58 protein-coding genes and 6 tRNA genes (2 of these 64 running past the window's edge) are annotated in these 56,585 nt (G+C 52.3%); 27 read left to right on the forward strand and 37 right to left on the reverse strand.

Features of this window, described 5'->3' with window-relative positions:
- Window positions 1-436, forward strand: partial view of a tyrosine-type recombinase/integrase gene (locus NR302_RS13345; RefSeq protein WP_258145196.1) — the 3' portion only. It extends 740 nt beyond the left edge of the window; 436 of the gene's 1,176 nt are visible here — the last part of the coding sequence; the start codon falls outside the window, past its left edge; the stop codon is at window positions 434-436.
- 17 nt (window positions 437-453) lie between these two features.
- On the opposite strand, the gene NR302_RS13350 is transcribed toward NR302_RS13345, so the two are convergent.
- The 14 genes from NR302_RS13350 to NR302_RS13415 all read right to left on the reverse strand — a co-directional run bounded on the left by NR302_RS13350 (window position 454) and on the right by NR302_RS13415 (window position 11,446).
- Window positions 454-1,473, reverse strand: a complete 1,020-nt coding sequence (locus NR302_RS13350) for a Shedu immune nuclease family protein (RefSeq protein WP_258143690.1) — start codon at window positions 1,471-1,473, stop codon at window positions 454-456.
- 2 nt (window positions 1,474-1,475) lie between these two features.
- On the reverse strand, window positions 1,476-1,805 hold the full coding sequence (locus NR302_RS13355) for a hypothetical protein (protein WP_258143691.1): 330 nt from the start codon (window positions 1,803-1,805) through the stop codon (window positions 1,476-1,478).
- 512 nt (window positions 1,806-2,317) lie between these two features.
- Complete coding sequence (locus NR302_RS13360) at window positions 2,318-2,590, reverse strand: ogr/Delta-like zinc finger family protein (protein WP_154190382.1); 273 nt, start codon at window positions 2,588-2,590, stop codon at window positions 2,318-2,320.
- Between the two features lie 279 nt (window positions 2,591-2,869).
- Window positions 2,870-5,557, reverse strand: a complete 2,688-nt coding sequence (locus NR302_RS13365) for a DUF927 domain-containing protein (protein ID WP_258143692.1) — start codon at window positions 5,555-5,557, stop codon at window positions 2,870-2,872.
- Window positions 5,554-5,964 (reverse strand): hypothetical protein, encoded by a 411-nt coding sequence (locus tag NR302_RS13370; RefSeq protein ID WP_154190384.1) that lies wholly within the window; start codon window positions 5,962-5,964, stop codon window positions 5,554-5,556. The genes NR302_RS13365 and NR302_RS13370 overlap by 4 nt, the downstream gene beginning before the upstream one ends.
- On the reverse strand, window positions 5,951-6,193 hold the full coding sequence (locus tag NR302_RS13375) for a hypothetical protein (RefSeq protein WP_154190386.1): 243 nt from the start codon (window positions 6,191-6,193) through the stop codon (window positions 5,951-5,953). Before NR302_RS13375 ends, NR302_RS13370 begins: the two co-directional genes overlap by 14 nt.
- A complete protein-coding gene (locus NR302_RS13380; protein WP_374990627.1) occupies window positions 6,190-6,777 on the reverse strand; it encodes a host cell division inhibitor Icd-like protein in 588 nt (195 codons plus the stop codon). The genes NR302_RS13375 and NR302_RS13380 overlap by 4 nt, the downstream gene beginning before the upstream one ends.
- Before the next feature lie 190 nt (window positions 6,778-6,967).
- On the reverse strand, window positions 6,968-7,345 hold the full coding sequence (locus tag NR302_RS13385; protein WP_258143694.1) for a GPO family capsid scaffolding protein: 378 nt from the start codon (window positions 7,343-7,345) through the stop codon (window positions 6,968-6,970).
- Between the two features lies 1 nt (window position 7,346).
- Window positions 7,347-8,345, reverse strand: coding sequence for a phage major capsid protein, P2 family (locus NR302_RS13390; RefSeq protein WP_154190390.1), 999 nt, complete (start codon window positions 8,343-8,345; stop codon window positions 7,347-7,349).
- Between the two features lie 23 nt (window positions 8,346-8,368).
- Window positions 8,369-9,208, reverse strand: a complete 840-nt coding sequence (locus NR302_RS13395; protein ID WP_258143695.1) for a hypothetical protein — start codon at window positions 9,206-9,208, stop codon at window positions 8,369-8,371.
- A gap of 4 nt (window positions 9,209-9,212) precedes the next feature.
- Window positions 9,213-9,434 carry an AlpA family transcriptional regulator gene (locus NR302_RS13400; protein WP_258143697.1) on the reverse strand — a complete coding sequence of 74 codons (222 nt, stop codon included), beginning with the start codon at window positions 9,432-9,434 and terminating at the stop codon, window positions 9,213-9,215.
- Between the two features lie 489 nt (window positions 9,435-9,923).
- Window positions 9,924-10,133, reverse strand: a complete 210-nt coding sequence (locus tag NR302_RS13405; RefSeq protein ID WP_258143698.1) for a hypothetical protein — start codon at window positions 10,131-10,133, stop codon at window positions 9,924-9,926.
- Between the two features lie 25 nt (window positions 10,134-10,158).
- Window positions 10,159-10,470 (reverse strand): hypothetical protein, encoded by a 312-nt coding sequence (locus tag NR302_RS13410; RefSeq protein WP_258143699.1) that lies wholly within the window; start codon window positions 10,468-10,470, stop codon window positions 10,159-10,161.
- 106 nt (window positions 10,471-10,576) lie between these two features.
- A complete protein-coding gene (locus tag NR302_RS13415; protein ID WP_258143701.1) occupies window positions 10,577-11,446 on the reverse strand; it encodes an AraC family transcriptional regulator in 870 nt (289 codons plus the stop codon).
- A 180-nt stretch (window positions 11,447-11,626) separates the two neighbouring features.
- On the opposite strand from NR302_RS13415, the gene NR302_RS13420 reads away from it, so the two are divergent.
- Window positions 11,627-12,526 carry a DMT family transporter gene (locus tag NR302_RS13420; protein ID WP_258143702.1) on the forward strand — a complete coding sequence of 300 codons (900 nt, stop codon included), beginning with the start codon at window positions 11,627-11,629 and terminating at the stop codon, window positions 12,524-12,526.
- 38 nt (window positions 12,527-12,564) lie between these two features.
- Here NR302_RS13420 and NR302_RS13425 read toward each other — a convergent pair whose 3' ends face one another.
- Window positions 12,565-12,804, reverse strand: coding sequence for a hypothetical protein (locus NR302_RS13425; protein ID WP_008101313.1), 240 nt, complete (start codon window positions 12,802-12,804; stop codon window positions 12,565-12,567).
- Window positions 12,805-13,073: 269 nt separating this feature from the next.
- On the opposite strand from NR302_RS13425, the gene NR302_RS13430 reads away from it, so the two are divergent.
- Window positions 13,074-14,291, forward strand: a complete 1,218-nt coding sequence (locus tag NR302_RS13430; protein WP_008101315.1) for an MFS transporter — start codon at window positions 13,074-13,076, stop codon at window positions 14,289-14,291.
- Between the two features lie 514 nt (window positions 14,292-14,805).
- Here the strand turns inward: NR302_RS13430 and NR302_RS13435 are convergent.
- The 4 genes from NR302_RS13435 to NR302_RS13450 all read right to left on the reverse strand — a co-directional run bounded on the left by NR302_RS13435 (window position 14,806) and on the right by NR302_RS13450 (window position 17,397).
- The gene (locus NR302_RS13435) at window positions 14,806-15,087 is read right to left on the reverse strand and encodes a membrane lipoprotein lipid attachment site-containing protein (RefSeq protein ID WP_154190406.1); all 282 of its coding nucleotides are present in this window, start codon (window positions 15,085-15,087) and stop codon (window positions 14,806-14,808) included.
- A 251-nt stretch (window positions 15,088-15,338) separates the two neighbouring features.
- Window positions 15,339-16,142: a hypothetical protein gene (locus tag NR302_RS13440; protein ID WP_258143703.1), complete on the reverse strand. Its 804-nt coding sequence runs from the start codon at window positions 16,140-16,142 to the stop codon at window positions 15,339-15,341.
- 9 nt (window positions 16,143-16,151) lie between these two features.
- Entirely contained in the window at window positions 16,152-16,604 is a 453-nt protein-coding gene (locus NR302_RS13445) for a universal stress protein (protein ID WP_258143704.1), read from the reverse strand.
- 7 nt (window positions 16,605-16,611) lie between these two features.
- A complete protein-coding gene (locus NR302_RS13450; RefSeq protein ID WP_008101326.1) occupies window positions 16,612-17,397 on the reverse strand; it encodes an IclR family transcriptional regulator in 786 nt (261 codons plus the stop codon).
- Between the two features lie 150 nt (window positions 17,398-17,547).
- On the opposite strand from NR302_RS13450, the gene NR302_RS13455 reads away from it, so the two are divergent.
- From NR302_RS13455 to ypdK, 3 genes are all read left to right on the forward strand, one after another.
- On the forward strand, window positions 17,548-19,149 hold the full coding sequence (locus tag NR302_RS13455) for an MFS transporter (protein WP_258143705.1): 1,602 nt from the start codon (window positions 17,548-17,550) through the stop codon (window positions 19,147-19,149).
- Window positions 19,150-19,154: 5 nt separating this feature from the next.
- Entirely contained in the window at window positions 19,155-20,183 is a 1,029-nt protein-coding gene (locus NR302_RS13460; protein WP_258143706.1) for an HlyD family secretion protein, read from the forward strand.
- 203 nt (window positions 20,184-20,386) lie between these two features.
- Window positions 20,387-20,458, forward strand: a complete 72-nt coding sequence (ypdK, locus tag NR302_RS13465; protein WP_099686956.1) for a membrane protein YpdK — start codon at window positions 20,387-20,389, stop codon at window positions 20,456-20,458.
- Between the two features lie 41 nt (window positions 20,459-20,499).
- Here ypdK and alaC read toward each other — a convergent pair whose 3' ends face one another.
- Both alaC and NR302_RS13475 read right to left on the reverse strand, forming a co-directional pair.
- Window positions 20,500-21,738 carry an alanine transaminase gene (alaC, locus tag NR302_RS13470; protein ID WP_258143707.1) on the reverse strand — a complete coding sequence of 413 codons (1,239 nt, stop codon included), beginning with the start codon at window positions 21,736-21,738 and terminating at the stop codon, window positions 20,500-20,502.
- A gap of 118 nt (window positions 21,739-21,856) precedes the next feature.
- Window positions 21,857-22,381, reverse strand: a complete 525-nt coding sequence (locus tag NR302_RS13475) for a GNAT family N-acetyltransferase (protein WP_258143708.1) — start codon at window positions 22,379-22,381, stop codon at window positions 21,857-21,859.
- A 306-nt stretch (window positions 22,382-22,687) separates the two neighbouring features.
- On the opposite strand from NR302_RS13475, the gene NR302_RS13480 reads away from it, so the two are divergent.
- The gene (locus NR302_RS13480) at window positions 22,688-24,379 is read left to right on the forward strand and encodes a sensor histidine kinase (protein WP_308713947.1); all 1,692 of its coding nucleotides are present in this window, start codon (window positions 22,688-22,690) and stop codon (window positions 24,377-24,379) included.
- Entirely contained in the window at window positions 24,376-25,101 is a 726-nt protein-coding gene (locus NR302_RS13485) for a LytTR family DNA-binding domain-containing protein (RefSeq protein ID WP_008101343.1), read from the forward strand. Before NR302_RS13480 ends, NR302_RS13485 begins: the two co-directional genes overlap by 4 nt.
- A gap of 31 nt (window positions 25,102-25,132) precedes the next feature.
- Here NR302_RS13485 and glk read toward each other — a convergent pair whose 3' ends face one another.
- Both glk and NR302_RS13495 read right to left on the reverse strand, forming a co-directional pair.
- Window positions 25,133-26,098 (reverse strand): glucokinase, encoded by a 966-nt coding sequence (gene glk / locus NR302_RS13490; protein ID WP_258143709.1) that lies wholly within the window; start codon window positions 26,096-26,098, stop codon window positions 25,133-25,135.
- Between the two features lie 160 nt (window positions 26,099-26,258).
- Window positions 26,259-27,911, reverse strand: coding sequence for an alpha-keto acid decarboxylase family protein (locus NR302_RS13495; RefSeq protein ID WP_258143710.1), 1,653 nt, complete (start codon window positions 27,909-27,911; stop codon window positions 26,259-26,261).
- A gap of 214 nt (window positions 27,912-28,125) precedes the next feature.
- On the opposite strand from NR302_RS13495, the gene mgrA reads away from it, so the two are divergent.
- A complete protein-coding gene (gene mgrA, locus NR302_RS13500) occupies window positions 28,126-29,115 on the forward strand; it encodes an L-glyceraldehyde 3-phosphate reductase (protein WP_008101348.1) in 990 nt (329 codons plus the stop codon).
- A 159-nt stretch (window positions 29,116-29,274) separates the two neighbouring features.
- Window positions 29,275-29,631 carry a DUF2502 domain-containing protein gene (locus tag NR302_RS13505; RefSeq protein ID WP_008101350.1) on the forward strand — a complete coding sequence of 119 codons (357 nt, stop codon included), beginning with the start codon at window positions 29,275-29,277 and terminating at the stop codon, window positions 29,629-29,631.
- Window positions 29,632-29,677: 46 nt separating this feature from the next.
- Here the strand turns inward: NR302_RS13505 and NR302_RS13510 are convergent, their stop codons facing one another.
- Window positions 29,678-30,919: an Nramp family divalent metal transporter gene (locus NR302_RS13510; RefSeq protein WP_008101352.1), complete on the reverse strand. Its 1,242-nt coding sequence runs from the start codon at window positions 30,917-30,919 to the stop codon at window positions 29,678-29,680.
- A 369-nt stretch (window positions 30,920-31,288) separates the two neighbouring features.
- Here NR302_RS13510 and NR302_RS13515 point away from each other — a divergent pair, with 369 nt between their 5' ends.
- From NR302_RS13515 to NR302_RS13530, 4 genes are all read left to right on the forward strand, one after another.
- Window positions 31,289-32,479: a NupC/NupG family nucleoside CNT transporter gene (locus tag NR302_RS13515; RefSeq protein ID WP_258143711.1), complete on the forward strand. Its 1,191-nt coding sequence runs from the start codon at window positions 31,289-31,291 to the stop codon at window positions 32,477-32,479.
- A 192-nt stretch (window positions 32,480-32,671) separates the two neighbouring features.
- Window positions 32,672-33,760, forward strand: coding sequence for an LLM class flavin-dependent oxidoreductase (locus NR302_RS13520; RefSeq protein ID WP_258143712.1), 1,089 nt, complete (start codon window positions 32,672-32,674; stop codon window positions 33,758-33,760).
- Between the two features lie 5 nt (window positions 33,761-33,765).
- Window positions 33,766-34,356 (forward strand): cysteine dioxygenase, encoded by a 591-nt coding sequence (locus tag NR302_RS13525; protein ID WP_258143713.1) that lies wholly within the window; start codon window positions 33,766-33,768, stop codon window positions 34,354-34,356.
- The gene (locus NR302_RS13530; RefSeq protein WP_258143714.1) at window positions 34,349-35,965 is read left to right on the forward strand and encodes a rhodanese homology domain-containing protein; all 1,617 of its coding nucleotides are present in this window, start codon (window positions 34,349-34,351) and stop codon (window positions 35,963-35,965) included. The genes NR302_RS13525 and NR302_RS13530 overlap by 8 nt, the downstream gene beginning before the upstream one ends.
- A gap of 127 nt (window positions 35,966-36,092) precedes the next feature.
- On the opposite strand, the gene NR302_RS13535 is transcribed toward NR302_RS13530, so the two are convergent.
- Both NR302_RS13535 and NR302_RS13540 read right to left on the reverse strand, forming a co-directional pair.
- Window positions 36,093-36,168 (reverse strand) — tRNA-Ala (locus NR302_RS13535).
- Window positions 36,169-36,210: 42 nt separating this feature from the next.
- A tRNA-Ala gene (locus NR302_RS13540) sits at window positions 36,211-36,286 on the reverse strand.
- A 362-nt stretch (window positions 36,287-36,648) separates the two neighbouring features.
- Between NR302_RS13540 and NR302_RS13545 the strand changes: the two genes are divergently transcribed.
- Both NR302_RS13545 and NR302_RS13550 read left to right on the forward strand, forming a co-directional pair.
- Window positions 36,649-37,437 carry a formate/nitrite transporter family protein gene (locus tag NR302_RS13545; protein WP_008102137.1) on the forward strand — a complete coding sequence of 263 codons (789 nt, stop codon included), beginning with the start codon at window positions 36,649-36,651 and terminating at the stop codon, window positions 37,435-37,437.
- 111 nt (window positions 37,438-37,548) lie between these two features.
- Window positions 37,549-37,902, forward strand: a complete 354-nt coding sequence (locus tag NR302_RS13550; protein WP_008102134.1) for a YfeC-like transcriptional regulator — start codon at window positions 37,549-37,551, stop codon at window positions 37,900-37,902.
- A gap of 35 nt (window positions 37,903-37,937) precedes the next feature.
- Here the strand turns inward: NR302_RS13550 and gltX are convergent, their stop codons facing one another.
- Window positions 37,938-39,359: a glutamate--tRNA ligase gene (gltX, locus tag NR302_RS13555; RefSeq protein WP_258143715.1), complete on the reverse strand. Its 1,422-nt coding sequence runs from the start codon at window positions 39,357-39,359 to the stop codon at window positions 37,938-37,940.
- Between the two features lie 272 nt (window positions 39,360-39,631).
- On the opposite strand from gltX, the gene NR302_RS13560 reads away from it, so the two are divergent.
- The 5 genes from NR302_RS13560 to NR302_RS13580 all read left to right on the forward strand — a co-directional run bounded on the left by NR302_RS13560 (window position 39,632) and on the right by NR302_RS13580 (window position 40,520).
- Window positions 39,632-39,707, forward strand: a tRNA-Val gene (locus NR302_RS13560).
- Between the two features lie 49 nt (window positions 39,708-39,756).
- Window positions 39,757-39,832: transfer RNA gene (locus tag NR302_RS13565), tRNA-Val, on the forward strand.
- Window positions 39,833-39,872: 40 nt separating this feature from the next.
- Window positions 39,873-39,948 (forward strand) — tRNA-Val (locus NR302_RS13570).
- Between the two features lie 4 nt (window positions 39,949-39,952).
- Window positions 39,953-40,028 (forward strand) — tRNA-Lys (locus NR302_RS13575).
- Window positions 40,029-40,190: 162 nt separating this feature from the next.
- Complete coding sequence (locus NR302_RS13580; protein ID WP_008107778.1) at window positions 40,191-40,520, forward strand: FlxA-like family protein; 330 nt, start codon at window positions 40,191-40,193, stop codon at window positions 40,518-40,520.
- Here the strand turns inward: NR302_RS13580 and NR302_RS13585 are convergent.
- The gene (locus NR302_RS13585; RefSeq protein WP_008107779.1) at window positions 40,517-41,437 is read right to left on the reverse strand and encodes a LysR family transcriptional regulator; all 921 of its coding nucleotides are present in this window, start codon (window positions 41,435-41,437) and stop codon (window positions 40,517-40,519) included. The two genes, NR302_RS13580 and NR302_RS13585, sit on opposite strands and share 4 nt — an antisense overlap.
- Window positions 41,438-41,539: 102 nt before the next feature.
- On the opposite strand from NR302_RS13585, the gene NR302_RS13590 reads away from it, so the two are divergent.
- Window positions 41,540-42,541 (forward strand): bile acid:sodium symporter family protein, encoded by a 1,002-nt coding sequence (locus NR302_RS13590; RefSeq protein ID WP_008107781.1) that lies wholly within the window; start codon window positions 41,540-41,542, stop codon window positions 42,539-42,541.
- Window positions 42,542-42,572: 31 nt separating this feature from the next.
- On the opposite strand, the gene NR302_RS13595 is transcribed toward NR302_RS13590, so the two are convergent.
- The 3 genes from NR302_RS13595 to zipA all read right to left on the reverse strand — a co-directional run bounded on the left by NR302_RS13595 (window position 42,573) and on the right by zipA (window position 45,857).
- Window positions 42,573-42,791 (reverse strand): DUF3820 family protein, encoded by a 219-nt coding sequence (locus NR302_RS13595; protein WP_008107783.1) that lies wholly within the window; start codon window positions 42,789-42,791, stop codon window positions 42,573-42,575.
- A 1-nt stretch (window position 42,792) separates the two neighbouring features.
- Window positions 42,793-44,811 (reverse strand): NAD-dependent DNA ligase LigA, encoded by a 2,019-nt coding sequence (gene ligA, locus NR302_RS13600; protein WP_258143716.1) that lies wholly within the window; start codon window positions 44,809-44,811, stop codon window positions 42,793-42,795.
- Window positions 44,812-44,879: 68 nt separating this feature from the next.
- Window positions 44,880-45,857 carry a cell division protein ZipA gene (gene zipA / locus NR302_RS13605; RefSeq protein WP_154155751.1) on the reverse strand — a complete coding sequence of 326 codons (978 nt, stop codon included), beginning with the start codon at window positions 45,855-45,857 and terminating at the stop codon, window positions 44,880-44,882.
- 217 nt (window positions 45,858-46,074) lie between these two features.
- Here zipA and cysZ point away from each other — a divergent pair, with 217 nt between their 5' ends.
- The 5 genes from cysZ (at window position 46,075) to crr (ending at window position 51,021) form a co-directional block, all read left to right on the forward strand.
- Window positions 46,075-46,833, forward strand: coding sequence for a sulfate transporter CysZ (cysZ, locus tag NR302_RS13610; RefSeq protein WP_036649317.1), 759 nt, complete (start codon window positions 46,075-46,077; stop codon window positions 46,831-46,833).
- Window positions 46,834-46,973: 140 nt separating this feature from the next.
- Window positions 46,974-47,945: a cysteine synthase A gene (gene cysK, locus NR302_RS13615; RefSeq protein ID WP_008107790.1), complete on the forward strand. Its 972-nt coding sequence runs from the start codon at window positions 46,974-46,976 to the stop codon at window positions 47,943-47,945.
- Between the two features lie 388 nt (window positions 47,946-48,333).
- The gene (gene ptsH / locus NR302_RS13620) at window positions 48,334-48,591 is read left to right on the forward strand and encodes a phosphocarrier protein Hpr (RefSeq protein WP_008107792.1); all 258 of its coding nucleotides are present in this window, start codon (window positions 48,334-48,336) and stop codon (window positions 48,589-48,591) included.
- A gap of 157 nt (window positions 48,592-48,748) precedes the next feature.
- Entirely contained in the window at window positions 48,749-50,476 is a 1,728-nt protein-coding gene (ptsI, locus tag NR302_RS13625; RefSeq protein WP_154155750.1) for a phosphoenolpyruvate-protein phosphotransferase PtsI, read from the forward strand.
- 41 nt (window positions 50,477-50,517) lie between these two features.
- Window positions 50,518-51,021, forward strand: a complete 504-nt coding sequence (gene crr / locus NR302_RS13630; RefSeq protein WP_258143717.1) for a PTS glucose transporter subunit IIA — start codon at window positions 50,518-50,520, stop codon at window positions 51,019-51,021.
- 105 nt (window positions 51,022-51,126) lie between these two features.
- Here the strand turns inward: crr and NR302_RS13635 are convergent, their stop codons facing one another.
- The 6 genes from NR302_RS13635 to cysT all read right to left on the reverse strand — a co-directional run.
- Window positions 51,127-52,488 (reverse strand): ATP-binding protein, encoded by a 1,362-nt coding sequence (locus NR302_RS13635; protein WP_258143718.1) that lies wholly within the window; start codon window positions 52,486-52,488, stop codon window positions 51,127-51,129.
- Window positions 52,485-53,165 carry a response regulator transcription factor gene (locus NR302_RS13640; RefSeq protein ID WP_008107810.1) on the reverse strand — a complete coding sequence of 227 codons (681 nt, stop codon included), beginning with the start codon at window positions 53,163-53,165 and terminating at the stop codon, window positions 52,485-52,487. Before NR302_RS13640 ends, NR302_RS13635 begins: the two co-directional genes overlap by 4 nt.
- A 177-nt stretch (window positions 53,166-53,342) precedes the next feature.
- Complete coding sequence (gene cysM / locus NR302_RS13645) at window positions 53,343-54,224, reverse strand: cysteine synthase CysM (RefSeq protein WP_258143719.1); 882 nt, start codon at window positions 54,222-54,224, stop codon at window positions 53,343-53,345.
- A gap of 72 nt (window positions 54,225-54,296) precedes the next feature.
- Window positions 54,297-55,385, reverse strand: a complete 1,089-nt coding sequence (gene cysA, locus NR302_RS13650) for a sulfate/thiosulfate ABC transporter ATP-binding protein CysA (protein WP_258143720.1) — start codon at window positions 55,383-55,385, stop codon at window positions 54,297-54,299.
- Window positions 55,375-56,247 carry a sulfate/thiosulfate ABC transporter permease CysW gene (gene cysW, locus NR302_RS13655; RefSeq protein ID WP_008107814.1) on the reverse strand — a complete coding sequence of 291 codons (873 nt, stop codon included), beginning with the start codon at window positions 56,245-56,247 and terminating at the stop codon, window positions 55,375-55,377. The genes cysA and cysW overlap by 11 nt, the downstream gene beginning before the upstream one ends.
- Window positions 56,247-56,585 carry the 3' end of a sulfate/thiosulfate ABC transporter permease CysT gene (gene cysT, locus NR302_RS13660; RefSeq protein ID WP_097096503.1) on the reverse strand. The gene runs 495 nt beyond the window's last position, so the window shows 339 of its 834 coding nt (coding positions 496-834); its start codon lies off the right edge, out of view; its stop codon occupies window positions 56,247-56,249. Before cysT ends, cysW begins: the two co-directional genes overlap by 1 nt.

Consider the following 56,585-nt stretch of genomic DNA (forward strand, 5'->3'; position numbering starts at 1 on the left):
GGCTTCATGGTGTGAGTTTGATTTGGATAACGCTCTATGGGAAATCCCAAAAGAACGAATGAAAAAGCGCCGTTCTCATTTAGTGCCGCTATCGTCTCAAGCGGTTGAGATTTTGAAGAAGCTGAAGGTGATTTCCGGCAAATATCAGCTAGTGTTCCCAGGCAGAAACGACGTTAGAAAGCCGATGAGCGATGCCAGCATCAATAAAGTGATAAAGATGCTTGGCTATCATGGACGGCTAACGGGGCATGGTTTCCGCCATATGATGAGCACGATCTTGCATGAACATGGCTTTGAAAGCGCATGGATAGAAATGCAGCTTGCGCATGTTGATAAGAATTCAATTAGAGGTACTTACAATCATGCGCAATACATTGAAAAAAGAAGAGATATGCTTCAATGGTATGCAGAACATACCACCATTATTAAAAAGTAATAACTATAAGCATTCAATCAAATTAGATCATCTTCCAGAACACCACCAATGGCGCTTTCAATTATCTCAGCACTTTTAACTATAAACTTAGCACGTTCAAGCAGTTCGTCATAACATATAATATCTATGCTCTTAAGATTCCTGCGATATAGCTCAAATGTTTTCTTTTTAATTTCCTTTTCCCGCTCACTACCATCTATTGAACTTAATGATCCGATAATTAATATGCATTCAGCGTCATATGTTTTTTCAGAGATACGTTCTCCCTTTGAATTATAGTTCTCTCTCTGACTCTCGATTTCCCAGTTAGCTTTCTGGGCCAGTATTTGGCTGACCGCATCTGTTAACTCACTTGAAAGCCTCCATGAATCAGCTCTGTTTTTTCTGTTAACAAAAAGACTTGTTTCTGGAGTCTTTAGTTCAACAATTTTAGTGAAACGAGAATCAGAAATAAGAAAATCAGTTATCACATCATTTGAACCATTCAAGTCAGTATGTGATATATGGGCCTCGCGCTGAATAATCTTGAGGTATTTATACCTAAGACCGTAACCAAATAACCACTCATTCTGCTCAAAAAAAGCCTGCCATTGCGGCTCATTATATTGAGCCGCGTTATCAAACATCATTTGATATTTGGTTAAGCTATCTTTCCTACCCAAAATAGTATTAATATCATCATTTGTTAGGCGATTAGTGATTACATTTTGGAGAGCTAAAACCAATGAGGTATTATCAGCATGTTCAAGTAATCTCATAATTTGCTCATGGTTAGCTCCCACTTCAACAAAACGCCCTGTTGCCGTCGAACTTACATCACGAATTACGCTATATTTAGATAAGTGCTGATAAAGGGCTTTTAAATGACCAATTTCTAATTGGCAAGTGAATCTAGGTGCTCCAGTATTTGAGCAATGAGCAAATATATTAGATTTTAATTCCGACGCATCCTTTGATTCCTGGTCGAGCCCAGAAATATTTAACTTTAATTCATTTACTCCGTCACTACCAATAATAAAAGAATGATCGATACTCATGCTTACACCTTTGCAATCACATTAGCATAGCCAGCCCATGATGGATTATATGCATGATGAATTTCAAAAGCAGGTGATTCATCTAAAATTTTAACATTTGAAATCTCGAGAATATCAAACATTCTAAACTCATTATATCCTTTTCCAGAATCTGTAACTCCAGCAGTTTGAACCAAATGAACTTTGGTAGACTCTGTATCATCTTTTTTTCTCATTATAAAAACAGCATGAGTATTCCCTATCCTTTCGCCAGCGATCTTACCTTCTTTATTATACTCAAAAGAAATTGGTTTACGTTGCTGGATCGCTTGCTGTAATAGTTTTAATGACATAACACTTTCCTTATGCATTGAAATGAATAATAGATATCGTTAATTTGATTAGCGGATTTTCAGATAGAAGCGTTCTTTCACATTCAATACAACAATTAGCTGAAATTTTGTCAAGCTTTTTCCATATAGGTATGCGATCTATTGTTTCACGAAAACGGCGCTACACCGCACCCGCCTGCGGTTTCCGTATTAAGAAATTATTTCAGTTTCGCTTTTCTTCAAAGCACTGTCTCCGCCCACGGCAGCAAAGGGGTTATGGCTCATACCCCTAACTGAAATCGTTGAAAGGAATTTCACTATTTTTCAGTTCCGCAACAACTTCAAGTCATCCGAGAAGAAAGTAAGCTATTGATATTTAATGGGATTTAATTTTTATGTGACCAAGAAAATTATTATCAGTCAAAATAATTGGAATATAACAAATTGATATTTAATGACTTTATCAGAATGACTACTGAAATTTTTTCATCCAAAAAGTAAGCCGGGCGCTCACGTTCTGCCCGGCATAGTAGTTAACTCTTAATCTCTTCCTCTCTAAGTAACTCAAGCACCTGTTTACGCTCATCCCGACCAAGTGCGTTTAGCAGCTCCCTTACCCTTCCATCTCCAGCTAACGCACTGGGACTGATGGTATGTGAAAACGAGACGTTCATTACAAAGGTGTGCCCACATTCCAGATTGGTGCACTGGCAATAAACATCTGATAGCTGAGGATGCTTTCTGTTGGTTTTGCGTATCGTTGCGTCCGCTAGGCAAACCGGGCAAGTCATTTTCATTATTCGCATGGTTGTTCCTTCAAAACATGCCCGCCAGATTGAAGGCATTTGGCACGGCTATCTATCTCTGAGATGTGTAACAGTGGTAACGCTGGTAACACCCTTGTTTTATATAGATAAAATCTGTTACCACTGCTGTTTTTACTTAGGTAATGAGTGGTAACAAGCGCAATTCTGTTACCAGTGTTGCCAGTCAGAATTTTTAACTGGTAACAGCAGCAGGCCGCATAAACTCAGGCTGTTACCTTTGTTACCAGTGTTACCTTTGAAAAATAAGGCTCACGCGATTTATGCAGGTTCTGCGCTGCCCAATACTAAACTGCTGAACTGATAAACGCGTTTAACCCCTATTTCTGGCAGGCGAACGCTTGTCTGTGTGCGCCCTTCACTACCCGGCTCAAGCCATCCGGCGGCTACGCACAATCGCGCCACCTTGCGGGCGTCAAAACCTTTGCAGATCTCTTTCCAGCCAGACGGCAAAACATAAAACGTGGTAACTGGCTCACTTTCATTGCCACCCTTATCTACCTTACGGAAACCCATCATGGCCGTAGGTCGATTCCGTTCGTCGTACCAATCAGCAAAACGGCTAAACTGGTTGCGGGTCATGAAGTCACAAATCTGCTCCAGTGCGGCTTTATCTTCTTGGTTCGCTGCATGGCCACGGTCAGTCATCCATGAAGCCAGACAGCGCTCCGCCGCTTTAAAAGCTTCGCCCTCTGGCCATCCAGTTATGCCTGCGCGGGTTGCCAGCTCCCCGGCCATTGCAACAAGCGCAAAGCGCGTCACTGCTCGTCCAACCTGATTCCCGGCGTCCTGAGGCGTCAGCCTGCGGGTGAAGTCTTTTAGCATGGCTTTCGCCTGGCTGGTCACTTCCGGCAAATTCTGCGTGATATGATGCAACCAATCGCGGAACGGCGCGCCATGATGCTGCGTTACTGATTGCTCCAGATGTTCAGCCAATGCTTTGCCACCGCTGAAGCCATGTAACTCCTCAAACACGCCGTGCATACCGGAATCGCTTGGGATTTGGATCATGCGCACCTCGACGCCGGCATAAGTGCGCTCTCCAGCGTTTGCCGCATGCTCAACCAGTGAAAGCTCCCCAGTGGATAGAAAAAGTAGATTCCAGCGGTTCGTTTCGCGTACCGAACCGTCCGTTCTCGCTCTGGCTTTACCTTGACCATTCGCTAGCATATAGGCGATATTTCCCGCTTCCCGCCCATCTACCTCGCGGATTTCATCCAACATGAGCGTAGCGTCATTACGGCGGCTGGCCGTACCTTCCAGCGCATTCCCGGTTGATCGCCACGTATGCCAGAAATCCGTTCCACCGCAGACGGAAGCGGCTACTTTCATAGTCGTGGTTTTGCCGTCAGTGGATTCGCCTTTGAGGTGATAACCACCACCGCCCATGCCTACTAGCCGCAGCAGAGGCGATGCAAAAGCCAGACTGACAGAGAACGCCACTCGAGCATTGCCGATACAATAACGCCCAACCTGATCCCGCCACTCTTCCGTGGTGCCGCTCACTCTGAAATCACGGCCTTGTACGCTGCTGGTTTGCAGAATGACAGACTGAGCATCTCGCCCGATCACTTCGTCCTGAAGCACATACACGCCACCATGCCAGCCAGTTTTATTCACACAGGTAACTTTCCTATCGGGCTTGCACAGCGAGATGTACTCCATCAAATGCGCGCGCGCCATTCCGTTGATGTTGATATAAGAAAGCCCGTTAACCAGCAGCACACGCCGCAGTTCTTCGCCACTGCCGCCAAGCAGCTCCATCGGCATCGCCCATTTACGGCTCATACCGTTTGTGTCCTCCCATTCGAGCAAGCGGCCATAATTACTGCCGTCTGCATCACTGGTGATCGCTGTGACGCGCAGCGGGCTGCAAATCTTGATATTACGGATCTCTGTGTCACCGTCAGACTTATTCACCTGCTTGTCATACCAAAGATATTCTTTCGTCAGCCGGAACCCTTGCGGCAATCGGGTAAGCCCTTTGCCATGCAGCGCCATTTCCTCCATGAACGCTTCACGAGCGCGACGTTCCCCATTTTCGCGGCGGTAATCGTCCCAGTCGGCTTTATGCCTAGTTGGCGGCAGCGTTACCCACCCATCAACAGCTTTCGCGGCTTTCTCGGCCTGAATACGTCCAGTGTTATCTTTGCCATCAAGTAGATCATTATCCCCAGCCAGGATGATCCGAGCCTCTGGCCAGCGCTGGCGTATTTGCTCCGCTACCTTTACTAAATTCGTTGCAGCAACAGCAGCAAGAATTAGCCCTTCAGCCAGCATGCTCACGGTTATCCCCGTAGCAAAACCCTCAGTGATGATCACTTGCTCAGGTGGTTCCGCTGGCAAAGCAGAAACCTGAATAAATGCCCCTGACAGCTGGCTACCTTGCAACAGACATTTTTCACCTTCAGGGCTGATAAGCTGGCCACCCGTTATGTTTCCAGCAATATCCGTAAGCGGAAGCAGAATAGAGCCAACGCCAAACGACATACCCGCCATGCTGAATTGCTTATCTAGTAAAGAAACCGTATGCCCATGAAGACCACGCGCCGTTAAATAGCTGCACTCTCCCAGCTGTGTTTGCTGGCTAAGTTCAGTAAAGCGTTTCTGGCCTGCTTTGCCATCCACAGCTTTATTTCTGGCAGGCATTATTGGCTGATTGCTCACTTCAGGTAATGAGAGTGTTTCGGCTACCATCGCAGACACGGCTTTAACATCATGGCCAGTAGCAAGACGCACGAGATCCAACCCGTCACCGTTTCCACAGTGGTTACAAAACCACGTTCCACGACCTTCTTTGTCATCCAGGCGAAAACGATCTTTTCCACCACAAACCGGGCAGGCTCCATGCCGCTTCCCATTAGGAACATTTATTCCCAGAGCGGATAAGATGTGCGGCCAGCGGCCTCGAGCTGCGGTAGCAATTGCTGATACAGATTGCATTTTCACAGGAAGCCCTCCCCACCATCTGGGGACATAAACGTATATCCCTGCGGCAGTTCGCCATCAGGAGCGCCAAAGATGATGTCTCGGTAAACCTCGCGTAGTTCAATTACGCCTTTAGTAGAGAGTCGTATGACTTCTCCAGCAAATCCGCCAGATATCATCTGTTCCAAAGATTCATTCGCTAATCGACAACCTTCATCCTTACCAAACTCCTCAATCCAGGGAGCTTCAATATGGAAAATTATATTTATTGCGACTTTGTCAGCGGTCAATTCAACATATTCGCCATTTTCAACATAAACAGGTGCGCCATTGATCTGCTTCATGAGCGCAATAAAAGCTTCTGCGATATAACGGCGTAACATTGCTGTGCGATAGGCTGGCGAAAGTAAAACATTATTGGTTAACATTTTTATTCCCCATAATTGTGCTACTTTCGCTTATAACGTCATCCAACTGTTCAGCTAAACATGCAAAAACTGCGGCAGCGCCTTCTGCTGGAATATTTTTGAAACCAGCGCCAGCACATGTGGAAAGTAACTCAGCAAGAAACTCGCTTGCAGTTGCAACCCGGAGGAGTTTGTCCTCGCCAGATTCAGTAAGAGTACAAGATTGGTTATTTCTATGAGGTCTGCTCATGCCCTTGCCTCCAAGTAATTCGAGGTAGGGATTCGGCCAGCAAAACAAATGATGAAATCGGTGATTAACTGCAACCGTGCATCTCGTTCATTGTATGCATTAACGCGAATTGGTTCAGGGCGAGCGCTGCTATCAGCACGGCGCACGGCAAGAAAGAGAAAGGTAAATTCTGAATGAGTTTGTGTGAGGACTGTAGCCATAATGGCAACCTCCGTTAGATAGCGGTTAACGCTACCACCGGAGTTTCCACGCTCACTGGTGGTAGCCCAGACGGGGGTGGAAATACCGGCTCTAACGGATACCGGCCTGACCGAAGTCAGCCCCGCCTGGGCCACCATTACACGGTTAGAGCAACGGCAGTGAAACCGCTGCACAAATGTGAGGTGTTCAAAGACATAGACACAAAAAAAGACGCATAGCGCGTCAAGTGTCGCCGTTAGATTACACGGGTTTCCACGCCCGGCTACCGATTTTGCGATAGCCCGAGGACTATAAACGCTGATTAATGTCTTTTGCAACATATTTTGGATAAAAGAATCCTTACCGCAGCTGGATAATACAGCCGCAGTATTTATCATCTGCATAATCAGAACCTAAATTTTATAATGCCCGGTAAACCCGGGCGGTGCTCAACCAGAAGTAATGGCGGAAACCCAACCTTTAACAGAACGGCTACTAAATACAATATTCTCAAGTGCTAAAGGCGCACTAATTACGGGTTTGGAATCAGGTCGCGAAAAATGATTTCTGTTATTAAATCTTAAACGGTCTGTATTAACACTTGCTGGCGAATCGGTGACAGCCAGCCCACCAAGATAGAAAAACCCCACTGTGTACAAAGTCCTCTTCTACTTCAACTGAACAAAATAGCTTTTGTCCATTTCGATTATATTCAATTAGCTTTAAAGTTGGTTTTATGCGTGCATACAGCCGCACTTCCTTCCCTATGTAGTCAAATTTCAGCGCCAATACTTCGCCCAAATTAGGTTTATTACGATCATGTTCTTCCCAGATTAGTGCAGTGTATAAATTGGGATCATAAGAGTTTGCCATACCGATTAACCAATCAGGTTTAATGGTACGGCCATCAATAGTTTTACCTTCACAAGAAACACATATCCATTCTGATGTTAATCCAGAGTGACCTATCATTTTACGAGTCCTTTAACGTCAATGCATTTTCATCCATTGCGGCGTACATGAAACCATCACCTAATGCGTAACCTTCTTGACGTAAATAACTATGCTCATAGAGCTTCTTATCTTCATTAAAACCAGCTTTGAAAACACGAGTGCCTTTTTGCGTATAAATATGCAAGTTATCAAGCGTTGTTACAGCCAGACGACGTCCCGGCATAAAGGGAGGAACAAAAGCAAATCGGCCTGCAACTGAACTATTCAACATTTGAGCTGAAGCACGATCTGAGGGCGAAGCTGCACCATTGAATAATTTTAATCGCTCAGTAGCGGCAAGCTCCGCTCCAACCATTACCACCAGACGAGGATCTTCTCTGAAACCCTCTGGAATTAGTTCATTAATCAAGAAAGAAGCAAGTGCGTCCAAATGCTTAAAATCGCCTGTTTCTCCAATTGTTGCTGGTTTAGTGATGACCTGAGATCCAGCATTAAATTCATGCGCAATTGCGTGCCATCCTTTATTTACATCCTCGCCCTTGGGGTTTTCATTTGGTTTTGTATCAAGGGCGGAATACTGGCCATTAAACCCAATTTTCAACATATCAAGAGTGAATGCACGAGAGAAAAAATCCGACATTTTTTGATTAAATTCGTCTTGTGTCCCACTACCTGAATTAATTAGTAATGACATTTTATCGTAGTTAATTGATGCGCATGAATCAGTTTCGCAAAGCTCATAGACTGATCCATTAAGTTTTGTCGGGTTGCGGAAACGCCCCTCTAAGGCCCGTCCTGTATATAGTGAATTATCACCAACTGAAACAGCCTGACCATTTTCTTGCGCAACATCAGCAGTTGTAATTTGCTCCATCATCCAACTTGATTGCATCATTGCAACCCTCAACAGATTTTCAGATGGCTCAGAAATCTGAAATGAATTCCCAAACTTCTTAGCATTGCTAACAAAATTTTGATGAAACAATTCCGCAGCATGCGGTTTAATGAATGCAGTCATTATGAAACCTTTATTTATATATATTATTTACTGAGAAGAGAAAGTTTATTTTCTTTAGCCAACTCAACAGCCGCCATAGCATCAGAGTATTCGCAGTGGGTCGTAGCTTGCCTCAGTACGAAGTTATCTTTTCTATAGAATTCCTTGCAGTATTTATATCTATATTTCCATCCAGAATTCATAACTTGTACATCCTTAGATGGGGTGCACACACGATAGATTGAATCAATTGAATTGACTATGTCTGTAATGACACTCCAAGAGTATTTGTAGATGTATATAAACCTTGTGCTATTTTCTCCACTGTATGTTGAACTGGGAAGCCGTTCATTTGGAATCTTATTCAATATACCTACTGAGAACCGCACCTTATCTTTATTTAACATATGCTCTACTATAGGGCGCAATTTCCCAAGCAATCCTTTACAGCAAAGCAGATTAAAATCAGCTTCTTTTAAACTACTCTCAGCTTGACTCACTTTTATACTCTGATTGAAATACTGTTCTTTGAGACTGAGGCCGCTTTTTCTATCCCCACCACCATTGTTTATATTAAGTAAGGCCGCCTTCTGAAAATCTAAATTACACTTCTCTTGACCATAATGTTTGAGAGCATCACTAATTAATTCGTTTCCACGTTGAACCAATAACTCAATTTCATCAGAATCTGGAGTGATATTTAGATTGTTTACGCCCATTAAATCCAAAACAAATTCAATCTTATCTTTATTTCTATAAAAAAGTGACAGTTCGAAAATTCTATAAGCGTAGCTATTATCACTTGAACTTTTCGTATAAACAATTGACTGATAATTTCTGACTTTAGAATCGAGAGGATCTTTACTATACGGCACATCGTTCATTATTTCATTTATTCCTTTTTTCCAGATTATACTTTATCCAATCCAATACTTCAGATTCCACCCATGCTACTGACCTGGTTCCAATATATACCTGTTGAGGAAATTCTTTATTCTTCATTTTTAAATAAATAGTAGAGCGTGGCACTCCCGTCATATCAATAACATCAGGAATGCGTAACAACCTGTATTCTGGCAGGTGTAAAGAGTTGCACGGAATTGTATTCATTGCTTATTACCTATTGGCTGTCTAGTTAAGTACATTCATGTCCAATTGCATGTCACTGGATGATTAAATCCTCGCATAAAAATTTTAATGCGTAAACGCCCCCAAATTCCTTTAGAAGCAACAATAAATAATTAAGATGGAAATTAGCAGTGTTGAATATAGGTCAATGTTAGTGAATGTTAGTGAGCAACTAACTAATGCTAACCAAATGTATACTCAAAATGCGTACAAAAATAATTGTAAAGTAAGGTAAATAAAATTCATGGGTTGGCAGGTTGGCAGGTTGGCAGGTTGGCAGGTTGGCAGGTTGGCAGGTTGGCAGGTTGGCAGGTTGGCAGGTTGGCAGGTCAAAATAGGGTAAAAATGAAAGGTGTGTATACCAATGTGTATAGAATTAAAAATTAGAACCAATTTATTATATTTATATCAATCAATTAATCCACAAGATCGATTCATGCAGGGGACACCAGATTGTCATCGTTCTCCCGCTTAAAACAGCCATCTCGCCAGAGCAAGTGTCAGTCCAGCGGTACTCATTATTCCCGCCACAATCCATTTCGTTTGCTGGTTTATCGCCTGATGAAGATCGCTTTTAGTGACGTAGTTCGGTTTGATTACCGCTATATCTGTTTTCATCACTGCCATATCGGTTTTGATATCATCAATATACGCTTCAAGCTTTGAAACGCGCTTTTCCATGTTCACTCCTTGATCATTAATTCACTCAGAACAACCAGCGAGCCAGTGCCAGCGTCATGCCCGCAGTACTCAGCATCCCAGCGACTATCCATTTTGTCTGCTTACTTAATTCCTGATGAATTCTCCCAATATCCTGATGCACTTTGCCGATCTCCTGATAAAGATCGCTCTTGGTGACGTAATTCGACTTGATCACCGCGATATCCATTTTCATTTCATGAATATCCGCTTCCAGCTTTGAAACGCGCTTTTCCATAATTACGGCCTCTCGTAACTTGTCATTGTAATCAATGCGATAGCTTAATATTCCTGCAAAGCATCCTACCCCAAAATCCATGAAAAAAATGCCTCACTGAGTGTGAGAGTACCTAACTGAGAGATGTGTTCAGAAAAAAACAGGGGTTATTGCAGCCGATTACATCGGTTTAAGAGTGAGATCGTAATCAGGCCTGATCGTGTCGCCATGCCGATGGCGTTACGCCGTGTAGCTGACGAAAGCGGTTACTGAAGTGACTTGAGGAGTGAAAACCGCAGCGCAGCGCGATTTCTGTTAGCGGTAAACGGCTGAATTTCAGTAGCTGCAACGCAGCATCCATGCGGCGGCGCATCACATATTGGTGCGGTGCCTCGCCTACGCTGCTACGGAACATGCGTGCAAAATGGTATTCGCTCAGCGCCGCTTCGGCGGCCAGCTGCGCCAGCGTTAATGGCTGATCAAGCTGCGCATCAATATACGCCATCACTCGCCGCAACACGGCGGGCGCCAATCCACCACGCACCTGCGGCGCTTGCCATTGCACATCGCTGTAGCGTTGCAACAGATGCGTCATCAACAAGGTTGAGGCGCTGCTGAGCATCAACTGATTCGCCGGCTGCTGCCAGTCGGTGCTCAGTAAGAAGTGGCGATAAAGTTGAGTGATACGATCGTCCGCCGCGAAGATCTTTTCATGCAGATTGAGCTGCGAAGGACTGCGGTCCCAGATCTGTTCGCCCAGATAGCGCAGATGTTCATCGGTGCAGTAAAGATGCACAAACGACAAATCGGCACGAATATCCCACACCGATTCCACTCCGCTCGGCATCAGGCAAAAGCGATCCGGACCGCCGCCGTTGCGCCAGCCGTGCTGGGTTTTATGCCAGGTTTCATAGCCGTCGGCGGTATAAAGGCTCAACGTGTGATGATCGCTAAGATTGGTGACGCGGTCGCCGCTGTTAAACCAGGCCGCCAGCTTGATGCCGCTCGACAACTGCACGCTGTCGCGCAGCTGCGCTTTGTGGCGCTGAAGCATGTTGAAGGTCTGGTAATCGGCCATGGTTGATATCACTCGCAGTTCATGAGCGGCTAGTGTACGGATCTCCGCAGACAGAAAACAGGTCACAGCCGGACGCATAAGTAAAAAGCGCAAGATTTTGCAATTGCCGCGCAAAAACGTGCAAGCCGTGCGTTGCTTTTCACGCCACACTGCGAGCCAGATTGTGTCGGAGAGTGCGCTATGAATGTGATGTTATACCTTGCCGTGGTGATGATTTGGGGAACCACCTGGATTGCCATTTTCCTGCAGCAGGAAGCGGCTGATACGCCGGTTCTGGTGGCGGTATTTTGGCGTTTCTTATTGGCGTCGCTGGTGATGCTGGCGATCCTCAAACTGCTGCGTCGGCTGCGAACGCTGGATAAGCGCGATCATCTGTTTTGTCTGCTGCAGGGTTGCTGCGTGTTTGGCTTCAACTTTGTCTGCTTCTATCATGCTGCCGCGTGGATCAGCAGCGGACTGGAGTCGGTGATTTTCTCGATGGCCGTGCTGTATAACGCGCTCAACAGCTGGATTTTCTTCCGTCAGCGCCCATCGTTTCGCCTGTTGCCAGCGGCGGTGCTTGGCCTGGGCGGCATTGTTGCGCTGTTCTGGAATGATATTCAGGCGGCGCATCCCGCTCCGCAATTGCTGTGGGGCGTGGGACTCAGCGCGCTCGGCACGCTGGGATTCTCCTTCGGCAATATGATTTCTCTGCGCCATCAGCGCCGTCAGCTCGATATTCTGACCACCAATAGCTACGCGATGCTGTATGGCGCTTTGGTGATGGCCGCACTGGCGTTAGTGAATGGCGATTCACTGGCACCCGCGCTAAATATGCAGTGGTTAGGTGCGATGAGTTATCTGGCAATATTTGGTTCGGTATTGGGATTCGGCGCCTATTTCACGCTGGTAGGCCGCATTGGTGCCAGTCAGGCCGCATACAGCACCTTGCTGTTCCCGCTGGTGGCGCTGACGCTCTCCACGCTTTATGAAGGTTATCACTGGCATAGCAATGCGATTATCGGATTGGTGATGATTCTGGCGGGGAATATGGTGATGTTTGTACGCTGGCCGACGATGGGTCGATTACGTACCGCCTAAATAACGAGAGCGGGCATTGCGCCCGCTCTTTTGTTCCTCTAACGCCAGCCCTGAACGCCGATATTGAGCTGGTGAGGTTTAGTTATGGCTTTTCTGGCAATCCAGTAAAGCAGGACGCGTTCATCATCTTTGTCGCGGTCGGCCATAGCCAGTAATTTCAGCGACAACGTGGATTTGTTCACTGGTTGATGCTCATCGCTTAACTCGATCACCGCCTGACCGATAATGCAGCAAACCTCATCCTCATTAGACGCGGATTCATATGTTCGGTCTTTCATATTTCCTCCTCTTGAATGAATTCTAAGCCTGGCAAACATCCGCGACTTTGCAGGCATTATGGCGCGATCGATACAAATGCTTACACATGGTTACCTGTAGCAACCGCTACGCTTTATATGACATCACTTACTGTCATCACAATGTCATTCATACCCGTTTAGCTGCATTTCATGCCACCGTCGGGTTCATTCACGCCACGGTTTCCCCCGCACGCGCGAGAGCAACTTATTATCTCCACAGATTCCGCTTTCTCGAGTGAGAGATAAAAATGACAACAGCAACCCCCGCGAATTACCAACGTACCCGCACGTTGACCCTTATCGGCACCATTATCACGCAGTTCGCTTTGGGCTCGGTTTATACCTGGAGCCTGTTTAACGGCCCGCTGGCAAATAAGCTGGATGCGCCCATCAGTGAAGTGGCGTTCTCGTTCGGTTTGCTCAGTCTTGGCCTGGCGATCGCTTCTTCGCTTGCCGGGAAATTGCAGGAACGTTTTGGCGTGCGCAACGTCACCATAGGCGCGGGCATTTTGATGGCTGTCGGTTTCTGGCTGACCGCGCATGCCGATAATCTGATGATGCTCTACCTCAGCGCCGGGATTCTGGTGGGTCTGGCAGATGGTGCCGGATATCTGATGACGCTGTCTAACTGCGTGAAGTGGTTCCCGGAGCGCAAAGGGCTCATTTCGGCCTGCTCAATTGGTGCGTATGGGTTGGGTAGCCTCGGCTTCAAATTCATCTGCGGTGCACTGCTGAGCGCACAAGGTCTGGAGAATACCTTTATGATCTGGGGCGTGCTGGCGATGAGCATGATTATTGTCGGCGCGTTGCTGATGCGTGATGCGCCAATGCAGAAGAGCAGCGGCAATGCGCAGTTGGAAGCCAAAGATTACACGCTGGCGCAATCGGTGCGTTTACCGCAATACTGGATGCTGGCGCTGATGTTCCTGACTGCCTGCATGAGCGGCCTATACGTGATTGGCGTGGCAAAAGATATCGGTGAAGGCATGGTGCATCTTAGTGCACAAACCGCAGCCAATGCGGTTACGGTGATTGCGATTGCCAACCTCAGCGGTCGTCTGATTCTTGGCGTGCTGTCGGATAAAATGGCGCGCATCCGTGTGATTACGCTGGCACAAATTGTCTCGCTGGTGGGCATGAGCATCCTGCTGTTCACCCATATGAACGAATCGACCTTCTTCCTCTCCTTAGCCTGCGTGGCCTTCAGCTTCGGTGGCACCATTACTGTGTTCCCATCGCTGGTCAGCGATTTCTTTGGTCTGAACAATCTGACCAAAAACTATGGTCTGATTTACCTTGGTTTCGGTATCGGCAGCGTGCTGGGTTCACTGGTTGCCTCCGCCTTTGGTGGCTTCACCGTCACCTTCAGCCTGATTATGACCTTGCTGGTGATTTCACTGGTGTTGTCGTTGAGCATCCGTCTGCCAAATCGCCAAAACGTGGCAGAACCTTTACTGCATAATTAAGTTCGCTGGGATGCCGTATCAATTTGCGGCATCCCTTTTCTTCACAATTGATCCACAATAAAGCGTTAATTGAGAACCACTATTATTAAGTCTTGCCTTTCGGAGTAATCTCGTTATTATTAGCAGGCATTCAGCTTATTCCGATTGGTTTATTTTACCCCGCGACTTTTTTAGCATTTAATTGACACACTCCGTAATATATTCAGCAATAACTCTACATTTCCTGCATCTTCACTCCACTATTCCCCTGTAATCTGGCGTCATTGGAACAGAGGAGGACTCTCCATGAAGAAAGTTATTAAGGTTGCATCGGTTGTAGCCATTATGACGATGTTGAGTGGCTGTATTATCGATCATCATCGTGGAGGCGGCGGCCCAGGTTGGGGCCATCATGGTGGCGGCGGCTGGCATCATGGGTACGGCGGTTATGGACACCGCAGATAGTTGGGCAAAGAACATACACAGCAAATAATAAGAAAATAAAAAGGGCGGGAAATTATCCCGCCCTATTTTTTTAGCTTTTTACCGCGTAATTACATTGATACCAGGCTTTCTTTAATCCGGGCAAATGGCTATTTTGCGACGGCAGTGATTCCACCTTATCAAATCCACGCTGACTGCAATAATTCGCAAGGTCGATCTCCATTGCGTCTTTATTCAGCGTATGCGGATCGTAACGATACTGCACGGTATTTGAGCTGGTATCTTCATCGACACGCTCAAATCCTCCTGGTTTGCTGACGCTACAGCCGGCCAGCATAAAAAGCGCCATTGCGCTAATAAGCATTTTTTTCATTAGGGTTTCCTCTAAAGCGTCGCAGTCTAAAATGCAACGCCGCGCTTATCTATAGGATTAAAGCGCGAAATGTCCGGGATTAGTGAAGCTTTTGCCAATCAAATCGATAAAACCAAACGGTTTCTCTTATCAAATAAGTGGTGCGATTATGTACCCAGACAAAACGAAGTCTGCACCACACCAGGTGAGTTAATAATAAACATACTGATAGTGACCTTCATGCCCGCGCTGAGCGGGCTTTTTTTTGCCCGCTAACCGGTAAGGCTGACCATCTTACGTAGAAGATTGGCCGCTTGTTTGACAGGCAATGCGAGAATGCCGCTGTAGAGATCAATCGACATCGCACACATCGCGCCGCGATCAACCGCAGTATCCGCCGGCATGTTCAGCTGTTGCAGCCGATCGCCCCACTTGCCATACAGCTTTTCCACCACGCTTTGCAGATCGCGCTGCGCCGCAGCCTGATCCAGCGGTTGTTCATTGCCGGTGCTTTGCTGTAGCAGCGTTTCGAGCGCCTGCGCATCGCGCTGATTCAATTCCTGTGACAGCACCTGTTGCAAATTGACGCCGCCATTCACCTGCGGATAGAGGAAACGAAAGCAGCGCTGCGGTTCCTGCTGCTGCAGTGCCTGCATCTCCTCGACCGAGACGCGGATGTAGTCAATGATCGCCGCATCGCTGGCACGTGTCAGACGTTGATTGACCAGATCCATCAACCAGCCGCGCATATCTCCCAGCGCCTGATCGGCGGGAACGCCTTCCAGCCGTTTATGCAGCAGTTCGCGATTGAGCAACTGCCACAATGCCGGTTCCTGAATTTTTAGCAGACGATAACCGGGCGCGAGGCTGAGTTGGGTTGCCACCTCTTCCACCAGCGCCTGACGCTCCTGACGCGGATGCAGCCAGCTGAACCACAGCAGATTCGCCAGAATCAGCGGCAAGATAAACAACAGCACGCCTTGCCACAGTCGCAGCGAAGTGGTGCGCACCAGCAGAATAATAATGATCGCCAGCAGCGCGAACGCCGCTAGCGTAATCGGAAAAAGCGAGAGCATCGAGCGGGGTTAATCCTTACGTACATCAATTAAAACGGGGCAATTGGCGCGCTCAATCACTGCCGCGCTGACCGACCCTTTCAACAGACGATTAAATGGCGACAGATGGCGGCGGCCCATGATGATCATGCTGGCATGCAAGAGTGTGGATTGCGCCACAATGGTTTCCGCCGCTTCACCCGCCAGAATCAATCCCTTTGCCGCCACGCCCGCGCGCAGCAGCGGCGCCAGCGCATGGCGCACCACCATTTCGGCGGTGTTCTGCTCATCTTTCGCCGCCACAAAATCATCTGGATCTTCACCGGCATCAATCTCAATCGGTTGATTGCAGGAGGAGTAAGCGGGATCCACGCAACACAACACCGTAACCTGCGCCTGATGCGCCAGCGCCTGTTCAATGGTCAACGCAATCACTTTTTCCGCCACCAGAGAGTTATCGATGGCCATCAGCAAGGTTTTCATCAGTTGGTTATCCTTCCACAGCGGTCATTTTGCCAATTTCACGAATCAAGGCGTCTTTGCACTTGATGATTTGCTCACGATAGTGCGCTTCCTGCTTATGAAAACGCGCCGTCGGCACCAGCAATGAGATAGAGAAGCGGCCAAACAGCGTATCAATGGCAACCGCCATGGTCGAAATGCCCTCCAGCGTCTCACCGCGATCGATCGCCAATCCGCTGGCGCGCACTTCGGCAATCAGCTCCAGCAATTGCGGCAGGGTTTTCACCGTCATCTCGGTTAACTCTTTATAGGCTTCGCCCACCATCACGCGCACATCTTCATCGCTCTCCAGCGCCAGCAACGCGCGGCCGCCCGATGTGCTGTAAAGCGGCAGATTCAGTCCAATGCGCGGCACCACACGCAGTTCGCGCGAGGCCACCACATAATGCACGATCGCCAGCTGCGTGCCGCTGGCCCGCGCCAGCGATACCGTTTCGTTGATTTCGGCAGAGAGTTGTTCGAGGAACGGACGTACGATTTCCACCACGTCGCTGTGCACGCTGGAGATCAGCTTGAGCAGCGCCGGACCGAGACGTAAACCGCCGGCACCGCTGCTGCGCACCAGCTGTGCGCTGTCCAGTGCGCCAATGATGCGCTGCACCGTCGAGCGCGGTAGATCGACCACCTGCGCAATTTCACCCAAACTCATGCCGCCGGGATGCTCACCCAGCGCATTCAGAATTTTTGCCGCACGCGCGATGACCTGAATGCCACCCGCTTTTTCATCCTCACGGCTTGAGGGAAGTTCAACCATGATGCGTTCCTTTTTGGCCTGCCCTACTTTAACGCGAATGATCGCACTTTTACACCCTGTATCACATTGCAATACAGCATATCGATATGTAAGATGCCATCTGTATCACATCGCAATACACTGCATCAACAATATAACGAGAAGCCTGCTATGAACGCCCAGCCAATTGCGGCTCCGGCACCCCATCCGTTTACTCTGCGCCTGGCGCTGGGATTGGTTGGCGTGCTGATTGCCGCGCTCACATCGGGATTAAACGATCGCGTCACCGATATCGCGCTAGCCGATATCCGCGCCGCCATCGGCATCAGTTACGATCAAGGCAGCTGGATTATCTCCGCGTATCAAGCCGCTGAAGTGGCGGCAATGATGATTGCGCCCTGGTTCGCCGTCACCTTTTCTTTGCGCCGTTTTGCGCTCACCGTCTCGGCCGGATTTATGCTGAGCGGCCTGCTGCTGCCGCTGATGCCCAATGCCACGCTGTTTATCGCCTTGCGCGTGGTGCAGGGATTGTTTGGCGGTGCGCTGCCGCCGATGCTGATGACCGTTGCGCTGCGCTTCCTGCCGCCGCCGATCAAATTATATGGTTTAGCGGGTTATGCGCTGACCGCCACCTTCGGCCCGAATATGGCCGCTTCGCTGGCAGCATTCTGGACCGATGACGTCAGCTGGCTATTTGTCTTCTGGCAAGTGGTGCCGGCCATGCTGATTGCCATGCTGCTGATTAGCTGGGGTATACCGCAGGATCCACTGCGCCTTGAGCGTTTCAAACAGATCGATCTGTTTGGCATGCTAACCGGCTGTTCCGGTATGGCGCTGCTGATTCTGGCACTGACGCAGGGCGAGCGGCTCGACTGGCTCGAATCGCCGTTATTCAGCGGCCTATTATTCAGCGCGCTGGCGTTGCTGACTGTGTTCTTTATTAATGAATGGTTTCACCCGCTGCCGCTGTTCAAATTGCAGATGCTGGGACGGCGCAATCTCGCGCACGGCTTGCTGGTGCTGGCGGGCGTGCTGATTCTGTCGCTGTCTGGTTCGGCGCTGCCTTCAGCCTATCTGGCGCAGGTGCAAGGTTTCCGCACGCTGCAGTTCGCCCCGCTGGCGTTAACCATCGGCTTGCCGCAGTTGCTGATCGCCCCTTTTGTTGCCGCGCTGCTGAATATTCGCTGGGTGGATTGTCGCTGGATGTTGACGGCGGGCGTGGCGCTGTTGGTGACGTCCTGCCTGATGGGCATGCACATCACTACTGATTGGGCGCGGCAGAATTTCTGGCTGATGCAGATTCTGCAGGCGTTTGGTCAGCCGATGGTGATTTTGCCTGTGCTGATGAGCGCCACCAGCGTGGTCGCACCGCCGGAAGGCCCGTTCGCCTCAGCGATGTTCAACACGGTGCGCGGCTTCTCCAGCATCGCCGCGGGCACACTGGTGGAGTGGTTTATCAGCCATCGTGAAAAATTCCACTCCAACGTGCTGGTCGATAGCGCCGCCAGCCGTGCGTGGCTGATGACCGCACCGAATAGCGCGCAATCCAGCAGCAGCTTGCCGTTGCTGCCGGATGGCAGCGCCAGCAGCGCGGAAAACCTCAGCGGCTTCGCCACCTTGCTGAAACAGCAGGCGATGGTGCTGAGCCTGAGTGATTGCTACCAGATGCTGATTGCCTTCGCCGCCCTGCTTTTACTGTTAACCGCCTGGCTGCCGAAACGCGTGTGGCCACCACAAACACTGATTCAACCTGTTACGACGACGTCGAGATAATTGATATGCAAGCTTTTGCTCTGAAAAGAACGGTGCTGTTGAGCACCTTATTACTGGTGTTATTAGCGATGGCCTTTTTTGTCTGGTCATCGATGACCGGAAACGATCATCGCACCACCGATGCCTATGTGAATGCCGATTACACGCTGGTTGCGCCAAAAGTTTCCGGCTACATCGCCAGCGTCAACGTGCAGGATAACCAGCGCGTGAAGGCCGGCGAACTGCTGGCCACGCTCGACGATCGCGACTACCGCGTGGCGTTAGAAACCGCACAGGCCAATTTGCAGGTCAGCGAGGCCAAGCGTTTGAGTAGCCAGGCGCAGCTGGAACAGCAGCAATCCACTATCGACCAGGCGAAAGCCACGTTAGCAGCAAGCCAGGCGTCAGCGCAGTACGCCGGACAGAGCGCTGCGCGTTACAACCAGCTGTATAAAAGTGGCACCATCGCTGCAGACGATCAGCAAAAAGCCAACTCAACGCAGCGTTCCGCCTCAGCCACCGTGCGCCAGAGCGAAGCAGCGCTGGCTTCCGCCGTCAAGCAAGTTGGTGTGCTGCAAGCTGCGGTGCGTCAGGCCGCCGCCGATGTCACCGCCGCGCAGGCCAGCGTCGATCAGGCGCAGCTTAATCTTTCCTATACGCGCATTGTGGCGCCGGTGGATGGCATGGTCGGCCAGCGTTCAGTGCGCCTCGGCGCCTACGTTAGCGCGGGCACGCGTTTGCTGGCGGTGGTGCCGTTGCAGCAAACCTATATCACCGCAAATTATCTGGAAACGCAGCTGGCGGATGTGCAGCAAGGGCAGAAAGTGAACGTGAAGGTGGATGCCTTGCCGGGCAAGGTATTCAGCGGTCGCGTTGATAGTATTGCTCCGGCAACGGGCGCGACGTTTTCCGCCATTTCGCCTGACAATGCCACCGGCAATTACACCAAAGTGGTGCAGCGTTTACCGGTGAAAATTGTGCTCGATGAGAACCAGCCGGATCTGGCAAAACTGCGCGTGGGAATGTCGGCGATACCGGAGATTGAGACACGCTGAAAATGTGAGCGATATCTCAGAAGCGGCCTATTTATTTTTGGGACAAATCCGCGTAAATTAGCCCTCGATCCTGTTCCGGGCTTGCCTGGAGCGACCTGAGAAGAAAGCGTGTAGCGCTGATGAACTCCACCTTTCTCTTATTCTGTTCGGGTTACGCGGGTTTGGGATCGCCCGCCGGGTAGCCGCTCAGAGGAGTTGTTTTTGTGAGATACGCTTTGATGGGAATTTCTTTCTTCCTGTTGCTTTGGGTCGGTACCTTTGTACTGATGCTGTAGAGCCGCCAGGCGGGGCGACGCTGAGTCGCCCCACTTACTGGTTATTCCTCTTCTTCTTCCAGCGCTTTCACCGTTCCCGGCAAAATGCCATCGGCACGGAACATCGATTTAATCCCCCGCACCGCCTGACGAATACGATCGCTGTTTTCAATCAGCGCGAAACGCACATGGGTATCACCGTAATCACCAAAACCGATGCCTGGCGAGACGCACACTTTGGCTTCCTGCATCAGTAATTTGGCGAACTCCAGCGAGCCAAGATGCGCGTAGTGATCGGGGATTCTCGCCCAAACGTACATCGACGCCTTCGGCAGATCGACCATCCAGCCCGCTTCGTGCAGGCCTTTCACCAGCACATCACGGCGGCGTTTGTACTGCTCAGCGATATCGCGCACGCACTGTTGATCGCCTTCCAGCGCCGCAATCGCCGCCACCTGTAAAGGTGTGAAGGTGCCGTAATCGTGATAACTCTTGATACGCGCCAATGCGGAAACCAGCTCTTTGTTACCGACCATAAAGCCGATACGCCAGCCGGCCATGTTGTAGCTTTTCGACAGGGTAAAGAATTCCACCGCCACATCGCGCGCACCCGGCACCTGCATAATCGACGGCGCTTTCCAGCCATCGTAGGTGATGTCAGCGTAGGCGAGATCGTGAATGACCAACACGTTGTACTGCTTTGCCAGCGCGATGACGCGCTCGAAGAAGTCGAGCTCAACGCATTGCGCCGTAGGATTCGACGGGAAGCCAAGAATCATCATCTTCGGTTTGGGATAGCTTTCACGAATTGCTCGCTCCAGCTCGTTGAAGAAATCAACGCCCGCCACCAGCGGGACAGAACGCACCTGCGCGCCGGCAATCACCGCGCCGTAAATGTGAATCGGGTAGCTGGGATTCGGTACCAGCACAGTGTCGCCGTGATCGAGCGTGGCCAGCATTAAGTGCGCCAAGCCCTCTTTCGAGCCGATGGTGACAATCGCTTCCGATTCCGGATCGATTTCCACCTGATAACGGTCTGCATACCAGCGCGAAATCGCACGACGCAAACGGGGAATGCCTTTCGAGGTTGAGTAACCGTGCGTGTCTTCGCGCTGCGCTACCTGACAAAGTTTTTCAACGATGTGCGGCGGCGTGGAGCCATCCGGATTGCCCATTGAGAAATCGATGATGTCTTCGCCGCGCCGACGCGCAGCCATCTTCAATTCAGCGGTGATGTTAAAAACATACGGTGGAAGGCGTTCAATACGCGAGAAACGACGGGGTGTGCTGTTATCAGCCATGATGTCCTCTGGTTTACGTAAGCGCCCGGACCGTCCGAGCGACGTGGGTCACTGTGGTGACCGCATCAAGAACATAACGCGCTGATAACAAGATTGTCGAGAGCGGAATAAAATAATTTTAATTATTTGGATTCAGGCGGCCAAACACCCAATCGCTTACCCATTGGCCGTTTAGCAGATAATTATCCCGTAGCGTGCCCTCAAGGGCGAAACCATTCTTCTCCAGAATGCGGCGCGACGGCCAATTCCCCTCAATCACCATCGCTTTCAGCTTATGAAATTCTGCCTGCAGTAAAAACTGGCACAGCGCGTCGAGCGCTTCACTGCCATAGCCTAAACCGGTAAACGCCGCGCGTAGCATGTAACCCACTTCGGCCTGACGATACGGATGCCATTCGGCGCTACAGCCAAACAACCCAATCGGCTCACCGCTTTCCCGGATGCGCGCCACCAGACACAGCATATGAAAACTGCTCGCCTGCCACGGCGCCAAACGCTCGTTAAAGCGTTGACGGATATCGTTTTCATCCGGGATTTCACTAACCCACGTCATGGTGGCGGCGTCCTGGTGTACCGCTTTGAAAATCTGCCAGTCTTCTGGCTTAAGCCGGCTGAGGGATAAACGTGGAGTGAGTAATTGCATGGTTGAGCTCCCATTTTTTTATACGGCAACATAGCAAACCGGCGTATTCACAACCAGCGATCGGCGCACGCTTTCGCTAATCCTCTTTTTGTTAGTCAAGTATTCCTCTTTTCGGGAGGTCGCCATGAATGGCGACCCTACAAAGGCGGAGTACGATTGCCATTTATGGCGACCTGCATGTTAAAAATTGATCCTGGCTACGAGAAAGGTCTGCAGATTGCCGTGGCGCTGGCGGATCGTGATCACATTTTTTATCATAGCCTCCCGTTTCTTGCCTGAGAGATGCCCTTGCCTTCCCACTTCGACATGCTGCTGGCGGTTTTTGACCGCGCGGCGCTGATGCTGATTTGCCTGTTCTTCCTCACTCGTACGCGGGTGTTTCGTCAGCTGCTGCAAAAAGATGAGCATTCGGTGCGCGAAAAAGTGGTGGTGACGGCAATATTCTCGCTGTTTGCGCTATTCAGCACCTGGTCGGGGATTAATGTCGACGGTTCGCTGCTCAATGTGCGTGTGATTGCGGTGATGTCCGGCGGCATTCTGTTCGGTCCCTGGGTGGGCATCGCCACTGGTGTGATTGCCGGTTTGCATCGCTATCTGATTGATATGGATGGCGTCACAGCAGTGCCTTGTCTGATCACCAGCATCATTGCCGGCATCGCCTCGGGCGTGATTAATCGTCGGGTGAGTAAAGAGCAGCGCTGGCGCGCCGGTATTCTCGGCGGCATGTTGTGCGAAAGCCTGACCATGCTGCTAATTGTATTGTGGGCCAAGCCGATGACGCTGGGTCTGGCGATTGTTTCCGAGATTGCGCTGCCAATGATTCTGGGCGCATCAAGTATCGGTTTAATCGTGCTGCTGGTGCAAAGCGTTGAGGGCGAGAAAGAGGCGATTGCGGCGCGTCAAGCCAAGCTGGCGCTGGAAATCGCCAACAAAACATTGCCGCTGTTTCGTCAGGTCGATAGCCAGTCACTGCATAAAGTGTGTGACATCATCCGCAGCGACATTCACGCCGATGCGGTCGCCATCACCAATAACAAACAGATCCTCGCTTACGTCGGCTACGGCGAGCAGAACTATCACAATGGCGATGATGCCATCAGCCCAACCACCGCGCAGGCGATCGCCAGCGGCAAAATCATCATCAAGAACAACGATGAGGCGCATCGCACCAAAGATATTCACTCGATGCTGGTTATTCCCCTTTGGGAAAAAGGGGAAGTGACCGGCACGCTAAAAATCTATTATCGCCGTGCGCATCGCATCACCGGTTCGCTGAAAGAGATGGCGATTGGGCTGTCGCAAATCATCTCCACCCAGCTGGAAGTGTCGCGGGCTGAGCAACTGCGCGAAATGGCGAACAAGGCTGAATTACGCGCGCTGCAGAGCAAAATTAACCCGCATTTCCTGTTTAACGCGCTGAATGCCATCTCCTCCTCGATTCGCCTTAATCCAGACACCGCGCGCCAGTTGGTGATCAACCTATCGCGTTATCTGCGCTACAACCTCGAACTCAACGATGACGAGCTTATCGATATCAAGAAAGAGTTGTGGCAGGTGAAGGACTACATCGCGATTGAGCAGGCGCGTTTCGGCGATAAGCTGTCGATGATTTATGACGTGGATGAAGATCTGCACTTCACGCTGCCCAGCCTGCTAATTCAACCGCTGGTGGAGAACGCCATTGTGCACGGCATTCAGCCTTGTCGCGGCAAAGGCGTGGTAACGCTGAGCGTGAAGGATTTGGGCGATCGTGTACGCGTCGCGGTGCGTGATACCGGCGACGGCATCAGCGAGGATGTGATGAGCCGCGTGGCGCGTAATGAGATGCCAGGCAACAAGATTGGTCTGCTGAATGTGCATCATCGCGTAAAATTGCTCTCTGGTCAGGGTTTGGTTATCACCCGCCATCATCCCGGCACTGAAATCGCCTTTACGCTTAGCAAGAATGGTCAGCCGCTACCTGCGCCGCTGCGCCCTACCACGGAAACCACCACGTGAAAGCCATCATCGTTGAAGACGAGTTTCTCGCCCAGCAAGAGTTAAGCTGGATGATTCAGCAACACAGCCAAATCAGCGTTGAGGCCTGCTTTGATGATGGGCTGGAGGTGCTGAAATATCTACAGAACCATCGGGTGGATGTGATTTTCCTCGACATCAACATTCCGTCGCTGGATGGCATGCTGCTGGCGCAAAACATCAATCAGTTTGCCCATAAGCCGTTGATTGTGTTTATCACCGCGTGGAAAGAGCATGCGGTTGACGCGTTTGAACTGGACGCCTTTGACTACATTCTTAAGCCCTATCACGAGTCGCGCATCATGACGATGCTGCAGAAACTGGAAGCCAGCGCCCAGCAGCAGTCGCAACCGCAAAACGCGGCGGCCAGCTCGCCACAAACAGTCAATCTGGTGAAAGATGAACGCATCATCGTCACCGATATCAACGAGATCTATTACGTTGAGGCGCATGAGAAGCTGACTTTTGTTTATACGCGGCGCGAAGCCTATGTGATGTCGATGGTGATCAGTGAATTTTGCAGCCGTTTGCCGGAACAGCAGTTCTTCCGCTGCCATCGATCTTACTGCGTCAATCTGAGCAAGATTCGTGAAATCGAGCCGTGGTTTAACAATACCTATTTGGTGAAGTTGCGTGATTTGGATGCGCAGGTGCCGGTAAGTCGCAGCAAGGTGAAAGCCTTTCGGCAGTTGATGAGGTTATAAGGCGAACGGCGGATGCCGCTCGCCTGAGTGCTTACAGTTCGCGGCCCAGCACCTGACGCAGGTGCGCACCGGCGCCAAGTAGGCCCGGCTGGTCGTGAGTGATCATATACACCGGAATATCGACCAGGTAATCGCGGAAGCGACCTTTATCTTCAAACGCCGCGCGGAAACCGGACGCTTTAAAGAAGTCAAGGAAGCGCGGCACGATACCGCCGGCAATATAAACGCCGCCGAAAGTGCCCAGATTCAGCGCCAGGTTGCCGCCGAAACGACCCATAATGACGCAGAACAGCGACAGTGCGCGACGGCAATCGATGCAGCTGTCTTTCAACGCGCGCTCGGTAACGTCTTTTGGCTTGAGGTTTTCTGGCTCACGCTCATCAGACTTCACGATGGCGCGATAAAGATTGACCAAACCGGCACCGGACAGTACGCGTTCAGCCGAAACGTGACCAATCTCCGCGCGCAGCACTTCGAGAATTTCACCCTCTTCTTCGCTATTTGGCGCAAAGTCAACGTGGCCGCCCTCGCCCGGCAAGCTGATCCAGCGCTTATCCACATGCACCAAATGGCTGACGCCGAGGCCGGTGCCCGCACCGTAAATCGCGATGGGCTTGCGTTCAACGGGCGCTTTGCCGCCAAACTGAATCACTTCCTTTTCGCTCAGCATCGGAATCGCCATAGAAACGGCGGTGAAATCATTGATGATTTCCAGGCTTTCCAGCGCCAGATGCTCTTTCATCACTTTGGTGGAGAACGCCCAATCGTGGTTGGTCATCTCTACCCAATCGCCGGTGATCGGACAGGCAATGGCGATACAGGCGTGCTTAATGTCCTGTTTTTGCTCGTCAAGATAGTGACGGATCACCGCTTCAAGATTGTCGTAGTCTGATGTTGAGAAGGTTTGGGCTTGGGAGATAGCACCGTTTTCTACCTCACACAATGCGAGACGGGCATTGGTACCGCCCACATCGCCGACCAGGGCGTATGTTGTCATTCTTCTGCTGCTCCGCTTGGGTCATAAACAATTGCAGGACACTATAAAAGCCTGCCAATAAAACAACAACGCCCACCTGCACGATGGGCGTAATCCATTTAAAGATGCTGCACAGCCTACCGATCGCCTGCCCGACTTCCCAGCGGCAACTTTCCGAAATTTAGCCACTATTACGCTGATGCAGTGCGGCGGTGACCTTACGCAGCAGCGGCGGCAAGTCCTGTTTGTCCATCACCACTTCCACCAGCGACAGACGACGATTCCGCATTAATTGCTCCATCACCGCGTCCAGCTGCACTGTTTCGCGGACGCGCCAGCTCTGCGCCGCGCACTCTTGGCTCAGCGCCTGCGGCAGCGCGGTCCAGTTCCATTGCGCGATATCGTTGTAACGTTGCTCAGCACCGTGAATCGCGCGCTCAACCGTGTAACCATCATTGTTAATCAGGAAAATGATCGGCTGCTGGCCGTCGCGTAGCATCGAACCCAACTCCTGAATCGTCAGCTGCGCGGAGCCATCGCCAATAATCAGGATGACCCGACGATCCGGCTGCGCGGTTTGCGCACCAAAGGTGGCGGGTAAAGTATAGCCAATCGATCCCCACAGCGGTTGCACCAGCAATTGCGCATCCTGCGGTAACCGCAGCGCCGCCGCACCAAAGGCCGCAGTGCCTTGATCGGCGAGGATAATATCACCCGGCTGCAGGAAGCGCTGCATCGCCTGCCAGAATGCCTGCTGACTGATTACCGCCGCAGCAATTTGCTCACTTTCTTCGCACTCCGGCGCATCCGCCAGCCGCCAGTGCGCACAGTGACGCTGATAAATCGGCGTCAGTGCCGCCAGCGCCTGCTGCATGCTTAACGGCGCAAACACCTCGCCAGCGACCGTGGCCTGAAACGGCTGCAGATCGATCACACGTTCGGCGGGCAGATTTTGCGTGAAGCCGGCGGTTAAGGTATCGGTAAACCGCACGCCTACGCACAGCGTGACGTCGGTATCTTCGATGGCTTGGCGCACTGCATCGCTGCTGCCTTGTGCGGCATAAGTGCCGACGTAACCCGGCTGCTGCTCGTTGAGTACACCTTTGCCCATCAATAAGGTGGCGGCAGGAATCGCGCGCAGCTGGCGCAATGCCTCAAGCTGCGGCTGCAACTGCCAGCGCGCGGCAAGGAAATCCGCCAACAACGCCACGCGCTGCGCCGGTGCCAGCAAACGTTCTGCCGCATCAGCAAAGGCCGTGGCAACCTGCTGATGGTTACCTGCGACTGTAATTTTTTCCTCTGGCAGCGAGATCTCAGCCGCCGCCACATCCACCGCCAGCAATAAATAGCCGGGACGATGTTGCGTTAGCGCCTCGCTGATAACGCGATCGATCTCCACCACCGCGTTCTCCGCCGTCAGCACCGCAGATGCCACACTCACTTCCTGCGCCATTCGCAGGAAATGACCAAAATCGCCATCACCCAGCGAATGGTGCACGCAATCGCCCTGCTGCTGCGCCTGACTGGCGGGCGCGCCCACAATATGAATCACCGGCACATATTCAGCATAGCTGCCAGCGATGCCGTTAATCGCACTGAGCTCGCCGACGCCAAACGTGGTCAGCAGTGCCGCCGCGCCGTTGCAGCGCCCGTAGCCATCCGCCGCATAAGCCGCATTCAGTTCATTGGCGCAGCCAACCCAGGCAATTTCGGGATGCGCAATCACACTGTCGAGGAATTGCAGGTTGTAATCGCCCGGCACGCCGAACAGATGTCGGATGCCGCTTTGCTGTAATCGGTGCAGTAAATAATCGCCAACGTTGGGGGTTTTCATCGACAGCTCCTTGTTAAGGGGATAATCAGGAGTATTAGCGATGTGGCTGAATTGGCGAGATATTCACCATCGTGTGGTGCTGATTTGTGGCAAGCATTCGTTACGACGACAGATAATTCTGTAAGTTGCGATCTTCGGCGCGTTTCGCCTTAGTGTAAACGCATACACTGCTATGCTGATGTCACTTTCTCCCCTATTGAGACAGGAACGCTGCATGAGTGCTTTTCCCCATCCCGAACGTTATCAACAGATGCAATACCGTCGCAGTGGCCGTAGCGGCCTGAAGTTACCGGCAATTTCCCTTGGTTTGTGGCATAACTTTGGCGACAGTACGCGCGTCGATAACAGCCGTGAACTGCTGCGCCACGCCTTTGATCGCGGCATCACCCATTTCGATCTCGCCAATAATTACGGTCCGCCGCCGGGATCGGCTGAATCTAACTTTGGTCGCATTCTGCGCGAGGATTTTCAGGGACTGCGCGATGAGCTGGTGATTTCTACCAAAGCCGGTTACACCATGTGGGACGGCCCGTACGGCGATTGGGGTTCACGCAAGTATCTGATTTCCAGCCTCGATCAAAGCCTGAAGCGTATGGGACTCGAGTACGTTGATATCTTCTATCACCATCGTCCCGATCCTGAAACGCCGCTGGAAGAGACCATGCGCGCGCTGGATCAGGTGGTGCGTCAGGGCAAAGCGCTGTATGCCGCCATCTCTAACTATCCGGCAGACAAAGCCGCCGAAGCGATTGCTATTCTGCGCGACCTCGGCACGCCATGCCTAATCCACCAGCCGCGTTATTCGATGTTTGAACGTACGCCAGAGCAGGGTTTGCTGGATGTGCTGGGCGACAACGGCGTTGGTTGCATTGCCTTCTCGCCGCTGGCGGGTGGCGTGTTAACCGACCGCTATTTGCAGGGCATTCCGCAAGATTCGCGCATCGCCAGCGGCAGTAAGTTCCTGAATGAAAACCAGTTGACGCAAGAGAAGATGGAAAAAGTGCGTCAGCTGCAGGCAATCGCCCAACAGCGCGGCCAGAAGCTGGCGCAAATGGCGCTGAGCTGGGTGCTACGCGATGCTCGTGTCACCTCGGTGCTGATTGGCGCCAGTAAAACTGCGCAAATTGATGATGCGGTTGAGATGTTGAGCCAGCCGGTGCTGAGCCAGGACGAGATCGACGCCATCCACAATATCTTAGTGTAAACGTTTACCCGCCCGGCATTTGTCGGGCGTTTTCCGCAGCAGAAAATTCTCATTTCAGATTTCCCTCAGCGTTTTCAGACTGATTCTCAAGGCTTACCTGGTCCGATGTGGCAAACTAGCGCAACGGTGGCAGTGATAAGCTACTGAAAAGGAGAAGTTATGAAACGTGCCATTTTGTTTGCCGCCTTGCTGGCAACTTTATCCCCGTTGGCTATCAGCACAGCACAAGCCGACAGCGCCACCATCAATTTGGGTCCGGGCGTTACGCTGCATCTCGGCGATCGCGATCGTCACGGTAATTACTGGGACGGCGGTCGCTGGCGTGAACCGCGCTGGTGGAACGATCGTTATCGTTACGATGACCATCGCTGGTGGCGTCATGAAGAGTGGAAACGTCATCGCGCCTATGAACGTGAGCGCGAACGTCGCTGGCATGAACGTGAACGTCGTGACCATTGGCGTCACGATCATCGCCATGATGATCGTCGTGATCACCGCGATCACCATCATCACTAAACAAAAAAATCCCGCTAATGAGCGGGATTTTTCTTTTATAGGCCCGTTACCAACCGAGCGCTTCGCCGACCAGTAAGTAGAGATTGAGGGCGATGACCAGCACCACAATCAGCCGTCCGGCATTCTGCATCAGGCGCGAGTTCACCATCTCATCACCCATCAATTCCCGGTTGCCGGTAAATGACAGCAACGGAATTAGCGCCAGCGCGATACCGAAACTCAGCAGCACCTGGCTCATTACCAGAATGCGCGTGGGATCCCAGCCCGCCCAGATGACAATAAACGAGGGCAACATAGTAATAGTGCGGCGGAACCACAGCGGAATGTGGAAACGAATAAAGCCCTGCATCACCACTTGTCCCGCCAGCGTGCCAACCACGGTAGATGAGAGACCGGCGGCCACCAGGCTCAAACCAAATACAATTGCCGCCGCTTCGCCCAACAGCGGTTGCAGCGTTAAGTAAGCCTGATCGAGATCGACGATGCTGGAGTGACCGCTGAAGTGGAACGCTGCGGCGGCGGTTGCCATCATCGCCAGATTTACAAAGCCAGCGATGGTCATGGCAATCGCCACATCCAGCTTGGTTGAGCTGTAGCGTTGCGCCTTGCTGCCTTTATTACCGTGCTGCGTCAGCGCCGAGTGCAGATAAATCACGTGCGGCATAATGGTGGCGCCTAACACGCCAGCAGCGAGGAAGACCGCATCTGACGTCGGCAACGATGGCAGCGCCATACCGACCACCAGCTCACTCACTTTTGGCTGGGAGAAAAACAGCTCCACAATATACGCCGCCGCTACGAACAGCAGCAGGCCGCCAATCACCAATTCCAGTGGCTTCTGCCCGCGACTTTGCAGCATCAGAATCAGGTAAGTCGCGATACCGGTTAACACCGCGCCCTGCAGCAGCGAAATGCCGAGTAAAAGCTTGAAGCCGAGCGCTGCGCCAATAAACTCAGCGAGATCGGTGGCCATGGCGATGATTTCCGCCTGCACCCAATAGAACCACACCGCCGGACGCGGGAAACGATCGCGGATGTGTTCTGCAAGATTTTTGCCGGTGGCAATGCCGAGCTTGGCGGACATCAGCTGGATCAGCATCGCCATGACATTGGCCCACACCACCACCCACAACAGCTTATAGCCGTAGGCGGCGCCGGCCTGAATGTTGGTCGCGAAGTTGCCGGGATCGATATAGCCAATCGCCGCGATAAAAGCGGGGCCCAGCAACGCGAGTTTGATCTTTCTGGCTCCGCGAGCAGCGCGCTCAGCGGTGCGGCTTTCTAGCATAGTTTTACCCTGTCTTAACGCTTGTTGACCCGACCAGATTAAGGGTCATTCAAGGCAGATGAAATTTGGTTATAGTTATTGTATTAATAGATGGTGCTATGAAGTATAGCCATTGCTATACATTGCGGTAAAGCCAGTTCTTGCCAAAAATACGTGCAACGCAAATGACTCTACGCTTGGGTCATTTTATAGACAATGTTTTTGTGGATATTTCTTGTGATGGATTTGTAATGGGGTTGTGAGCGGTCAGACTTATCTGAGAAAAATCGCGATAGCGAATACTTATAATGTGGTTTTGATCTCGTTTTTAAGTAACGCGTTACATAGAATACGCAACAAAATACAACCCTCCTCAAATTTGGAGCCGACATGTCCCATGTTTTGCATTTTATTTTAGCACTAGTGGTGGTAGCGGTGCTGGCCTTGCTGGTCAGCAACGATCGTAAAAGCATCCGTCTTCGTTTTATCGTACAGCTTCTGGTCATTGAATTGTTGTTGGCGTGGTTCTTCCTGAACTCCTCCATCGGTCTCGGCTTCGTGCAGGGCTTCGCTGGCTTCTTTGATCATCTGCTCAAATATGCCGCCGAAGGCACCAACTTCGTGTTTGGCAATATGAGTGAAAAAGGTCTCGCCTTCTTCTTCCTCAACGTGCTTTGCCCAATCATCTTCATCTCGGCGTTGATTGGTATTTTGCAGCACTTCCGCATCTTACCTTGGGTGATTCGCGGTATTGGTACCGTACTGTCAAAAGTAAACGGTATGGGAAAACTGGAATCTTTCAACGCCGTAAGCTCTCTGATTTTGGGACAGTCAGAAAACTTTATCGCCTATAAAGATATCCTCGGCAAAATGTCACAGCGCCGCATGTACACCATGGCAGCGACCGCCATGTCGACGGTTTCCATGTCGATTGTCGGCGCCTACATGACCATGCTGCAGCCAAAATATGTGGTTGCCGCGCTGGTATTGAACATGTTCAGCACCTTTATCGTGCTGTCGCTGATTAACCCGTACCGCGTTGATAGCGAAGAAGATCTGCAATTGCAGGACCTGCACAAAGGTCAGAGCTTCTTCGAGATGCTGGGCGAATACATCCTCGCCGGTTTTAAAGTGGCGATGATTGTCGCTGCGATGCTGATTGGTTTTATTGCCTTGATTACGGGTCTGAACGCGCTGTTCGATCTGATTTTCGGCATCAGCTTCCAGGGCGTGCTGGGTTATGTATTCTATCCATGTGCGTGGGTGATGGGCGTTCCTTCACACGAAGCGCTGCAAGTGGGCAGCATCATGGCAACCAAACTGGTTTCCAACGAATTCGTGGCGATGATGGATCTGCAGAAAATCGCCGGTCAGCTGTCACCTCATTCGGAAGGTATTCTCTCGGTGTTCCTCGTCTCCTTTGCTAACTTCTCCTCTATCGGGATTGTGGCGGGCGCGATTAAAGGTCTGCACGAAGAGCAAGGTAACGTGGTTTCACGCTTCGGCCTGAAACTGCTGTACGGTTCAACGCTGGTGAGCGTGCTGTCAGCCGCTATCGCTGGCCTGGTGTTGGCCTTCTGATCAAAAGGGCGAGCTGCGGCTCGCCCTTCTCTTCTTATTTATTTCAATCGGTTCTATCCCGCCTCGCCCCGGCGTTTCCCCCGCCATCACCCGCTTCACCATCAAACGCAAAACCTTTGCACAATATTGAATTTCCGTTCACACCGCCTGCGCCCGTAGTTTTTCTCCATGACGTCACTTCAGGAGAACCGCATGAGCATTCAATTCCTTGGCATGATTGGCCACCGCCTCGCCTCCGAGATTATCCCGGCTAGCGGCCCGCTGTTCGATAAAGAGTACATTGCACGTTTTGCGCGTGCGCATGAAGACGCTGGTTTTGATCGCATTCTGGTGGGCTATTGGTCGGATCAGCCAGATGGCTTTCTGGTGACCGCGCACGCGGCGGCGAATACCTCAACGCTGAAATTTTTGCTGGCGCATCGCCCCGGCTTTGTGTCGCCAACCCTGGCGGCGCGCAAACTGGCTTCGCTTGATCACTTAACCGACGGCCGTTTAGCGGTGCACATCATCAGCGGCGGCAGCGATGCCGAGCAGCGCCGCGACGGTGACTTCCTCAACAAAGCCGAGCGCTATGCGCGCAGCGATGAGTTTCTTACGGTGCTGAAGCAGAGCCTCGAATCCGTTCAGCCGTACCATCATCAAGGCCCGTTTTATCAGGTCGAGCAGGCGTTTTCGGCCATCAAACCGTTGCAGAAAAAACTGCCGGTCTATTTTGGCGGATCGTCGCAGGAAGCAATTGATGTCGCAGCACGGCATGCCGATGTTTTTGCGCTGTGGGGCGAACCGCTGAAAGGCGCGGAGGAGACGGTACGCAACGTGCGCGCTGCTGCTGCCAGACAGGGGCGCGAAATCAACTTCAACATCTCGTTCCGCCCGATTCTTGGCAAAACTGAAAAAGAAGCCTGGGAACGCGCGGAACACATCCGCGCCACGGCAGAGAAACAGCTCAACGAAACTGGCTTTGCCTTTGGCAAGGCGAAACCGCAGAGCGTTGGCGCACAGCGTTTACTAGCCGCCGCCAATGAAGGCGATCGTCTGGATAAAGTGCTGTGGACCGGCGTCGCAAAACTGGTTCAGGGCGGCTACAACTCCACCGCGCTGGTGGGAACGCCGGAACAAGTCTCCGATGCGCTGCTGGAATATTATCGCCTTGGCATCCATAGCGTGCTGATTCGCGGCTTCGACCCGCTTAACGATGCGGTGGAATATGGCCGTGAGCTGATTCCGCTGACGCGCGAGAAAGTCGATGCGCTCTCCGCCGCCGATAAAAGGAGCGCCTGAATCTGATGAGCCATTATCAGCACCAGCGCCTGCGCGATTTCGTCGCCAATCTGGCTAATCTGCTGGATACAAAGCCCGAGGAAGCCACGGTGTTACAACGTGGCAGCGAGTGGCTTGGCGAGCTGATTCGCCACGACGATTGGCTGGACGACGCCTTTAGCCAACCTCATCCCGAACACTATCAACAATATTTGTTGTATGCCGATGCGCAGCAGCGCTTCTCGGTGGTGAGTTTCGTTTGGGGGCAGGGCCAGCAAACGCCGATTCACGACCATCGCGTATGGGGATTGATTGGCATGCTGCGCGGCGCGGAAATTTCACAATCCTGGCAGCCGGGGCCGAACGGATTGCAGCCGGAAGGCGCGCCAGTTCGACTCGATCCAGGCAGCGTTGAAGCGGTATCGCCAACGGTGGGCGATATTCATCGCGTCAGCAACGCCTATGACGACCGCGTCTCCATCAGCATTCACGTTTATGGCGCCAACATTGGCGCGGTCAAACGCGCGGTCTACCGCGAAGACGGCAGCGAAAAAACGTTTATCTCCGGTTACAGCAACCGCTACTTACCGAACATTTGGGACCTTTCACATGACTAAACCGGTTTTCCCTTTACGCCAGGCCGCGGAACTTATTGATGCGCTGCGTCAGCAGCAGGAAGTGGCGATTGTCGATGTGCGCGATGAAGCGCTGTTTGCCACCGCGCATCCGCTGTTTGCGGTGAATATTCCGCTGTCAAAGCTGGAGCTTGAGCTACTGGACCGCATTCCGCAGCGCACCACCGCCATCACGCTGTATGACGGCGGCGAAGGCCTGGCGCAAACCGCTGCCGAGCGCATTGCCGCACTGGGTTACAGCAATGTCACGCTGCTGGCGGATGATTTGGCCGGCTGGCAAGCGGCGGGCGGCGAACTGTTTATCGACGTTAATTCACCCAGCAAAGCGTTTGGCGAGCTGGTTGAGCATCACAATCACACCCCTTCGTTGTCAGCGGACGAAGTGCATCAGCTGATTAACAGCGATGCTAACGTGGTGGTGCTGGATGCGCGCCGTTTCGATGAATATCAGACCATGAGTATTCCGGGTGCCACCAGCGTGCCAGGCGGTGAGCTGGTGCTGCGCGTGCGTGATATCGCGCCATCGCCGGAGACCACGGTGATTGTCAACTGCGCCGGTCGCACACGCAGCATCATCGGTACGCAATCGCTGGTGAATGCCGGAATTCGCAATCCGGTGTTTGCACTACGCAATGGCACCATCGGCTGGACGCTGGCCGGACATGCGCTGGATAAAGGCCAGTCGCGCCGCTACGGCGAGAGCAGCGAAACCGCTCAGCGTCAGGCGGCGAACAATGCGCGCAGCATCGCAGATCGCGCCGGTGTAGAACGTATCCCGCTTGCCACGCTGAAGCGTTGGCAGCAAGAGACGCGCACCACTTATCTGTTTGATGTGCGTGATGCCGACGAGTACGCCGCCGGGCATCTGCCGGGCAGCCGTCACGTGCCGGGGGGCCAATTAGTGCAGGAGACCGATCATTACGCCAGCGTACGCGGGGCACGCATCGTGTTGATTGATGATGATGGCGTGCGCGCCAATATGACCGCATCCTGGCTGGCGCAGCTTGGCTGGCAGGTTTCGGTGCTGGAGGAGCTGCAGGCCGGTGATTTTAGTGAAAGCGGTAACTGGAAAGCGCAGGTGCCGCCCGTTGCTCAACCCGAATTCATCTCACCGCAGCAGTTAGCGGAATGGTTGCAGGAAGGGCAAACGCAGGTGCTGGATTTCACCACGCGCGCGAACCATCTCAACAGCCATATTCCGGGCGCGGCCTGGTTGCTGCGCTCTACTCTGCAACAGCAAGGCAAAGCGTTGTTGCCGGAGGCGCGTCGCTATGTATTAACCTGTGGCAGCAGCCTGCTGGCGGGCTATGCGGTGGAACAGGTGGCTGAGCTGACCGGTAAACCGGTGTTTGTGCTGGAAGGCGGTAACGCTGCCTGGCGTAGTGCGGGTTTGCCCACGGAGCAAGGAGAACAGCATCTGCTGTCACCGGCCATCGATCGCTATCGTCGCCCGTATGAAGGCACTGATATTGAGGCGGGCGTGATGCAGGCCTATCTGGACTGGGAATACGGTTTGGTGGCGCAGTTGGATCGCGATGGCACGCACGGTTTCCGTGTGCTGCAATTGCAGCCGCAAGCTGTTACGGCCTGACAAAAATTCCGCGTTATGCAGTAATGTGGTCGCCATAAATGGCGACCCTACAAACGACAAAATCGCAATTTATTGCGTGGCGTTTAGAAGGTGATTTTTTTGAATGTGTTCAGAACGAACAGAGATTTGGTGGAGATAAGCGGGATCGAACCGCTGACCTCTTGCATGCCATGCAAGCGCTCTCCCAGCTGAGCTATACCCCCACATCTGGAAATCATTTTTCGGTCAAACCGTTGGGAGCGGTTTGGTGGAGATAAGCGGGATCGAACCGCTGACCTCTTGCATGCCATGCAAGCGCTCTCCCAGCTGAGCTATACCCCCGAACCGAAAAACTGCCGAGTAAACTCGACGGACGGGATAATATGAAACCGCCCCTTGAGTGTCAACGTCAAATTCTCGTTCTGTGTTTGATCGCTGAAAAAGGCGTCAACCCCGCGTCAGCATGGCTTTTTTTTCTACACTTCCTCCCAAATCGCTTCTATTAATATGCGCTATCCAACAATGCTCACCAAACCCAACCTCAACCCAGCGTTAATTTAAGGTTAAAGATGTTAGGAGCAGTCTTGTTTTCGTTAAAAGTGCGTGTAAAACTTAGCGCGCTAATTAACCGGTCATCCTGCCAGGGTGTTCTCTCAATGACCGGCCAGCAACGTCCCCATTAATCCATATAAGAAAAGTGAATTATGTCGCTGCATACACCTAAAGAGATCGCTCAACTGGCGATTCAAGCTGGCGTGGCTAAAAGCCGCCTTCCTATCTCCACCTTGTTAATTCTTGGCTTTATGGCCGGTGCGTTTATCGCCACCGGCTTCCTGCTCGATCTGCATGTGATTAACCAACTGCCTGCTGAATGGGGCTCATTCGGCGTGCTGCTCGGCGCTGCGGTGTTCCCGGTTGGTTTGATCATGACGGTGCTGGCGGGCGGTGAGCTGCTGACCGGCAATATGATGACGATGCCAATCGCCTGGTTCGCGCGTCGCATCAGTGGCTTCAGCGTACTGCGTAACTGGTTTTGGGTTACCGTCGCCAATTTTATTGGCAGCGTTGCAGTAGCATGGTTTTTTGGTCATATGCTGGGCATGACAGAGGGCGATTACCTGAAGAAAACCGTGGCGATTGCGCACGCGAAAGTGAATGCCGATTTCCTGCACGCCTTTATTTCCGGCGTAGGCTGCAACTGGCTAGTGTGTCTGGCGGTGTGGCTCGCCTTCGCCAGTAAAGATGTGGTGGGTAAAATCTTCGGTATGTGGTTCCCAGTGATGGCGTTCGTGGCGATTGGCTTCCAGCACGTTGTCGCTAACATGTTTATTGTTCCGGCAGCGATTTTTGCCGGCCAGATGAGCTGGGCGGAGTTTGCGCCAAACGTAATTGCGGTGTTCCTTGGTAACGGCGTGGGTGGTGCAATTTTTGTTGGCCTCACCTATTTCATCGCTTTCCGTCCTGAACAACCCGCAGTGAGCGAAGCGCAATAACCGAATTTTGCCTTTTGTTGGAGAGCAGAAGGCATTTTCTGCCCAGGTTACTTTTCCCCGTTACGTTTTGTTGTAATATGTAGAGCTAATGTATTTAACAGGGACTGCATCGTGAAAAAGGAATGGCTTACCCCCGAGGAGCTCGCGCTGGAAACGGGCTACAGTCGGCAAACGGTGAATAAATGGATTAAACGTGAAAACTGGACAACCACGCCAAAGCCCGGTGTTCAGGGCGGTAAAGCGCGATTGATCCATATTGATGAGCGTGTAAAGAGCTTTGTTCAGTCCACCCGCCACGCGAACGAACCGGCGGCTAATTACGGTGCACAACAAAATACGTTACCTGCGTTATTAATAAATTCTGTCCAGCAAATGACGGCAGCGGAGCAAGAGCAATTTGCGGCGTTGTTATTGCGGGAGGGAATTCGAGGCGTACTGGAGCGTCTGGGGATTCAGGAAGAATAAATAAGCCGGAAGCAGATGCTTCCGGCTTTTTCATATTATGCGTTTGCTTCACGCTCAGCGATGAATGCCAGCGCTTTCTCAATACGTGCAACGCTGCGGCTGCGGCCAATCGCTTCTACCGTCACATCCAGAGCCGGTGACTGGCCTGAACCGGTCACCGCCACACGCAGTGGCATACCCACTTTGCCCATGCCCAGCTCCAGCTCATCTGCCGCAGACTGAATTGCATGATGCACATTCTCAGCGTTCCAGTTGCTGTCGCTGATCGCGGCCAGTTTGTCACGCACCACTTCCAGCGGCTGACGCGCGACCGGACGCAGATGCTTCTTCGCTGCGTCAGCATCAAAGGCTTCAAACTCTTCATAGAAGTAACGGCAAGATGCCGCGATCTCTACCAGAGTTTTGCAACGCTCGCCCAGCAAGGTAACCAGCTTAGCCAGTTCCGGACCAGTGCGGGTATCTATCTTTTGCTGCTCAATGTGCCATTGTAGCTGCGTAGCAACGTATTCCGGCGGCAGCGTATTAATGTAGTGATGGTTCAGCCACTGCAGTTTTTCAGTGTTGAAAGCACTGGCTGATTTGCTCACCGCATCCAGAGTGAACAGCTCTGCCATTTCCGGCACGCTGAAAATCTCCTGATCGCCATGTGACCAGCCGAGACGCACCAGATAGTTGAGCAGCGCTTCCGGCAGATATCCATCATCGCGATATTGCATCACGCCGACCGCGCCATGACGCTTAGACAGCTTCTTACTGTCATCGCCAAGGATCATTGAGACGTGCGCGTAGGTTGGCACTTCTGCACCGATCGCTTTCAGGATGTTGATCTGGCGTGGCGTGTTGTTGATATGGTCTTCACCACGAATCACGTGAGTGATGCCCATATCCCAGTCATCCACCACCACACAGAAGTTGTAGGTTGGCGAACCGTCGGTACGACGAATGATCAGGTCATCCAGTTCCTGGTTGCTGAATTCAATCGGGCCACGAATCTGATCGTCAAAGATGACAGAACCTTCCTGCGGGTTGCGGAAGCGCACCACGCACGGCTCATCAGCAGCGTGATGTTCATGGCTGTCGCGGCAGCGGCCGTCATAACGCGGCTTTTCGCCCTTTTCCATCTGCTCTTCACGCAGCGCATCAAGACGTTCTTTACTGCAGTAGCATTTATAGGCCGTGCCCGCTTCCAGCATGTCGTCGATCACCGCGTTGTAGCGATCAAAACGCTTGGTCTGATAATACGGACCTTCATCCCAGTTAAGGCTCAGCCAGTTCATACCATCCATGATGGCTTCAATGGCTTCCGGTGTGGAACGCTCCAGATCGGTATCTTCGATACGCAGAACAAATTCGCCCTTGTTATGGCGAGCATAAAGCCAGGAGTAAAGAGCAGTACGAGCACCGCCTACGTGCAGATAGCCGGTTGGGCTGGGTGCGAAGCGAGTTTTGATTTTCATTCAGCATTGCCTTAAATGCGCAGGTTTTATTGTCTGGATGACAAAAAAAGGGTTAACGCGAAAAAACAGTGCGCACATTCTAGCAGGTGAGGCTGATTCCTCAATGATTGTCGCGGTGGCATCCCGGTTTGCTGTGCGCTTTTCTGCTAATAAAACCAGCACATTGGCGAAAAGCGCCCCACGATGATTATTTTTAAAGCGAACGCACATTTAAGTTTTAAAAACCGTTGACTCACTTTGAAGGATCCCTATAATGCGACTCCACACAGCGGGGGTGATTAGCTCAGTTGGTAGAGCATCTCCCTTACAAGGAGGGGGTCGGCGGTTCGAGCCCGTCATCACCCACCACTCTTTAGAAGGTTTAAAGGTGGCCCGCAGTGAACAAGAGATAAGATATGGGTGATTAGCTCAGTTGGTAGAGCATCTCCCTTACAAGGAGGGGGTCGGCGGTTCGAGCCCGTCATCACCCACCATATCTTAGTCAGATGACGCTCTTGTTAAGCAGTACGAAGTGGGTGATTAGCTCAGTTGGTAGAGCATCTCCCTTACAAGGAGGGGGTCGGCGGTTCGAGCCCGTCATCACCCACCACTTCGGGTCGTTAGCTCAGTTGGTAGAGCAGTTGACTTTTAATCAATTGGTCGCAGGTTCGAATCCTGCACGACCCACCAATTCAGAGAAAAGCGCCTTTTAGGCGCTTTTTTCGTTTCTACCGTTGGCACTTTAGCGTACCAAATCCCAACAAAACCTTTTCGCAAGCTTAACACTCCCTGCCCTCAAGCCTCCCGCTGCTCTGACCGATAACGATAATGGTCTATTGCAAGGAGAAAACCATGTCTATATCCAGCGTTAGTAGTGTCAGCACCGCCAGTAGCGGCGGCGGATCGACCTCAGAAATCGCCAGCCTCAACAAACAGATTCAATCCATCACCAAGCAGCTGAAAGATCTTTCCAGCGACGATACGCTCACCGATGAACAAAAATCGGAACAGGAGCAGATGCTGCAATCACAGATTCAAATGATTGAGGCGCAAATCGCGCAGATTGAGCAGCAGCAAGCAGAGAAAGCGCAGCAGAAACAGGAAGCTCAGCAACCAGCGGCGAACAAAGCCGATGGAATTAACCGTCCAACTGATAGCAATCAGATCAACGTGTACGTTTAAAACGCCGGCTTTAGCATGCGTTGTTGCGTCAGCAGGGCCGCCTGCTGACGCACTTCCTGCCAGATCGCTTCTGCGGCGGGTGTCAGCGAGCGGTTTTTGCGCTTTATCAGCATCAGGCTGCGATTAATTTCCGGATAGAGACGTCGCACCGTGAGTTTGCGTCCTGACGGCAACGGCAAGGCCAGTGCAGGCAAAATACTGATACCAATCCCCGCTTCCACCATCGGATAAAGCGTGGCGGGATGGCCGATTTCCTGCACCACATTCACATTTAACGCCAGTTGTTGCAGCGCGGCATCGACTAACACGCGACTGCCAGAAGCATAATCCTGCAGCACCATATTGCGTCCGGCCAGCATCGACCACTGCGCCTGTGCAATTTGCGCCAGCTCGTCATCTTCATGACACAGCAGTAAAAAAGGCTCCTGTAGAATCTCTTCGCTATCGAAATCGGTGTCGTTGAGCGGACCAATCACAATACCAAAATCAACCTCCGCATTGCGTACGCTTTGCAACACCCATTGCTGCACGCGATCATGCAGGATGACGCGGATATCGGGATAGCGCTGCTGGCTGCTAGCCAGACACTGCGGCATCAGGTGGGCAGAAGGCGTTTGACTGGCGGCAACACGCACCGTGCCGCTGCGCTGTTCGCCATAGCTGCGCACATCCAACACGGTGGTGTTGAGATCTTCCAACAGACGATTAAGCCGCGTGGCCAGCTGCTGCCCCGCTTCGGTCAGCATCACTTCTCGCGTGGTGCGATCCAGCAAGCGTACGCCCATTTCCGCTTCCAGCTCTTTAATGCTGTGGCTTACCGCAGACTGACTCAAACCAATCGCTTGTCCGGCCAAACTAAAGCTGCCGTGATGCGCCACCGCCACAAAGGTTCGCAACTGGCGTAAGGTGTAATTCATCGATATCGCTCATAGATTGATGCAATAAATCAATTTTATTTCTAAACCCAGCGGGCGCACAATCAGCACCATCAATTTTTTAAATTTAACCGGATTTTAACAATGGGATTTTTACGCCTCGATCCGATGATGATTAAACTCATCATCACCGTGCTGCTGGCCAGCTTTATTCCTGCCAAAGGGGTCTTTGTCGACATCTTTGAATATCTGACCACCGCCGCCATCGCCCTGCTGTTCTTTATGCATGGCGCCAAACTTTCGCGCGAGAAGATCATCGCCGGAAGCAGCCACTGGCGCTTGCACTTGTGGATTATGTGCAGCACCTTTGTGGTATTCCCAATTTTAGGATTGCTGCTGGTGTGGTGGCATCCGGTGAATGTCGGTCCGGAGATTTATACCGGCTTTATCTATCTCTGCATTCTGCCTGCTACCGTGCAGTCAGCCATCGCCTTTACCTCGATGGCGGGCGGTAATGTTGCCGCAGCGGTATGTGCAGCGTCGGCTTCGAGCCTGCTTGGCGTATTTATCTCGCCGCTGCTGGTGAATCTGGTAATGAATGTACACAGCGAAATGCCGGGTAATGGGCTGGAGCAGATTGGCAAAATCATGCTGCAGTTGCTGGTACCGTTTGTAATTGGTCATCTGTCACGCCGCTGGATCGGCGGTTGGGTGGAAAAAAATCGCAGCCTGATTGGTAAAACTGACCAGACATCCATTCTGCTGGTGGTTTACTCAGCCTTCAGTGAAGCGGTTGTGAATGGCATTTGGCACCGCGTCGGTTTGGATACGCTGTTATGGATTCTGGCAGGCAGCCTGCTCATTCTGTTTGTTGCGCTGGCGATTAATCTCGGGGCATCACGCCTGTTTGGCTTTAGCCGTGCCGATGAAATCACCGTGCTGTTCTGTGGCTCGAAAAAGAGTCTGGCGAACGGTGTGCCGATGGCCAACATCCTATTCCCGGCCGCATCTGTGGGTATTATCGTATTGCCGCTGATGATCTTCCATCAGGTACAGTTAATGGTGTGCTCTTTCATTGCCCAGCGCTACAAAGCCGGGAATGAAAAACGGCTGGCGCAGCAGCAAGTAGAAGCGCAGAAATCCTAAATAGAACGGCCCGCAAATGCGGGCCGTTTTGTTACTCACTGCGCTTGAGCGGTTTGATTAAACCTTCGAGACCTTCGATCTTAATCGTCAGCGTCAGCTGCATCAGTTCGCCTAACTTACCGGCCGGAAATTCATCTTTGCGGGCGAACCACAGCAAATACTCCTCCGGCACATCAATCAGCACTCTGCCCTTGTACTTGCCGAACGGCATCACGGTATTGGCGATTTCAACTAGCTGCTGTTTATCCACGTTAGGCTCCGAGCAGGCGAATCATTTCCGCTTCGTCGATCACCGGAATACCGAGTTCCTGCGCTTTCGCCAGCTTGGATCCGGCCGCTTCACCCGCAATCAGCAAATCGGTTTTCTTCGACACGCTGCCGCTCACTTTAGCGCCCAGCGCCACCAAACGCTCTTTAGCATCATCGCGATTCATCTGCGACAGAGAGCCAGTCAGCACCACGGTTTTACCGGCAAACGGACTATCAATCTCTTCGACATTGACCACTTCAACCTGCGGCCAATGCACGCCAATCTCTTCGGTAAGATCGCGAATAACGGCGCGATTGCTCTCTTCATCCATAAAATTACGCACATGCGTCGCCACTACTTTGCCGACATCCTGCACTTCAATTAGCGCATCGAGATCGGCGTTCATCACCTTTTCCAGCTCGCCAAAGTGATTGGCAAGGTTAGCAGCGGTGGCTTCGCCGACTTCACGAATACCCAGCGCATAGAGGAAACGTGCCAGCGTGGTGGATTTGGCCTTTTCCAGCGCATCAACCACGTTCTGCGCCGATTTCGGCCCCATGCGATCGAGGCCGGTCAGCTTGCCGGCCGTAAGACGGAACAGATCGGCTGGCGTTAAGACGTACTCTTTCTCAACCAGCTGATCAATGATTTTGTCGCCCATGCCATCGACATCCATCGCACGACGCGAAACGAAGTGTTTAAGCGCTTCTTTGCGCTGCGCGCCACAAATCAGGCCACCGGTGCAGCGCGTCACCACTTCACCTTCCACGCGTTCAACGTCTGAACCACACACCGGGCAATGACTCGGGAAGACGATTTCACGCGTCTCTTCCGGGCGCTCAGATTCCACCACATTGACCACTTGCGGAATCACGTCACCAGCGCGGCGAATCACCACTTTGTCGCCGATGCGCAAACCCAATCGGGCGATTTCATCAGCGTTATGCAAGGTAGCGTTGCTCACCACAACGCCCGCAACCTGAACCGGCTCCAGACGCGCGACTGGCGTAATCGCGCCGGTGCGGCCTACCTGGAATTCGACATCGCGCACGAACGTCATCTGTTCCTGCGCCGGGAATTTAAATGCCACAGCCCAGCGCGGCGCACGCGCCACAAAGCCGAGTTGCTCCTGCAGCGCCTGTGAATCGACCTTGATAACCACGCCATCGATGTCGAAGCCGAGCGACGGGCGCTCCTGCTCAACCTGACGATAAAACGCCAGCACTTCATCGGCGCTGTGTGCCAGACGAATACGATCGGTGACCGGCAATCCCCACGCCTTAAACTGTTGCAGACGTTGCCAATGGCTGGCGGGCATTTCACCGCCTTCCAGCAGACCAAAACCGTAGCAGAAGAAGGTCAGCGGACGTTTGGCGGTAATGCGCGGATCGAGCTGGCGCAGAGAACCGGCCGCTGCGTTACGTGGGTTTGCAAAGACTTTCGCGCCGGTGCGACGCGCTTCTTCATTCAGCTTTTCAAAGCCGCTTTCGGTGATAAACACTTCGCCACGCACTTCAACGCGAGCGGGAATGTTATCGCCATGCAGACGCAGCGGAATGGCGTGAATAGTGCGTACGTTCGCCGTGATGTTTTCGCCGGTGGTGCCATCTCCACGCGTTGCTGCGCGCACCAGCAAACCATCTTCATACAGCAAACTCACCGCTAAGCCATCCAGCTTGAGTTCGCAGCAATAAGTCAATTCGTCAGTGCTTTTAAGGCGATCCTGCACGCGTTTGTTGAAGGCAAGGAAGCCCGCTTCATCAAAGGTGTTATCCAGCGACAACATCGGCACTTCATGACGCACTTGCTCAAAAGCTGCCAGCGGTGCCGCGCCCACGCGTTGTGTCGGAGAATCAGGTGTAATCAAATCAGGATGAGCGATTTCCAGCTCGCGCAGCTGAACCATCAATCGGTCATACTCTGCATCCGGAATCTCCGGCGTATCCATCACGTGGTAGAGATATTCGTGGTGACGTAACGTGGTGCGCAGCGCGGTGATCTGCTCCTGAACCGATTTCATAGTCTCTTATCCGATAAAAAACCCCCGACATGCGGGGGTTGTATTTGTTTTGACTCAGTTAGCGGCGATTAACCAATAACTTCGCGAATACGCGTTTTGTAGGTTTCCAGCTTCTGCGGCGTCATCATACGACGCTCATCGTCCAGCACCACGCCACCCACATCATCGGCGATACGCTGTGCGGATTGCAGCATCAGCTTAAAGTTTTGGTTCGCATCACCGTACGACGGCACCATCATAAAGATGGAGATGCCAGGCGTTGAGAAATTGCCCATCTGATCCGGATCGAATGAACCCGGTTTCACCATGTTCGCCAGGCTAAACAGGACCGGACCGCTGCCTGCTGGACTTAGGTGGCGATGGAAAATGTTCATCTCACCAAACTGGAATCCGGCCTGCAGAATGCCCTGCAACAGCGCTTCACCATTCAGTTCGCCGCCCGCGTGTGCAGCAACATGCAGCACTAATACGGCTTCTTTTTTACTGCCCGGCGCAGCAGCCGCTGGCTGTGGCGCTTCCGGTTGATGTGCGACTGGCGCTTCAGGTTCGAATTCTGGCTCTTCTGCCGCCTGGAACTCTGGCGCAGGCTGCGTTGCGGAAAGCGGCTCGTTATCCAGCAGCGGATCGGCCTGAATCGGTTGTGGGGCAGGCGCTGGCGTTGGCTTCGCCACGGGCGCTTGTGGCGCCACCGGCTTACGCACTTCAGGTTCGTCATCCAGCAACGGATCGCCCAATAACGGGTCGGCCTGACGTGATGCCGGTTGACGCACAGGTTCAGGCGCACGCGGCGCGCTCGCTGGGCGTGCAGTGAATTCGGGTTCTTCATCCGCATCACGATGACGACGTACACGGACTTCGCCGACGCCATCATCTTCTTCGCTCAGCAGATCTTCATCGGCTTCTTCGCGCTGTTTCAGACGTTTGTGCGGGCGATCACGAAACACGGAGGAGCGCTCTTTACGGCTGGTCCACAGTCCATGAAGTAGCAGCGCTATTATGGCGATCGCGCCAACAACGATTAATATCAGACGCAAATCCTGCATCATTGTATTCTCTGTTGTTCCAATACCTTGCCACCACGGCAAACTTTATCCTCTAACTGTATTTGCCCAGCTAAACAAGTGCAAGTCTGTGCAGTATTTTCTGACAAATTAGATAGCTGCCCCACGCTTTTTTGCTGTTTTTTCGCGCAAACCAGGCCTGAAGCCGACAAAAAGCCAGGTTATGATGGTCGCGCCGCTATATTTAGGAGAAAGGCTCGCTATGCCCGCAGGAAATTCGGTCTCAACTTTTAATGGTGTTCACTACTTCGCTGAAGGATGGAAACTGGTGCGCCTGCCCGGCATTCGTCGCTATGTCATCATGCCGCTACTGATCAACATCGTGCTGCTTGGCGGTGCTTTTATCTGGCTGTTTCAGCGTTTGGGGCAGTGGATCCCAGCATTAATGTCACATATCCCCGACTGGTTGCAGTGGCTGAGTTATCTGCTGTGGCCGCTATCGGTGATTTCGATTGTGTTGGTGTTCAGTTACTTCTTTTCGACGCTGGCGAACCTGATTGCAGCGCCCTTCTGTGGCTTGCTCGCCGAGCAGCTTGAAGGGCGATTGACCGGAACGCCACTGCCAGATAGTGGCTGGATGGCCATGGTTAAAGATGTACCGCGCATCATGAAACGAGAGTTACAGAAGCTCGGCTACTATTTGCCGCGTGCGCTTGGTTTGCTGTTGCTGCACTTCATCCCCGGATTTGGACAAACGGTGGCACCGGTTCTATGGTTTTTATTCAGTGCGTGGATGCTGTCCGTGCAATATTGCGATTACCCCTTTGATAACCACAAAGTGAGTTTTCAGCAGATGCGTCAGGCGCTGCGCCAGCACAAAAGCGCCAATATGCAGTTTGGTGCGCTGGTTAGCCTGTTCACTATGATCCCGATTATCAATCTGGCGATTCTGCCGGTGGCGGTATGCGGTGCAACGGCCATGTGGGTTGATCGTTATCATGCACAACATGCGCGCCGCTAAAGCTTTAAAATGCCTTATGCATTTTTGCGTAAGGCTTATGGTTGTGCGCTATATAGATATGCGATTTCTTTCCTTCCGCACATCATTAGAAAAGGTATGCTCTGAGGGTTCCCAATATTTCATACAGTTAAGGACGAGCTATGAGTAAGATCTATGAAGACAACTCTCTGACAATTGGTCATACGCCGCTGGTTCGACTGAACCGCATCGGTAACGGCCGCATTCTGGCTAAGGTCGAGTCACGCAACCCGAGCTTCAGCATCAAATGCCGTATCGGTGCCAATATGATTTGGGACGCGGAAAAACGCGGTATTTTGAAGCCGGGCGTTGAGCTGGTTGAGCCAACCAGCGGTAACACCGGTATTGCGCTGGCTTACGTTGCTGCAGCGCGCGGTTACAAGCTGACGCTGACCATGCCTGAAACCATGTCAATTGAGCGCCGCAAGCTGCTGAAAGCGTTGGGTGCTAACCTGGTGCTGACCGAAGGTCCAAAAGGCATGAAAGGTGCCATCGCGAAGGCAGAAGAGATAGTCGCCAGCGATCCGGATAAATATGTGCTGCTGCAGCAGTTCAGCAACCCCGCTAACCCGGAAATCCACGAAAAAACCACCGGCCCAGAAATCTGGGAAGATACCGATGGAGAAGTTGACGTGTTCATCGCGGGCGTGGGCACCGGCGGCACGCTGACTGGCGTGAGCCGCTACATCAAGAACACCAAAGGCAAGAAAGAGTTGATTACCGTTGCCGTTGAGCCAACCGATTCACCGGTTATCGCTCAGGCGCTGGCGGGCGAAGAGATCAAACCGGGCCCACATAAAATTCAGGGCATTGGTGCCGGCTTCATTCCTGGCAACCTTGACCTGAAATTGATTGACCGCGTAATCGCCATCACCAATGAAGAAGCTATTAGCACCGCACGTCAGCTGATGGAAGAAGAAGGCATTCTGGCGGGTATCTCTTCAGGTGCTGCCGTTGCTGCCGCGCTGAAGCTGCAAGAGGATGAAGCCTTCGCTAATAAGAACATCGTGGTGATTCTACCCTCCTCCGGCGAACGCTATTTAAGTACCGCACTGTTTGCCGATCTCTTCACTGAGAAAGAGCTGCAGCAGTGATGCTCAAAGTCTGAAACTGACGAAAAAAGCACCCGAATGGGTGCTTTTTTGTGGTGCAGATCTCACTTTTATCACCAGACAGATTGCTTTCAGTGATGCGGCTCTGGTATTTAAGCTTCCAATTATTTCGGTGCCTGAAATTAATCTGCCTTTGAAGTGGATCAAGCTGAATCGATTTACTGATTTGGCGAAACGGCGAATCACGGCATAATGAGAAGAGTGACGCATTCGTGCAGTTTTTGATCTGTCACTGTTAATGACGTACTCATTCGAGCGCATTTTGTGGTGAGCTTAAAGCCATACCAGCGCACCTACACAGGCTAAAGTTACGGCTCCAGGCTAGACTTTAGATCCATAACACCAAACCTGATAAAGTTGGGGAAATAGAATGTTCCAGCAAGAAGTTACCATTACCGCACCTAACGGCCTTCATACTCGTCCTGCAGCCCAGTTCGTTAAAGAAGCAAAGGCTTTCCAGTCAGAAATCACTGTGACTTCCAATGGCAAATCTGCCAGCGCGAAAAGCCTGTTCAAACTGCAGACTTTGGGTCTGACGCAAGGTACGGTTGTTACGCTGTCTGCCGAAGGTGAAGACGAGCAGAATGCGGTTGAGCACCTGGTCAAGCTGATGGCTGAGCTGGAGTAACCGGCTCAGTTCGCAACTAAACCGACCCCTTTGCCCCATTGAGTGCAAATATCTTGATCGCGGACAACCTGTCCGCGTTATTGCATCTTTAGAGTACTGCTCCGCGACAGTGGCGACGCATCGGGTCAATGAGCCATCGTGATTAAAAGGTAGGGTTATGATTTCAGGCATTTTAGCATCACCGGGTATCGCTTTCGGCAACGCACTTTTGCTGAAGGAAGATGAGATCGTCATTAGCCGTAAAAAAATTACTGACGATCAGGTTGAGCAGGAAGTTCAGCGCTTCCTCGATGGACGCAGCAAAGCTGCTTCACAGCTCGAAGCCATTCGCATTAAAGCCGGTGAAACCTTCGGTGAAGAGAAAGCTGCGATCTTTGAAGGTCACATCATGCTGCTCGAAGACGAAGAGCTTGAGCAGGAAATCATCGACCTCATCAAAAAAGACCACGCTACCGCTGACGCCGCCGCTCATACCGTGATTGAAGGCCAGGCTGTTGCCCTGGAAGAGTTGGATGACGAATACCTGAAAGAGCGTGCGGCTGACGTACGTGATATCGGTAAGCGACTGCTGCAGAACATTCTCGGTCTGCACATTGTTGATCTAAGCGCGATTGCTGAAGAATCTATTCTGGTGGCGAAAGATTTAACGCCGTCAGAAACCGCACAGCTGAACCTGAAAAAGGTGCTGGGCTTTATCACCGATATTGGTGGACGCACCTCTCACACCTCTATCATGGCGCGTTCACTCGAGCTACCAGCCATTGTCGGCACCGGTAACGTGACCACCACCGTGAAAAACGGTGATTTCCTGATCATTGATGGCGTTAACAACAAGATTTACGTCAACCCTTCAGAGCAGGAACTGGAAGAGCTGAAAGCGATCCAGACTCAATATCTGTCTGAGAAGCATGAACTGGCGAAACTGAAAGATCTGCCAGCGATTACGCTGGACGGCCATCAGGTTGAAGTCTGCGCTAACATCGGTACCGTGCGCGATGTCGCCGGTGCAGAGCGTAACGGCGCAGAAGGTGTTGGCCTGTATCGTACCGAGTTCCTGTTTATGGACCGCGATTCACTGCCAACCGAAGAAGAGCAGTTCCAGGCATACAAAGCGGTTGCTGAAGCGGTGGGTTCGCAGGCAGTTATCGTGCGTACCATGGACATCGGCGGCGACAAAGATCTGCCTTACATGAACCTGCCAAAAGAAGACAACCCGTTCCTCGGCTGGCGCGCAATTCGTATCGCCATGGACCGCAAAGAGATTCTGCATGCGCAGCTGCGCGCGATTCTGCGTGCTTCCTCTTTCGGTAAACTGCGCATCATGTTCCCAATGATCATTTCAGTAGAAGAAGTTCGCATTTTGAAAGGCGAGCTGGAGCTACTGAAAACGCAACTGCGTGAAGAAGGCAAATCATTTGATGAGTCCATTGAAGTGGGCATCATGGTTGAAACGCCAGCCTCCGCAGTGATTGCGCGCCATCTGGCGAAAGAAGTCGACTTCTTTAGTATTGGGACAAATGACCTGACGCAGTATACTCTGGCGGTCGATCGTGGTAATGATTTGATTTCACACCTCTATAACCCAATGACGCCGTCTGTTCTGGGCCTCATTAAGCAAGTGATCGACGCATCACATGCCGAAGGGAAATGGACCGGCATGTGTGGTGAGCTGGCTGGTGATGAACGTGCTACACTACTGTTACTGGGAATGGGGCTGGACGAATTCAGCATGAGCGCCATTTCAATCCCAAGCATCAAGAAAATCATTCGTAATACTAATTTCGAAGATGCGAAGGCATTGGCGGAGCAGGCTCTGGATCAACCAACAGCGGATGATTTGATGAATTTGGTCAACAAGTTCATTAAAGAAAAAACGCTCTGCTGATCCACGGACGCTAGCCTCAAATTACTGCTTAGGAGAAGATCATGGGTTTGTTTTCTAAACTTTTTGGCGAAAAATCAGAGAGCGCGTCAGGCACTATCGATATCGTTGCGCCTCTGTCAGGCGAAATCGTAAATATCGAAGACGTACCTGATGTGGTATTCGCTGAGAAAATCGTTGGTGACGGTATCGCAATCAAACCAACCGGCGACAAAATGGTTGCACCGGTTGATGGTACTATCGGCAAGATTTTCGAAACTAACCACGCATTTTCAATCGAGTCTGATAACGGCATCGAACTGTTTGTTCACTTCGGTATCGACACGGTTGAGCTCAAAGGTGAAGGTTTCAAACGCATCGCTGAAGAAGGCCAGAAGGTTAAGAAAGGCGACGTGGTGATCGAGTTTGATCTGGCACTGCTGGAAGAGAAAGCGAAATCCACGCTGACGCCGGTTGTAATCTCGAACATGGACGAGATTAAAGACCTGATCAAACTCTCCGGTCAGGTAACTGTGGGCGAGACTCCGGTTATCCGCATCAAGAAGTAAGCTTCGGCTGATTCGTGAGAATTGTAAAACGGCACCCAATGGGTGCCGTTTTTGTTTACTTAGCTCTGAATTCGCGAGGTGCGGTCAGGACGACCACACCAAGCCTCATTCCTGCTTCCAGCGCGGCAACCTTAACGTCAGCTCCAAACCCCCTTCCGGGCGATTTACCGCCTGCACTTCTCCGTGATGCGCCAGAATCACCTTGCGCACAATTGAAAGTCCTAAGCCGTAGCCTTTGCCCATCAGCGGAGAATTTACGCGGACAAAAGGATCGAAGATACTTGAGAGCTTCTCTTCGTCAACGCCCGGCCCTTGATCGCGCACGCTAATCGCCAGCCACTGATTCTCCGCCTGCAGGCGCACATTGATGTGCTGACCTTTATGCGAGAAACGCAGCGCATTACGCAGCACATTCTCCACGCCACGGCGAATCAGCTCTGCATTGCCGTGCACGGTGTAATCCGCATTCTCATCAACCTGAAAATCGACTTTCACGCCAGGAATTTGCGCCTCATAGCGCACATCAGTCACCACCGCATGCAGCAGGCCGGTAAGGTCGAAATACTGTTCGCCCGGCATACTCTCGTGCTCAGCACGCGAAAGCGTCAGCAGTTCGCCAATCATCTTGTCGAGGCGTCGGGCCTCCTCATCAATACGATTGAGTGAGGATTCCACAGATTCCGGCGTCTGCCGCGCTAAGCCGGTCGCCAGCTGCAAGCGTGCCAGCGGTGAACGCAGCTCGTGGGAGATATCATGCAGCAGCTCCTCACGCGCTTTCACCAGCGTATCGAGGCGCTCTACCATCGCATCAAAATCCTGCGCAACGTTTGACAGCTCGTCATGGCGTTTACGCATCACTGGATAGAGCCGCACCGATAAATCACCGCTCGAGACGCGCGCAAAACCCTCGCGCAGCTGCCGCATCGGCCGCGTCAGGTTCCACGCGAGCAGCAGGCTAAACAGCAGCCCCAATGCACCAGCGAAAGTAAACATCGGTTCTGGGATATTCAGGATGCGACGCGGGCCGCCGCCGCCCATCGAGCTATCTTCACGCAGGCCTTTAACGTCATAACGCAACTCGTACTGTTTACCATCCTGCCCTTTCACCCATCGCACAATCACATTGGGAAAAGGCCCATGAAACGGAGCGCTAAAGGTTTCCGGTGGCGCATCGCCCGGCGTGGTAACGGGTTTATCGTGCTGAATGACGGAGAAAAACTGACGATCGTTCGGCTCCCAGTCCGCCATCATGTCATCCAGCGAGCTCAGCCCGCCGCGTTCCAGTACTGAGACGGCAGAAGCCATTTGCAGATTAACGATACGGCGAATCGCGACAATCTCGGGCGGCTCATGTCGATTACCGGAGAGCGTAAAGCCCAGCCACAATAGCTGGCTGATGATGACAAACACGATCCAGAATCCGAGCAAAATCTTCCAGAACATGCGGCCGCGATAGCTGTGTTTCATCGAATGCGATAACCAATACTGCGCACAGTTTCAATGTTGACGCTGTCGGCGGTTAACGCAGCCAGCTTTTGACGGATGTTGCTGATATGCACATCAACGCTACGATCGTAAGCTTCACGCGGACGGCCAAGGCCTTTTTCCGACAGCTCATCTTTCGATACCACGCGGTCCGGCGCACGCAGCAGCAGATCCAGCAGATTGAATTCTGAAGCCGTCAGGTCAAACGCTTTGCCCTGCCATTCGGTGATACGTGTCGCGGGATTGAGGCTTAGGTCGCCCCAGCGCAGCAGCTCTTTCTTATCCGGCAGCGGAGTTTGATCTTCAAAGCGACGCAGCACGGCACGCAGGCGGGCCACCAGCTCACGCGGATAGCACGGTTTCGGCATGTAATCATCCGCACCCATTTCCAGGCCGATAACACGATCGATGTTGTCGCCTTTCGCCGTCAGCATAATCACCGGCAAGCGGCTGTTCTGGCGCACCTGACGCAGCACATCGATGCCGCTCATATCAGGCAGCATGATGTCGAGAATCATCGCGGTATAATTACCCGACAGCGCACCTTCAACACCGGCGCTTCCGGTTAAAACCAATTGCGTTTCAAAGCCTTCCGCAATCAGGTATTGGCTCAGCATGGTGCCAAGCTCTACATCATCATCAACCAGCAGGATTTTCATTTTTATCTCTCGTACAAAATTGCCGCTATTTTGTCCTGACTCCGCCGCGAGCGCAGCCGGTTTTACGCGATCCTTACAGTGCTTACGCTAGACGATTATTAGGGGAACTATAGACAAAAATGGCCCAGTCATACTTTAAAGGTATGCATAGGCCAAATTAAATGCGGGGAAAATCACTCAATGGAAAACGCCAGTGGAGAGATAGCGATCGCCACGATCGCACACAATCGCCACCACCACGCTGCCTGGCTGCGCCGTCGCAATACGCAATGCGCCCGCCACCGCGCCGCCAGAGCTAACGCCACAGAAAATCCCTTCACGCTGTGCCAGCGCGCGCATGGTCTCTTCCGCTTCGCGCTGCGCCATATCGATCACCTCATCGACCAGTTCCGGACGGAAAATGCCGGGCAGATAGGCTTCGGGCCAGCGACGTATACCAGGAATGCTGCTGCCCTCTTGCGGCTGCAGGCCAATCACCTGCACCGCAGGCGCGAACTCTTTCAGGTAACGTCCAACGCCGGTGATAGTGCCGGTGGTGCCCATGCTGGAGACAAAATGCGTCATGCGGCCAGCAGTTTGCTGCCAGATTTCCGGGCCTGTGGTGAGATAATGACCCAGCGGATTATCGGGATTGTTAAACTGATCCAGCACGCGCCCTTCGCCACGCTCGGCCATCGCCTGCGCCAAATCGCGCGCCCCTTCCATGCCCTGCTCGCGCGTTACCAGCAGCAATTCAGCACCGTAAGCACGCATCGCGTCCTGACGCTCCTGACTCATGTTATCGGGCATCAACAGGCGCAGCTTGTAGCCTTTCATCGCAGCGATCATCGCCAGCGCAATGCCGGTATTGCCGCTGGTGGCTTCAATCAAGGTATCACCCGGCTTGATATCACCGCGCAACTCCGCCTGATGAATCATCGACCAGGCCGCACGATCTTTCACGGAACCAGCTGGATTGTTGCCTTCCAGCTTTAGCCAGATCTCGCTGCCGTTGTCAGGCGTCAGGCGCTGCAACTTAATCAACGGCGTATTGCCGATGGTATTTTCCAGTGTGGTCACGGTTTGATTCCAGACGAAAGAAGTGCAAATAAAACGGGCGGGAAAGTCCCGCCCGAAGGAGTGTCAAAAATATCAGGCGCTCTCGGCAAAGGCAACCGGGCGCAGCGGCGTAGTGCCATGGTAAATTCGCGCCTGTTGCAGGCCAACGAACAGGCGTTCACCGCGAATTGGCGCATTATGATCGCCATCAAACACCACCGAGAACACGTCGCCTTGCCAGCCGCTCGGCTGCACCACCAACTGCCAGAAGTGACCACGCGGGCTGATCTCCAGCACCTGCACCGGCAAAGGCGTTTCCAGACTGCTCTGGCGTGAAATATCGATTTCCCACGGACGCAGGAACAGCTCAACTTCGCCCTGATGCGCTGGCGTGTAGCCCAGCGGCCAGCGATGTGCGGCAACATGGAACTGCGAGCCGTGCACTTCGCCTGCAAAGCGATTCACTTCACCGAGGAATTCGAGCACAAAGCGCGTCGCCGGGTCGCGCCACACGTCATCTGGTGTGCCAACCTGTTCGATGTTGCCCTGGCTCATCACCACCACGGTGTCCGCCACTTCCATCGCTTCTTCCTGGTCGTGGGTGACGAACACGCTGGTGAATTTCAACTCTTCATGCAGCTGACGCAGCCAGCGACGCAGCTCTTTACGCACCTGCGCATCAAGCGCGCCAAACGGCTCATCCAGCAACAGAATTTGCGGTTCTACCGCCAACGCACGCGCCAGCGCCACACGCTGTTTCTGTCCACCAGACAACTGCGCCGGGAAGCGGTTGCCAAGATGGGAAAGTTGTACCATCTCAAGCAGACGCGTAACGCGCTGTTTGATCTCAGCAGCACTCGGACGTTCGCGACGTGGCAGCACCGTCAGGCCAAAGGCGATGTTGTCGAACACCGTCATGTGGCGGAACAGCGCATAGTGCTGGAACACGAAGCCCACCTGACGATCGCGCGCATGGATGCGGCTGACGTCTTTGCCATTGAAATGGATTTGTCCGCTGTTCTGATGTTCCAGCCCAGCGATGATACGCAGCAGCGTTGTTTTACCGGAGCCGGACGGCCCCAGAAGCCCTACCATCTTGCCGGAAGGAATATCCAGAGAGATGTCGTTCAGAACCGACGTGCGGTCAAACGATTTGTTGATTTTTTTAATCTCAATGCTCATGATTTTCCTCCTGTAGGCGCTTCTGCTGATGCTCTAATCGCCACTGCACCACGCTTTTCAGAAACAGCGTTACAATTGCCATCAGGGTCAGCAGCGCGGCGGCGGTAAAGGCGCCCACGGTGTTGTAATCCTGATGCAGTAATTCAACCTGAAGCGGCAAAGTATAGGTTTCGCCGCGAATCGATCCCGAAACCACCGAGACCGCACCAAATTCACCAATCGCGCGCGCGTTGGTCAGCACCACACCATACATCAGCGCCCAGCGGATATTCGGCAACGTTACGCGGCGGAACATCTGCCAGCCGGATGCGCCCAACAGCACCGCCGCTTCATCTTCGTGGCTACCCTGACTCAGCATCACCGGTACCAACTCACGCACCACAAACGGACAGGTAACAAAAATGGTGGCCAGCACCATGCCCGGCCAGGAGAACATAATCTGAATATTGTGCGCATCCAGCCAGCCGCCTGCAGGACCGTTAACGCCCCAGAACAGCAGATACATCAAACCGGCAACCACCGGCGACACCGCAAACGGGATATCAAACAGCGTCAACAGCAGCTGGCGGCCTGGGAAGGTAAAGCGCGTCACCAGCCACGCCAGCAGCGTCCCGAACACCATGTTGACCGGCACGGTAATCAGCGCCACTAACAGGGTCAGCCAAATGGCGTGCAGCATGTCGCCATCTTTCAGGTTATTCAGCGAGGCAACCAAACCCTGGTTGAGCGCTTCCCAGAAGATGGAAACCATCGGCACCACCAGCAGCAGGATGGAAACCAGCGCGCCGATGCCAATCAGCAGCCACTTACCCCAGTTGATTGGCTGGCGGTCAGCGTGATTAATGTGTGAAATCTCCGCCATCAGTGGCCTCCTAAGCGACGGCCAAAGCGGCTCTGCAAGGTGTTAATCGCGAACAGCAGCAATAAGGAAGCGGCCATGATCACAGACGCGATGGCGCTCGCCGCCGGATAATCAAACTCTTGCAGACGCACGAAAATCATCAGCGAAGTCACTTCGGTTTTCCACGCGATGTTACCGGCGATAAAGATCACTGCGCCGAACTCACCGATGCTGCGGGTAAACGACAGTGCAGTACCGGCCAGCAACGCCGGTGCCACTTCTGGCAGCACCACGCGACGAAAGCTCTGCCAGCGCGTAGCTCCGAGGGTTTCCGCAGCTTCTTCATATTCCGGACCTAA

Source organism: Pantoea sp. SOD02 (assembly GCF_024707505.1).
Taxonomy (GTDB): Bacteria; Pseudomonadota; Gammaproteobacteria; order Enterobacterales; family Enterobacteriaceae; genus Pantoea; species Pantoea symbiotica.

Coding starts and splice junctions, on each gene's coding strand:
- NR302_RS13455 (WP_258143705.1), top strand. CDS start 17,548: ATGAACGCCCAGCCAATTGCGGCTCCGGCACCCCATCCGTTTACTCTG.
- ptsH (WP_008107792.1), top strand. CDS start 48,334: ATGTTCCAGCAAGAAGTTACCATTACCGCACCTAACGGCCTTCATACT.
- NR302_RS13405 (WP_258143698.1), bottom strand. CDS start 10,133: ATGGAAAAGCGCGTTTCAAAGCTTGAAGCGTATATTGATGATATCAAA.
- glk (WP_258143709.1), bottom strand. CDS start 26,098: ATGACAACATACGCCCTGGTCGGCGATGTGGGCGGTACCAATGCCCGT.
- NR302_RS13635 (WP_258143718.1), bottom strand. CDS start 52,488: ATGAAACACAGCTATCGCGGCCGCATGTTCTGGAAGATTTTGCTCGGA.
- ligA (WP_258143716.1), bottom strand. CDS start 44,811: ATGAAATCGGTTCAGGAGCAGATCACCGCGCTGCGCACCACGTTACGT.
- NR302_RS13360 (WP_154190382.1), bottom strand. CDS start 2,590: ATGCGAATAATGAAAATGACTTGCCCGGTTTGCCTAGCGGACGCAACG.
- NR302_RS13450 (WP_008101326.1), bottom strand. CDS start 17,397: ATGGTTGAACTTCCCTCAAGCCGTGAGGATGAAAAAGCGGGTGGCATT.
- alaC (WP_258143707.1), bottom strand. CDS start 21,738: ATGGCTGATAACAGCACACCCCGTCGTTTCTCGCGTATTGAACGCCTT.
- NR302_RS13510 (WP_008101352.1), bottom strand. CDS start 30,919: ATGCTAGAAAGCCGCACCGCTGAGCGCGCTGCTCGCGGAGCCAGAAAG.
- NR302_RS13505 (WP_008101350.1), top strand. CDS start 29,275: ATGAAACGTGCCATTTTGTTTGCCGCCTTGCTGGCAACTTTATCCCCG.
- cysZ (WP_036649317.1), top strand. CDS start 46,075: ATGCCCGCAGGAAATTCGGTCTCAACTTTTAATGGTGTTCACTACTTC.
- NR302_RS13520 (WP_258143712.1), top strand. CDS start 32,672: ATGAGCATTCAATTCCTTGGCATGATTGGCCACCGCCTCGCCTCCGAG.
- NR302_RS13390 (WP_154190390.1), bottom strand. CDS start 8,345: ATGACTGCATTCATTAAACCGCATGCTGCGGAATTGTTTCATCAAAAT.
- cysK (WP_008107790.1), top strand. CDS start 46,974: ATGAGTAAGATCTATGAAGACAACTCTCTGACAATTGGTCATACGCCG.
- gltX (WP_258143715.1), bottom strand. CDS start 39,359: ATGAAAATCAAAACTCGCTTCGCACCCAGCCCAACCGGCTATCTGCAC.
- cysW (WP_008107814.1), bottom strand. CDS start 56,247: ATGGCGGAGATTTCACACATTAATCACGCTGACCGCCAGCCAATCAAC.
- crr (WP_258143717.1), top strand. CDS start 50,518: ATGGGTTTGTTTTCTAAACTTTTTGGCGAAAAATCAGAGAGCGCGTCA.
- NR302_RS13375 (WP_154190386.1), bottom strand. CDS start 6,193: ATGAGCAGACCTCATAGAAATAACCAATCTTGTACTCTTACTGAATCT.
- ptsI (WP_154155750.1), top strand. CDS start 48,749: ATGATTTCAGGCATTTTAGCATCACCGGGTATCGCTTTCGGCAACGCA.
- NR302_RS13435 (WP_154190406.1), bottom strand. CDS start 15,087: ATGAAAAAAATGCTTATTAGCGCAATGGCGCTTTTTATGCTGGCCGGC.
- NR302_RS13530 (WP_258143714.1), top strand. CDS start 34,349: ATGACTAAACCGGTTTTCCCTTTACGCCAGGCCGCGGAACTTATTGAT.
- NR302_RS13415 (WP_258143701.1), bottom strand. CDS start 11,446: ATGGCCGATTACCAGACCTTCAACATGCTTCAGCGCCACAAAGCGCAG.
- NR302_RS13515 (WP_258143711.1), top strand. CDS start 31,289: ATGTCCCATGTTTTGCATTTTATTTTAGCACTAGTGGTGGTAGCGGTG.
- NR302_RS13410 (WP_258143699.1), bottom strand. CDS start 10,470: ATGGATTTTGGGGTAGGATGCTTTGCAGGAATATTAAGCTATCGCATT.
- mgrA (WP_008101348.1), top strand. CDS start 28,126: ATGAGTGCTTTTCCCCATCCCGAACGTTATCAACAGATGCAATACCGT.
- NR302_RS13480 (WP_308713947.1), top strand. CDS start 22,688: ATGCTGCTGGCGGTTTTTGACCGCGCGGCGCTGATGCTGATTTGCCTG.
- NR302_RS13580 (WP_008107778.1), top strand. CDS start 40,191: ATGTCTATATCCAGCGTTAGTAGTGTCAGCACCGCCAGTAGCGGCGGC.
- NR302_RS13430 (WP_008101315.1), top strand. CDS start 13,074: ATGACAACAGCAACCCCCGCGAATTACCAACGTACCCGCACGTTGACC.
- NR302_RS13475 (WP_258143708.1), bottom strand. CDS start 22,381: ATGCAATTACTCACTCCACGTTTATCCCTCAGCCGGCTTAAGCCAGAA.
- NR302_RS13355 (WP_258143691.1), bottom strand. CDS start 1,805: ATGTCATTAAAACTATTACAGCAAGCGATCCAGCAACGTAAACCAATT.
- NR302_RS13495 (WP_258143710.1), bottom strand. CDS start 27,911: ATGAAAACCCCCAACGTTGGCGATTATTTACTGCACCGATTACAGCAA.
- cysA (WP_258143720.1), bottom strand. CDS start 55,385: ATGAGCATTGAGATTAAAAAAATCAACAAATCGTTTGACCGCACGTCG.
- NR302_RS13640 (WP_008107810.1), bottom strand. CDS start 53,165: ATGAAAATCCTGCTGGTTGATGATGATGTAGAGCTTGGCACCATGCTG.
- NR302_RS13370 (WP_154190384.1), bottom strand. CDS start 5,964: ATGTTAACCAATAATGTTTTACTTTCGCCAGCCTATCGCACAGCAATG.
- NR302_RS13525 (WP_258143713.1), top strand. CDS start 33,766: ATGAGCCATTATCAGCACCAGCGCCTGCGCGATTTCGTCGCCAATCTG.
- NR302_RS13395 (WP_258143695.1), bottom strand. CDS start 9,208: ATGAACGATGTGCCGTATAGTAAAGATCCTCTCGATTCTAAAGTCAGA.
- NR302_RS13380 (WP_374990627.1), bottom strand. CDS start 6,777: ATGCAGATGATAAATACTGCGGCTGTATTATCCAGCTGCGGTAAGGAT.
- NR302_RS13425 (WP_008101313.1), bottom strand. CDS start 12,804: ATGAAAGACCGAACATATGAATCCGCGTCTAATGAGGATGAGGTTTGC.
- NR302_RS13545 (WP_008102137.1), top strand. CDS start 36,649: ATGTCGCTGCATACACCTAAAGAGATCGCTCAACTGGCGATTCAAGCT.
- NR302_RS13420 (WP_258143702.1), top strand. CDS start 11,627: ATGAATGTGATGTTATACCTTGCCGTGGTGATGATTTGGGGAACCACC.
- NR302_RS13590 (WP_008107781.1), top strand. CDS start 41,540: ATGGGATTTTTACGCCTCGATCCGATGATGATTAAACTCATCATCACC.
- NR302_RS13400 (WP_258143697.1), bottom strand. CDS start 9,434: ATGAATACAATTCCGTGCAACTCTTTACACCTGCCAGAATACAGGTTG.
- zipA (WP_154155751.1), bottom strand. CDS start 45,857: ATGATGCAGGATTTGCGTCTGATATTAATCGTTGTTGGCGCGATCGCC.
- NR302_RS13385 (WP_258143694.1), bottom strand. CDS start 7,345: ATGATAGGTCACTCTGGATTAACATCAGAATGGATATGTGTTTCTTGT.
- NR302_RS13350 (WP_258143690.1), bottom strand. CDS start 1,473: ATGAGTATCGATCATTCTTTTATTATTGGTAGTGACGGAGTAAATGAA.
- NR302_RS13440 (WP_258143703.1), bottom strand. CDS start 16,142: ATGCTCTCGCTTTTTCCGATTACGCTAGCGGCGTTCGCGCTGCTGGCG.
- NR302_RS13585 (WP_008107779.1), bottom strand. CDS start 41,437: ATGAATTACACCTTACGCCAGTTGCGAACCTTTGTGGCGGTGGCGCAT.
- NR302_RS13460 (WP_258143706.1), top strand. CDS start 19,155: ATGCAAGCTTTTGCTCTGAAAAGAACGGTGCTGTTGAGCACCTTATTA.
- NR302_RS13445 (WP_258143704.1), bottom strand. CDS start 16,604: ATGAAAACCTTGCTGATGGCCATCGATAACTCTCTGGTGGCGGAAAAA.